Source organism: Arthrobacter oryzae (assembly GCF_003634095.1).
Lineage (GTDB): Bacteria > Actinomycetota > Actinomycetes > Actinomycetales > Micrococcaceae > Arthrobacter > Arthrobacter oryzae.
The window spans coordinates 1-56,098 of record NZ_RBIR01000005.1; the positions used below are offsets into that span (position 1 = coordinate 1).

At 67.5% G+C, this 56,098-nt stretch carries 54 protein-coding genes, 1 tRNA gene, 1 other RNA gene and 1 riboswitch (1 of these 57 cut by a window edge); of the genes, 33 read left to right on the forward strand and 23 right to left on the reverse strand.

Annotated features, from left to right (window positions below):
* The 5 genes from C8D78_RS12345 to C8D78_RS12365 all read left to right on the forward strand — a co-directional run.
* A partial coding sequence (locus tag C8D78_RS12345) for an enolase C-terminal domain-like protein (RefSeq protein WP_279629529.1) occupies positions 1-345 on the forward strand: 345 nt, incomplete at its 5' end.
* A gap of 7 nt (positions 346-352) precedes the next feature.
* Complete coding sequence (locus tag C8D78_RS12350; RefSeq protein WP_120954157.1) at positions 353-2,695, forward strand: gluconokinase, GntK/IdnK-type; 2,343 nt, start codon at positions 353-355, stop codon at positions 2,693-2,695.
* 190 nt (positions 2,696-2,885) lie between these two features.
* Complete coding sequence (locus tag C8D78_RS12355) at positions 2,886-4,139, forward strand: FAD-dependent oxidoreductase (RefSeq protein WP_120954159.1); 1,254 nt, start codon at positions 2,886-2,888, stop codon at positions 4,137-4,139.
* Positions 4,140-4,265: 126 nt separating this feature from the next.
* Positions 4,266-4,363, forward strand: a riboswitch (glycine riboswitch).
* A gap of 157 nt (positions 4,364-4,520) precedes the next feature.
* On the forward strand, positions 4,521-4,709 hold the full coding sequence (locus C8D78_RS12360; protein ID WP_120954161.1) for a hypothetical protein: 189 nt from the start codon (positions 4,521-4,523) through the stop codon (positions 4,707-4,709).
* A gap of 117 nt (positions 4,710-4,826) precedes the next feature.
* A complete protein-coding gene (locus C8D78_RS12365; RefSeq protein WP_120954163.1) occupies positions 4,827-5,654 on the forward strand; it encodes a methylenetetrahydrofolate reductase in 828 nt (275 codons plus the stop codon).
* 92 nt (positions 5,655-5,746) lie between these two features.
* Here the strand turns inward: C8D78_RS12365 and C8D78_RS12370 are convergent, their stop codons facing one another.
* Genes C8D78_RS12370 through acsA form a run of 5 tightly spaced genes read right to left on the reverse strand, consistent with a single transcriptional unit; the run spans position 5,747 to position 11,404 of the window.
* Positions 5,747-5,989, reverse strand: a complete 243-nt coding sequence (locus C8D78_RS12370; RefSeq protein ID WP_120954165.1) for an acyl carrier protein — start codon at positions 5,987-5,989, stop codon at positions 5,747-5,749.
* Between the two features lie 28 nt (positions 5,990-6,017).
* On the reverse strand, positions 6,018-7,472 hold the full coding sequence (locus C8D78_RS12375) for a dihydrolipoamide acetyltransferase family protein (RefSeq protein ID WP_120954167.1): 1,455 nt from the start codon (positions 7,470-7,472) through the stop codon (positions 6,018-6,020).
* A complete protein-coding gene (locus C8D78_RS12380) occupies positions 7,465-8,445 on the reverse strand; it encodes an alpha-ketoacid dehydrogenase subunit beta (protein WP_120954169.1) in 981 nt (326 codons plus the stop codon). The genes C8D78_RS12375 and C8D78_RS12380 overlap by 8 nt, the downstream gene beginning before the upstream one ends.
* The gene (pdhA, locus tag C8D78_RS12385) at positions 8,442-9,524 is read right to left on the reverse strand and encodes a pyruvate dehydrogenase (acetyl-transferring) E1 component subunit alpha (RefSeq protein WP_244208385.1); all 1,083 of its coding nucleotides are present in this window, start codon (positions 9,522-9,524) and stop codon (positions 8,442-8,444) included. The genes C8D78_RS12380 and pdhA overlap by 4 nt, the downstream gene beginning before the upstream one ends.
* The gene (gene acsA / locus C8D78_RS12390; protein ID WP_120954171.1) at positions 9,521-11,404 is read right to left on the reverse strand and encodes an acetate--CoA ligase; all 1,884 of its coding nucleotides are present in this window, start codon (positions 11,402-11,404) and stop codon (positions 9,521-9,523) included. Before acsA ends, pdhA begins: the two co-directional genes overlap by 4 nt.
* An 83-nt stretch (positions 11,405-11,487) precedes the next feature.
* Between acsA and pyrE the strand changes: the two genes are divergently transcribed.
* From pyrE to C8D78_RS12410, 4 genes are all read left to right on the forward strand, one after another.
* Positions 11,488-12,072 (forward strand): orotate phosphoribosyltransferase, encoded by a 585-nt coding sequence (gene pyrE / locus C8D78_RS12395; RefSeq protein ID WP_120954173.1) that lies wholly within the window; start codon positions 11,488-11,490, stop codon positions 12,070-12,072.
* Between the two features lie 98 nt (positions 12,073-12,170).
* Positions 12,171-12,944: a GAF and ANTAR domain-containing protein gene (locus tag C8D78_RS12400; protein ID WP_120954175.1), complete on the forward strand. Its 774-nt coding sequence runs from the start codon at positions 12,171-12,173 to the stop codon at positions 12,942-12,944.
* Between the two features lie 95 nt (positions 12,945-13,039).
* Positions 13,040-13,585, forward strand: a complete 546-nt coding sequence (locus tag C8D78_RS12405) for a hypothetical protein (RefSeq protein ID WP_120954177.1) — start codon at positions 13,040-13,042, stop codon at positions 13,583-13,585.
* A gap of 119 nt (positions 13,586-13,704) precedes the next feature.
* A complete protein-coding gene (locus tag C8D78_RS12410) occupies positions 13,705-14,733 on the forward strand; it encodes a thioesterase domain-containing protein (RefSeq protein WP_120954391.1) in 1,029 nt (342 codons plus the stop codon).
* A gap of 37 nt (positions 14,734-14,770) precedes the next feature.
* On the opposite strand, the gene C8D78_RS12415 is transcribed toward C8D78_RS12410, so the two are convergent.
* Positions 14,771-15,625, reverse strand: coding sequence for an HAD-IIA family hydrolase (locus tag C8D78_RS12415; protein ID WP_120954179.1), 855 nt, complete (start codon positions 15,623-15,625; stop codon positions 14,771-14,773).
* A 163-nt stretch (positions 15,626-15,788) separates the two neighbouring features.
* Here C8D78_RS12415 and C8D78_RS12420 point away from each other — a divergent pair, with 163 nt between their 5' ends.
* The 4 genes from C8D78_RS12420 to C8D78_RS12435 all read left to right on the forward strand — a co-directional run bounded on the left by C8D78_RS12420 (position 15,789) and on the right by C8D78_RS12435 (position 20,111).
* Positions 15,789-16,436, forward strand: a complete 648-nt coding sequence (locus C8D78_RS12420; RefSeq protein WP_120954392.1) for a TrmH family RNA methyltransferase — start codon at positions 15,789-15,791, stop codon at positions 16,434-16,436.
* 84 nt (positions 16,437-16,520) lie between these two features.
* Positions 16,521-18,494, forward strand: coding sequence for a S53 family peptidase (locus C8D78_RS12425; protein ID WP_120954181.1), 1,974 nt, complete (start codon positions 16,521-16,523; stop codon positions 18,492-18,494).
* A gap of 169 nt (positions 18,495-18,663) precedes the next feature.
* Entirely contained in the window at positions 18,664-19,683 is a 1,020-nt protein-coding gene (gene fbaA / locus C8D78_RS12430) for a class II fructose-bisphosphate aldolase (protein ID WP_116768767.1), read from the forward strand.
* Positions 19,684-19,685: 2 nt separating this feature from the next.
* The gene (locus C8D78_RS12435) at positions 19,686-20,111 is read left to right on the forward strand and encodes a DUF3151 domain-containing protein (RefSeq protein ID WP_120954183.1); all 426 of its coding nucleotides are present in this window, start codon (positions 19,686-19,688) and stop codon (positions 20,109-20,111) included.
* 98 nt (positions 20,112-20,209) lie between these two features.
* On the opposite strand, the gene C8D78_RS12440 is transcribed toward C8D78_RS12435, so the two are convergent.
* Complete coding sequence (locus C8D78_RS12440; RefSeq protein ID WP_120954185.1) at positions 20,210-20,842, reverse strand: uracil-DNA glycosylase family protein; 633 nt, start codon at positions 20,840-20,842, stop codon at positions 20,210-20,212.
* Positions 20,843-21,063: 221 nt separating this feature from the next.
* Entirely contained in the window at positions 21,064-22,272 is a 1,209-nt protein-coding gene (locus C8D78_RS12445) for a cobalamin-independent methionine synthase II family protein (protein ID WP_120954187.1), read from the reverse strand.
* Between the two features lie 439 nt (positions 22,273-22,711).
* Here C8D78_RS12445 and C8D78_RS12450 point away from each other — a divergent pair, with 439 nt between their 5' ends.
* The 11 genes from C8D78_RS12450 to C8D78_RS12505 all read left to right on the forward strand — a co-directional run bounded on the left by C8D78_RS12450 (position 22,712) and on the right by C8D78_RS12505 (position 30,637).
* Complete coding sequence (locus C8D78_RS12450; protein ID WP_120954189.1) at positions 22,712-24,001, forward strand: adenylosuccinate synthase; 1,290 nt, start codon at positions 22,712-22,714, stop codon at positions 23,999-24,001.
* 236 nt (positions 24,002-24,237) lie between these two features.
* Positions 24,238-25,248 (forward strand): 1-aminocyclopropane-1-carboxylate deaminase, encoded by a 1,011-nt coding sequence (locus C8D78_RS12460; protein WP_120954191.1) that lies wholly within the window; start codon positions 24,238-24,240, stop codon positions 25,246-25,248.
* Between the two features lie 396 nt (positions 25,249-25,644).
* Positions 25,645-26,136 (forward strand): hypothetical protein, encoded by a 492-nt coding sequence (locus C8D78_RS19835; protein WP_208641948.1) that lies wholly within the window; start codon positions 25,645-25,647, stop codon positions 26,134-26,136.
* Between the two features lie 130 nt (positions 26,137-26,266).
* Positions 26,267-26,815: an RNA polymerase sigma factor gene (locus C8D78_RS12470; RefSeq protein WP_167467905.1), complete on the forward strand. Its 549-nt coding sequence runs from the start codon at positions 26,267-26,269 to the stop codon at positions 26,813-26,815.
* Complete coding sequence (locus C8D78_RS12475) at positions 26,812-27,642, forward strand: serine/threonine-protein kinase (protein WP_120954193.1); 831 nt, start codon at positions 26,812-26,814, stop codon at positions 27,640-27,642. Before C8D78_RS12470 ends, C8D78_RS12475 begins: the two co-directional genes overlap by 4 nt.
* 176 nt (positions 27,643-27,818) lie before the next feature.
* The gene (locus C8D78_RS12480) at positions 27,819-28,244 is read left to right on the forward strand and encodes a CoA-binding protein (RefSeq protein WP_120954195.1); all 426 of its coding nucleotides are present in this window, start codon (positions 27,819-27,821) and stop codon (positions 28,242-28,244) included.
* 35 nt (positions 28,245-28,279) lie between these two features.
* A complete protein-coding gene (locus C8D78_RS12485) occupies positions 28,280-28,690 on the forward strand; it encodes an MmcQ/YjbR family DNA-binding protein (protein WP_120954197.1) in 411 nt (136 codons plus the stop codon).
* Complete coding sequence (locus C8D78_RS12490; protein ID WP_120954199.1) at positions 28,687-29,247, forward strand: DUF1990 family protein; 561 nt, start codon at positions 28,687-28,689, stop codon at positions 29,245-29,247. The genes C8D78_RS12485 and C8D78_RS12490 overlap by 4 nt, the downstream gene beginning before the upstream one ends.
* 14 nt (positions 29,248-29,261) lie before the next feature.
* Positions 29,262-29,864: a tetratricopeptide repeat protein gene (locus C8D78_RS12495; protein WP_120954201.1), complete on the forward strand. Its 603-nt coding sequence runs from the start codon at positions 29,262-29,264 to the stop codon at positions 29,862-29,864.
* A 130-nt stretch (positions 29,865-29,994) separates the two neighbouring features.
* Complete coding sequence (locus tag C8D78_RS12500; RefSeq protein WP_120954394.1) at positions 29,995-30,312, forward strand: putative quinol monooxygenase; 318 nt, start codon at positions 29,995-29,997, stop codon at positions 30,310-30,312.
* A gap of 31 nt (positions 30,313-30,343) precedes the next feature.
* Positions 30,344-30,637 carry a DUF503 domain-containing protein gene (locus C8D78_RS12505; protein ID WP_120954203.1) on the forward strand — a complete coding sequence of 98 codons (294 nt, stop codon included), beginning with the start codon at positions 30,344-30,346 and terminating at the stop codon, positions 30,635-30,637.
* An 83-nt stretch (positions 30,638-30,720) separates the two neighbouring features.
* Here the strand turns inward: C8D78_RS12505 and purL are convergent, their stop codons facing one another.
* The 3 genes from purL to purS are packed head-to-tail and all read right to left on the reverse strand — an operon-like array spanning position 30,721 to position 34,062.
* Positions 30,721-33,054, reverse strand: coding sequence for a phosphoribosylformylglycinamidine synthase subunit PurL (gene purL / locus C8D78_RS12510; protein WP_120954205.1), 2,334 nt, complete (start codon positions 33,052-33,054; stop codon positions 30,721-30,723).
* Positions 33,051-33,809, reverse strand: coding sequence for a phosphoribosylformylglycinamidine synthase subunit PurQ (gene purQ, locus C8D78_RS12515; RefSeq protein WP_120954207.1), 759 nt, complete (start codon positions 33,807-33,809; stop codon positions 33,051-33,053). Before purQ ends, purL begins: the two co-directional genes overlap by 4 nt.
* 1 nt (position 33,810) lies before the next feature.
* Positions 33,811-34,062 carry a phosphoribosylformylglycinamidine synthase subunit PurS gene (purS, locus tag C8D78_RS12520; protein WP_011690410.1) on the reverse strand — a complete coding sequence of 84 codons (252 nt, stop codon included), beginning with the start codon at positions 34,060-34,062 and terminating at the stop codon, positions 33,811-33,813.
* Positions 34,063-34,336: 274 nt separating this feature from the next.
* Between purS and C8D78_RS12525 the strand changes: the two genes are divergently transcribed.
* Positions 34,337-34,522, forward strand: coding sequence for a hypothetical protein (locus C8D78_RS12525; RefSeq protein ID WP_120954209.1), 186 nt, complete (start codon positions 34,337-34,339; stop codon positions 34,520-34,522).
* 258 nt (positions 34,523-34,780) lie between these two features.
* Positions 34,781-37,954 (forward strand): S8 family serine peptidase, encoded by a 3,174-nt coding sequence (locus C8D78_RS12530; RefSeq protein WP_425266700.1) that lies wholly within the window; start codon positions 34,781-34,783, stop codon positions 37,952-37,954.
* 74 nt (positions 37,955-38,028) lie between these two features.
* Here the strand turns inward: C8D78_RS12530 and C8D78_RS12535 are convergent, their stop codons facing one another.
* Genes C8D78_RS12535 through C8D78_RS12550 form a run of 4 tightly spaced genes read right to left on the reverse strand, consistent with a single transcriptional unit; the run spans position 38,029 to position 40,443 of the window.
* On the reverse strand, positions 38,029-38,412 hold the full coding sequence (locus tag C8D78_RS12535) for a serine protease inhibitor (protein WP_120954211.1): 384 nt from the start codon (positions 38,410-38,412) through the stop codon (positions 38,029-38,031).
* Positions 38,409-39,428, reverse strand: a complete 1,020-nt coding sequence (locus C8D78_RS12540; protein ID WP_425266701.1) for a 3-methyladenine DNA glycosylase — start codon at positions 39,426-39,428, stop codon at positions 38,409-38,411. The genes C8D78_RS12535 and C8D78_RS12540 overlap by 4 nt, the downstream gene beginning before the upstream one ends.
* Positions 39,385-39,963, reverse strand: a complete 579-nt coding sequence (locus C8D78_RS12545) for an SSI family serine proteinase inhibitor (RefSeq protein WP_120954213.1) — start codon at positions 39,961-39,963, stop codon at positions 39,385-39,387. The genes C8D78_RS12540 and C8D78_RS12545 overlap by 44 nt, the downstream gene beginning before the upstream one ends.
* Before the next feature lie 27 nt (positions 39,964-39,990).
* Positions 39,991-40,443, reverse strand: coding sequence for a MarR family winged helix-turn-helix transcriptional regulator (locus C8D78_RS12550; RefSeq protein ID WP_244208400.1), 453 nt, complete (start codon positions 40,441-40,443; stop codon positions 39,991-39,993).
* 162 nt (positions 40,444-40,605) lie between these two features.
* Between C8D78_RS12550 and C8D78_RS12555 the strand changes: the two genes are divergently transcribed.
* Together C8D78_RS12555 and C8D78_RS12560 are read left to right on the forward strand one after the other, a co-directional pair.
* On the forward strand, positions 40,606-40,830 hold the full coding sequence (locus tag C8D78_RS12555) for a hypothetical protein (protein WP_120954217.1): 225 nt from the start codon (positions 40,606-40,608) through the stop codon (positions 40,828-40,830).
* Positions 40,831-40,973: 143 nt separating this feature from the next.
* Complete coding sequence (locus tag C8D78_RS12560) at positions 40,974-41,168, forward strand: hypothetical protein (RefSeq protein ID WP_120954396.1); 195 nt, start codon at positions 40,974-40,976, stop codon at positions 41,166-41,168.
* Between the two features lie 204 nt (positions 41,169-41,372).
* On the opposite strand, the gene C8D78_RS12565 is transcribed toward C8D78_RS12560, so the two are convergent.
* From C8D78_RS12565 to ffs, 5 genes are all read right to left on the reverse strand, one after another.
* Positions 41,373-42,731 carry an aspartate kinase gene (locus C8D78_RS12565; RefSeq protein WP_120954218.1) on the reverse strand — a complete coding sequence of 453 codons (1,359 nt, stop codon included), beginning with the start codon at positions 42,729-42,731 and terminating at the stop codon, positions 41,373-41,375.
* A 340-nt stretch (positions 42,732-43,071) separates the two neighbouring features.
* A complete protein-coding gene (locus tag C8D78_RS12570) occupies positions 43,072-43,650 on the reverse strand; it encodes a GNAT family N-acetyltransferase (protein WP_120954220.1) in 579 nt (192 codons plus the stop codon).
* A gap of 6 nt (positions 43,651-43,656) precedes the next feature.
* Positions 43,657-44,256, reverse strand: coding sequence for a recombination mediator RecR (recR, locus tag C8D78_RS12575; RefSeq protein WP_090579574.1), 600 nt, complete (start codon positions 44,254-44,256; stop codon positions 43,657-43,659).
* Between the two features lie 51 nt (positions 44,257-44,307).
* Positions 44,308-47,472: a DNA polymerase III subunit gamma and tau gene (locus C8D78_RS12580; RefSeq protein WP_120954221.1), complete on the reverse strand. Its 3,165-nt coding sequence runs from the start codon at positions 47,470-47,472 to the stop codon at positions 44,308-44,310.
* A gap of 27 nt (positions 47,473-47,499) precedes the next feature.
* Positions 47,500-47,596, reverse strand: an RNA gene (ffs, locus tag C8D78_RS12585) — signal recognition particle sRNA small type.
* A 337-nt stretch (positions 47,597-47,933) separates the two neighbouring features.
* Between ffs and C8D78_RS12590 the strand changes: the two genes are divergently transcribed.
* A tRNA-Ser gene (locus C8D78_RS12590) sits at positions 47,934-48,018 on the forward strand.
* Between the two features lie 167 nt (positions 48,019-48,185).
* Here C8D78_RS12590 and C8D78_RS12595 read toward each other — a convergent pair.
* Positions 48,186-49,097, reverse strand: a complete 912-nt coding sequence (locus tag C8D78_RS12595; protein WP_120954222.1) for an oxygenase MpaB family protein — start codon at positions 49,095-49,097, stop codon at positions 48,186-48,188.
* A 344-nt stretch (positions 49,098-49,441) separates the two neighbouring features.
* On the opposite strand from C8D78_RS12595, the gene C8D78_RS20070 reads away from it, so the two are divergent.
* The 4 genes from C8D78_RS20070 (at position 49,442) to C8D78_RS12615 (ending at position 54,112) form a co-directional block, all read left to right on the forward strand.
* Complete coding sequence (locus C8D78_RS20070; RefSeq protein WP_120954223.1) at positions 49,442-50,824, forward strand: M23 family metallopeptidase; 1,383 nt, start codon at positions 49,442-49,444, stop codon at positions 50,822-50,824.
* A gap of 172 nt (positions 50,825-50,996) precedes the next feature.
* Complete coding sequence (locus tag C8D78_RS12605) at positions 50,997-51,482, forward strand: glutathione peroxidase (RefSeq protein ID WP_120954224.1); 486 nt, start codon at positions 50,997-50,999, stop codon at positions 51,480-51,482.
* A 225-nt stretch (positions 51,483-51,707) separates the two neighbouring features.
* A complete protein-coding gene (gene fdhA, locus C8D78_RS12610; RefSeq protein ID WP_120954225.1) occupies positions 51,708-52,919 on the forward strand; it encodes a formaldehyde dehydrogenase, glutathione-independent in 1,212 nt (403 codons plus the stop codon).
* A 251-nt stretch (positions 52,920-53,170) separates the two neighbouring features.
* On the forward strand, positions 53,171-54,112 hold the full coding sequence (locus C8D78_RS12615; protein WP_120954226.1) for a phosphodiesterase: 942 nt from the start codon (positions 53,171-53,173) through the stop codon (positions 54,110-54,112).
* A gap of 78 nt (positions 54,113-54,190) precedes the next feature.
* Here C8D78_RS12615 and C8D78_RS12620 read toward each other — a convergent pair whose 3' ends face one another.
* Together C8D78_RS12620 and C8D78_RS12625 are read right to left on the reverse strand one after the other, a co-directional pair.
* Positions 54,191-55,807, reverse strand: coding sequence for a stealth family protein (locus C8D78_RS12620; RefSeq protein WP_208641949.1), 1,617 nt, complete (start codon positions 55,805-55,807; stop codon positions 54,191-54,193).
* Positions 55,808-55,909: 102 nt separating this feature from the next.
* Positions 55,910-56,098, reverse strand: partial view of a hypothetical protein gene (locus tag C8D78_RS12625; RefSeq protein WP_120954227.1) — the end only. It continues 726 nt past the right edge of the window; 189 of the gene's 915 nt are visible here — the last part of the coding sequence; its start codon lies off the right edge, out of view — the gene reads right to left on this strand; its stop codon occupies positions 55,910-55,912.

The window sequence follows — 56,098 nt, forward strand, 5'->3', positions numbered from 1 at the left end:
TTCGGCGGGATCTCCCCGCTGAAGAAGGTGATGGACTTCGCCGCGCAGTACCAGGTCAAGTCCGGCTTCCACGGCCCCACCGACATCTCCCCGGTCGGGTTCGCCGCGCAGCTGCACGTGGGCCTGGCCATCCACAACTTTGGCATCCAGGAATACATGCAGCACTCGGAGAAGACCAACGAGGTCTTCGAACAGTCCATGACCTTCAAGGACGGCTACCTCCACCCGGGCGAGGCGCCCGGCATCGGCGTCGAATTCAACGAGGAAGCCGCCGCCGCCTTCCCCTACCAGCAGGCCTACCTGCCCTACAACCGCCTCGTCGACGGCACCGTCCATGACTGGTAAACCGGGCATGACCAAGGACCAGACCACGACAGGCCACCAGAAGCCCGCCGTTGCCGGCCGCCACATCGTGGTGATGGGTGTCTCCGGCTGCGGCAAGACCACCATCGGCGACCTCGTGGCCCGCGACCTCGGCGTCCGCTTCCTCGACGGCGACTCCCTCCACCCGGTGGAGAACGTCGCCAAGATGGCGTCCGGCAGCCCACTCACTGACGAGGACCGCTGGCCCTGGCTCGCCACCGTGGGCGCCGAACTCGCCGCCGCCGGGTCTGCCGGTCTGGTGCTGGCCTGCTCCGCACTCAGGCGCAGCTACCGCGACGCCATCCGTGCCCAGGCGCCGGAGACCGTCTTCCTTCACCTGCACGGCAGCCGGGACGTGCTCGGGGGCAGGCTCGAAGGCCGCTCCGGCCACTTCATGCCGGCCACCCTGCTCGACTCCCAGCTCGCCACGCTTGAGCCGCTCGAAGCGGACGAAGCCGGGACCGTGGTGGACATCGCCGCCCCCGTGGAGCAGGTTGTCGCCGAGGCCCTTGCCGGCGTCGCCGGCCGGCCTGCGGCGGCAACGCCGGACGCCCGTGTGTCGGGGGCTGGTGCGGCAGATGCCGCCGCACCGTTCGCCGTCGACCTTCAGTCCGCGCCGTTCAACCTCGACGGCGACGCCATCGCCTGGGTGGAGTCCACCATCGCCGGCATGTCGCTCGAGGAAAAGATCGGCCAGCTGTTCATCAACCACAACAACGACTACTCCCCGGAATACCTTGATGGTGTCCTGGAGCAGTACCACGTGGGCGGCATGCGGTACCGCCCGGGACCGTCGGCAGATGTGCAGGAACACATCCGCTACGCACAGTCCAAAACGCGGGTCCCGCTGCTGATCGCGTCGAACCCCGAAATGGGCGGCGCCGGCAGTTGCGATGACGGGACGTTCGTCTCGACGCACCTGCAGGCGGGCTCGCACCCGGACAAAGACATCGCCCGGCAGATGGGGCGCGTGGCCGGTGTGGAGACCGCCGCGCTGGGCTGCAACTGGGCCTTCGCGCCGATCGTGGACATCCACTACAACTGGCGCAACACCGTCATCTCCACCAGGGCCTTCGGCAACACCCCGGAAATCGTGGTGGAACGGGCCAAGGAATACTTCGACGGCATCAGCGAATCGCCCACCGTGTGCGCCATGAAGCATTTCCCGGGCGACGGCATGGACGAACGCGACCAGCATGTGGTGACCTCCTACAACACGCTCAGCTACGAGGACTGGAACCAGACCTACGGGCACGTGTACCGGGAGATGATCGGCCACGGCGTGCAGTCGATCATGATCGGCCACATCGGAGCACCGGACCTGTCACGGCATTTCCGCCCGGGGCTGGCGGCTGAGGACATCCTGCCCGCAACCCTGGCGCCGGAACTCCTTCAGGACCTGCTCCGCGGCGAGCTCGGCTTCAACGGGCTTATCCTCACCGACGCGTCGCAGATGATCGGCCTCACCCAGGCCATGAAGCGCAGCGAGCTGGTCCCCGCCACCATTGCGGCCGGCTGCGACATGTTCCTGTTCTTCCGCAATCCGGCCGAAGACTTCGGGTACATGCTCGAGGGCTACAAGTCCGGGGTCATCTCAGAGGCTCGTCTGCTTGACGCCCTGCGCAGGATCCTGGGCCTGAAGGCCTCGCTCGGGCTGCACAGGGCCGCCCGGGAAACCCTCGTCCCGCCGGTGGAAGCGCTGCAGCTGATCGGGAGCCCGGCGCACCGGGAGGTTGCCGCGCAGATCGCCGACAAGACCGTCACCCTGGTGAAGGACACGGCCAACAACCTGCCCATCAGGCCGGCGACGCACAAGCGCATCCGGCTCTACGGCATCTCGGGCGGCGCGGACTTCACCCGGGCGGACCCGCTGGCCTACCTGGACATTGTCCGGGACGAGCTCGAGAAAGCCGGCTTCGAAGTCCACGTCTTCAAGACGGCCGCGCAGCGCGAGGCCGCCGGCGAAACCGGGGTGAACTTCATGTCCGTCATCTCCGAGGAAGCCACCGCGGACTACGCGCAAAAGTACGACGCGGCGTTCGTGTTCGCTTGCGTATTGGGCTTCGCCCAGGAGGCGGCGATCCGGATCAAGTGGTCAACGCCCATGGCGGCCGAGATTCCCTGGTATGCCACGGAAGTCCCCACCGTGTTCGTCTCGCTCAACCAGCCCAACCACCTCATAGACGTGCCGATGGTGAAGACCGCCATCCACGCCCACGCGGGCACGCCGGAGGCCATCCGGGCCGCGATCGAGAAGATCCAGGGCAAGTCGGAGTTCCAGGGCACGTTCAACGAGAACGTCTTCTGCGACTCCTTCGACACCAGGCTCTGACCCGGGGAGTCCGTCGGCTTGCTAGCGGCGGCCCGGGCGCTGCACTTTCGGGCTCCCGCTACGGTTTCGGACCGGCGCTGCGCGGATCCCCGCCGCGCCGGTCCAGAACCGCAGCGCCGATGAGAAAACGCCGCGAAAACCGCCGTTAAAACCTCTCCCGCAGCAACGCGGGCAGGGGTACCGTGGGGCCATGGAAAAGACCGGATGCGCGGTGGTGGGCGGCGGCCCCGCCGGGATGATGCTCGGCCTGCTCCTGGCCCGGGCAGGTGTGCGGGTCACGGTGCTGGAAAAGCACGCCGACTTCCTGCGCGACTTCCGCGGGGACACCGTGCATCCCTCCACAATCCGGCTGATTGACGAACTCGGCCTCGGCCAGGAATTCCGCCGCTTGCCGCAGAGCCGGCTGAAGAACGTTGTCCTCCCGGTACCGGGCGGGGCGCCGGTAACCATGGGCGACTTTGACGCCCTGCCGCCGCCTTACAACTACGTCGCCATGATGCCGCAATGGGATTTCTTGAATTTCCTTGCCGCCGCCGCAGCCGAGGAACCGGGCTTCACGCTGCTCTTGAGTCACACGGCCACCGGGCTCGTCCGCAACGGGGGCCGTGTCCGCGGAGTCCGCTTCCGCACCCCGGACGGCACGCCCGACGAACTCCTGGCGGACCTGGTGGTCGCGACCGACGGGCGCCATTCCGCTCTGCGCACCGCCGCCGGCTTGGCGCCAAAAGAATTTCCGGTGCCCTTCGACACCTGGTGGTTCCGGCTGCCCCGGCATCCCTCCGAAAAGGGCGAGGTGGCCGGGCTGGTCCCGGCGTTCGGTCCCGGCGAGGCGCTGGTGGCCCTGTTCCGCAACGACTACTACCAAATGGGCTACCTCGCCCCGAAGAGCGCTGACGCCCGGATCCGCGCCGAGGGCGTAGAAGGCTTCCGACGGCGGATCGCGGCCCTCCGCCCGGACCTCGCCGACCGGGTGGACGCCATCCGTTCCCTCGATGACCTCCACTGGCTGGACGTGCGCCTGAACCGGCTGCACTCGTGGCACATCAACGGGCTGCTCTGCATTGGCGACGCGGCGCACGCGATGTCCCCGGCCGGCGGGGTGGGCATCAACCTCGCCATCCAGGACGCGGTGGCCGCTGCCAATTACCTGGCCCCCGCACTGCTCCGGGGCCGGGTGACCACGGCGGACCTCAAGAAAGTCGAACGGCGGCGGATGCTGCCCACCGCCATTGTGCAGACGGCCCAACGGCTCATGCAGCGCGCGATCTTCGGCCCGATCATGGCCGGGAAGCGAACCAGAGTCCCCGCAGCCGCGCTCTTCATGGCCCGGCGCGTTCCGGCAGTCCGCACCATCGTTCCCCGGTTCATAGCCTTTGGCCCGCGGCCCGAGCACGCACCGGCGTTCGCGCGGCGGGCCGAACCCCGGCCACAGCCGCAACCCTAGACGCTCGTTGCCTGTCTGCCCGCTCGCCCACGGGGAAATATGTTGGTTAGCGTGACGTAACTGTTGCGTGCGGTCCCGTCGATGGCTAGCGTGTGATCAGCATCACTGACAAGTGATACTGGCTTTTGATCTGCGGCGGGAGAGTCCTGCCGGTACGTTCAGCAGGCGCCGTAGGAGCAAATCCTCCCCAGGAATCTCTCAGGCACACGTACCGCCGCGGCGAGGCAACTCTGGAAAGCAGTCCGGTAACCGGACTCACCGACGGTGCAAGCGGCACCCTGTAACAGCAGGGTCTGCGGAAACTCTCAGGTCCAATACAGAGCGGGGAGGAACCCGAGTCAAAGTGGCACCTAAAATGCCACCTGAATCCTGGAGTTCCTCATGACGATTCATTCGGCCGCTTCCACCCTTGGAGACCGCCGTACCGGCGCACGCCGCCAGGCCGATTCAGGCACAAACACCCCCGACGCCGACGCGGCCCTGACAGGTCTGCGCGCCGGGAAGGATCTTGCCCACTCCCTCTCGCCGTACCCCGTCGTCATGGATCGCGGCGTCCCGCTTCCGTTTTGAGCTCTTCACCGCACCGGTACCGGTCATTGGGGGCAGTACCGGTGCGATGAACCCTAGATATTGAGTCGCTCCACCCTCGCCGGGCACGCCGGCGTCTGACACTCGCAGAGGACCAGGATGTTCCCCACCAGAATCGAAATCATCCCTTCAGAGGGGATCGTTGCGCAGGTCCAGGCCGTGGTGCCTTTGACCACCGCGCTCACAGTGACGTGCCTGCCCCACCACGGCATCGAGCGGACCATGCGCGCTGCGAGGCAGCTCAGCGGGCTCGGTTACCGTGTCATCCCGCATCTCGCGGCCCGGAGCCTGCATGGCCGTGCCGAGCTGACCGGAATCCTCCGCGACTGCAACGTTGCCGGCATCGGTGAAGTGTTCGTCATTGGCGGCGACCGGAAGCAGCAAGCCGGTCCCTACGAATCCGCGTTGCCGTTGCTCGAAGACATCGCGCAGTACTCCGGCGGCGTGATGCGGGCAGGGATTGCGGGCTACCCTGAGGGCCACCCCTCGGTGGGTGCCCTGGACCTGGTGGACGCCTTGGTGGCCAAGCAGCATCTGGCCACGTATGTCGTGACGCAGATGTGCTTCGACGCACCGAAAATCCTGGACTACGTGGCGTTCCTCCGCCGGGAAGGCGTGCAGCTGCCGGTCTGGGCCGGGGTAGCGGGGTCCGTCCCGCGGGCCAAGCTGGTCTCCCTGGCCACGCAGATCGGCGTCGGAAGTTCACTGAAGTTCATCAGCCGCAAGGGCCCGCTGGCACGCAAGCTGCTGAGCGGAGACCGGTACGCCCCGTCGGCGCTGATTTCCGAGCTTGCGGAACACCCGGACCGGGTGTCGGGAATCCACTTCTACAGCTTCAACGACCTTGCCGGGGCGACGGGTGGGGCAACCATTTCATGTCGCCCCGCGGCCGCCGGACTTACGTCGATTCCAGGAGCAGCACAATGAGTACGCGCGCGCCGCGTCCCATCGCCGCATCGGTTGCTCCGTAGGCGCCCTTTAGAGCCTCCACAAGGGCGTCTACGGAGCAGTCGACGGTATTAGCCGTGGGCCGCGAGGTAGCCGATCAGGCCCTTGACGGTGGCCACGGCCGGGTAGTCGCGCTCAGGGATGTCCACGCCGGTGGCCGTGTCGATCGTTTCCACGAGCCGCAGGAAATCCAGCGAATCGAGTTCCAGGTCCTGGCGCAGCCGGGCGTCCTCGTTGACGGCGTCGAGGTCGACGTCGGGTGCCACCGCCCCGATCGCGGCGTGCACCGCCGCGCGGGCGTCGTGTTCGTTCATGATTCCTCCGCTTTCCTGGCGTTGCGAGTCACAGGTGCTCCGGTTCTTGCAGCAGCTCGTTGATCCGCGCGAGATAGCGGCCGCCGCGCAGTCCGTCACTGACCCGGTGGTCCGCGGACAACGTGGCGATCACGGCGTGCCGGACACCGAGGAGCCCGTTCTGGGCCCAGGGCTGTTCCATCACCCGGCCGAAGCCCACCATGGCGACCTGGGGCGGGTAGATCACACCGTAGACGCTGTCCACCCCGAGATCTCCGAGGTTGGTCACGGTCAGCGTCGGGTCCGCCATTTCGGCCCGCTGCAGCCGTCCCGCACGTGCCCGGCTGACGAGATCCCGCAGTTGCTCCATGAGCACGTCCAGGTCCAACGTGTCGGCGTCGTGGATGGCCGGGGCCACCAGCCCGCCCTGGCGCAGGGCCACCGCGACGCCCAGGTGCACCGCCGCGCTGGGCCGGAACCCGCCGTCGTCGTAGAAGCCGTTGACCTCCGGGACGTCCCGTGCCGCCAGCGCCGCGGCTTTGAGCAGGAGCGCGGACGGGACGAGCCGGCCGGCGACGGGCCGGTGCGCGTTGACGGCTTGCATCCAGCCGACGGCGGTGCGCAGATCCATCGTGGTGCTGAGGTAATAGTGCGGGATGGTCTGCTTTGAGCGCGTCATCAGGGCGCCGATGGCCCGGCGCAGGCTGGCTACGCGTTCGCGGGCCTCCGACGACGGCTTCCCCTTGATCGCCGCTGCAGGCGCTGGCGGCCCTTCCGGTGCCGGCGCGCCCGATTCAGCCAAAGGAAGTTCAGTCAAAGGAAGTTCTGGCGAAGGGAGTCCAGGCGCCGGCATTTCAGGCCCACGGGCAGGAGCGCCGCCTTCTCCGGCCGCGGCACGCTGGACGTCAGCCACGGTTACGGCGCCGTCCGGGCCGGTGCCGGCCACGGCGGAAAGCTCGATCCCCAGCTCCGCCGCGAGCCGCCGGGCGAGCGGCGAGGACCGCACCCTGCCCGCAGTTCCCGGCCTGGCCGCCACCGCGTGCTCCACGTCCGCGCGGGTGACGGCGCCGTCTTTGCCGGTGCCCCGGATCCTGCCGGGGTCCACGCCCAGCCGGTGCGCCAGATGCCGCACGGGAGGCGCGATCGGGGGACCCTGTGACGGGCCGGGCGCTTCCGGAACCTGAGCCGGAACCTGAGCCGGGCCGGCAGCGGCTTTCGCTGGCGCCCGCGCCGGAGGCGCCTCACCAACTGGCGCGCCGACCTCGGCCGGGGTCTGGGTGATCACAGCCAGCGGGGTTCCCACCGGAACCGTTTCGCCTATGCCGACCAGGAGGTCTGCCACGACCCCCTCCTGGAAGGACTCCACGTCCATGACCGTCTTGTCGGTGTCCACCACCGCCACCAGATCGCCGCGGCGGACATAGTCGCCGGGCTTGACCAGCCACTCGACGAGCTTGCCATGCTCCATGTCAGCCCCGAGCGAGGGCATCAGGAAGTCACCCACCGGCGCCTGCCGTCGCTTTGGCCGCGGCCACGATCCGTTCCACGGACGGCAGGGCGGCCAGTTCCAGGTGCTTGGCGTAGGGGATGGGCACCTCGGCGCTGCAGACCCGGCCCACCGGCGCATCGAGGTCGAAGAACGCCTGCTCGGTGATGCGGGCGCTCACTTCGGCGGACAGGCTGCCGCTGCGCCAGCCCTCATCGATGATCACGGCGCGGTGCGTCCGCGCCACAGATGCGAGGATGGCGGCGTCGTCGAGCGGCCGGAGCGTGCGCAGGTCGAGGACCTCGGCGTCGATCCCATCGGCCGCCAACTGGTCCGCGGCGTCGAGCACCGCGGGCAGGGTTCCGCCGTACGTGATCAGCGAGACGTCCTTGCCTGGCCGCCGGATGGCCGCGGTGCTGATGTCCACCGGCCCGGCGTCGTCGTCCAGCTCCCCGGCGACGTTGTACAGCGAGCCGTGCTCGAAGATGAGCACCGGATCCGGGTCCTGGAGCGCCGTCCACAGCATGCCGCGGGCGTCTTCGAGGGTGGCCGGAGCAAGGATCCGCAGACCCGGGATGTGGGCGTACCAGCCCTCAAGGCTGTGCGAGTGCTGGGCGCCGAGCTGACGGCCCGCGCCGGTGGTCATCCGGATCACTAGCGGCACGTGGAACTGGCCGCCGGACATGTGCAGCAGGGTCGCGGCATTGTTGACGATCTGATCCAGGGCCAGGAGGCTGAAGTTGACGGTCATGATTTCCACGATCGGGCGCATGCCGCCCAGGGCCGCTCCGATGCCGGCACCGACGAACCCGGATTCGGACAGCGGGGTGTCGCGGATCCGGTCCGGACCGAACTCCTCCAGAAGGCCCAGGCTGACCGCGAACGAGCCGCCATATGCACCCACGTCCTCGCCCATCAGGAACACGCGCTCGTCGCGGATCATGGCGTCGCGGATGCCCGCCCGGAGCGCCTCGCGGTAGCTGGACTTCATGGCGTTCCTGTGGTCTTCCCGGCATGCCGCCTGGCGGCCGCCGTGCCCGCGCGGGTTGCAGTGCCTGTGCGCAATTCCTCATCCCCGCCGGGCTCGCTGTAGACAAAGCGGGTCAGTTCTTCCACCGGTTCCGGAGTTCCGGCCTCGGCGAAGTCGACGGCGGCCGCGACTTCCGCCTGCGCGTCGGCCTGCAGCTGCTCCCATTCGGCGGCCGAGAGCTGGCCCGCGGTTTCCAGGGCGGCGCGCAGCAGCGTGATGGGGTCCCTTTCCATCCAGCGGGCCACCTCCTCCTTGGTCCGGTAGCGTTCGGGATCGAACATGGAGTGGGCCCGGAAGCGGTAGGTCCGCAGCTCCAGGAAATGCGGTCCGCCGCCGGAGCGCACCGCATCCACTGCTCGGCGTGCGGCCTCCTCGACGGCCAGGACGTCCATGCCGTCCACCGCCCAGGCAGGGATCTCGTAGGCGGCGGCTTTGAGGGCAATGTCCGTCTGGGACTCGGAACGGACCAGCGCGGTGCCCATGGCGTAGAGATTGTTCTCGCAGCAGAACAGCACGGGCAGCTGCCAGAGAGCCGCCAGATTGATGCTCTCGTGGAACGTGCCTTCGGCCACGGCGCCTTCGCCGAAGAAGCACACCGTGACGTTGGAGCGTCCGGCCATCTTGTCCGCAAGCGCCAGGCCGACGGCGAGCGGCAGGCCGCCGGCGACGATCGCGTTGCCGCCAAAGAAGCGGGTGCCGGCGTCGAAGAGGTGCATCGACCCGCCGCGGCCGCGGCAGCAGCCTTCAACGTAGCCGTACATTTCGGCGAGGATCGCGCCTGCCGGGACGCCCCGGAGCAGGGCGTGGCCATGCTCCCGGTACGTCGCCACCACGGCGTCCTCCGGGGCCAGAGAGGTCATGACACCGGCTGCCACGGCTTCTTCGCCGATGTAGACATGCAGGAAGCCGCGGATCTTGGCCGCGCTGTAGAGCTCGACGCATTTCTCCTCGAGCTGGCGGACGCGCAGCATCTGCAACAGCAGGTGCCGGCTGTGGGCCGCATCCACGGAGCCACTGTGCCGGACCGAGGTGCCGGTCATTTTGGGGCCCGCAGGGTCGGCACATCGGGTGTCTGGGCACCAGCAGCGGGGGGCGTCGGGGCCGGAGGGCCTGCATCCGGGGGCGTCTCGATGGTGGAGGTGTCACCCTCCGGCAGGCCGAGCTCGCGTGCCTTCAGCAGGCGGCGGAGGATCTTGCCGCTGCGGGTCTTGGGCAGCGCTGTGGTGAAGTCGAGCAGCCGCGGCGCGACGGCGGGGCCCAGCCGCTTGCGGGCGAAGCCAATGATGTCCAGCGCCAGCTCCCCGGACGGTTCCCAGCCGGTCCGGAGCTCGACGAAGGCCTTGACCACCTCGCCGGCCACCGGGTCCGGGACCCCGATCACGCCTGCCTCGGCCACGGCCGGATGCTCCATCAGGGAACTCTCCACCTCGAACGGCCCGATCAGATGCCCCGAGGACTTGATGACGTCGTCGCCCCGGCCGACAAACCAGTAGTAGCCGTCGGCGTCGCGTTTGGCGAGATCCCCGGTCAGGTACCAGCCGCCGGCGAAGCAGCGGCGGTAGCGCTCCTCTTCGTGCAGGTAGCCCCGGAACATGGAGGGCCAGCCGGGCCGGAGGGCGAGTTCCCCCAGGGTGTCCGGGGAGGTGACGAGCGCCGCCTGGCCGTCGCGGATGACGGGCTTGCCGTCGGCATCCCGGACCACGAGGGCGGCCTCGACGCCAGGCAGCGGCCGGCCCATGGAACCGGGCCGGATCTCGGTGGCGGCGAAATTGGAAATCATGATGCCGCCCGTTTCGGTCTGCCACCAGTTGTCATGCACCGGCTGCCCGAACGCCTCCTGCCCCCACACCACCACTTCGGGGTTGAGCGGCTCGCCGACGCTGGCGACGAAGCGCAGGGCGGAGAGATCGTGCCCGGCGGCGCGGCCGGCCCCGGCCTTCATGAGCATGCGCAGGGCCGTCGGGGCCGTGTACCAGACTGTGACTCCTTGTTCGGCGAGGATCCGGTACCAGCGGTCCGCGTCCATTTCCTCCTCGTCCACGATTGCCGTCACCCCGTGGCTCAGGGGTGCAATCACGCCGTACGAGGTGCCCGTGACCCAGCCGGGATCGGCCGTGCACCAATAGACGTCCCCGGGGTGCAGGTCCAGGGCGAAGGTGCCGGTCGCGTGGTGGGCGGTCACGGCGTCGTGCACGTGGATGGCGCCCTTCGGGGTGCCGGTGGTGCCGGACGTGAAGTGCAGCAGGGCCATGTCCTCCGGCTGGGTGACCGCGATGTCCTCGTCCGCCGGGGCCTCGCGCATGAGGGCGGCCAGGTCCAGGGTTCCCGGCTCCGGCTGGCCGTCGGCGTCGATCAGCAGCACATGCCGCAGGTCCGGGAGCTGCTCGCGGAGCTGGGCGATCTTCCGGCGGTACAGCACCCGGGTGGTAACCAGCGCCCGGCCGGAGCCCAGCATCAGGCGCTGCCGCACCGGCTCGGGACCGAAGGCCGAGAACAAGGGGCAGAACACGCTGGCGTTCTTAAACGTGCCCAGCACCGCGATGTACAGGGCGGGCCCGCGGCCGGTGAGCGAAAAGACCCGGTCCCCGCGGCCGACGCCAAGGCTGCGCAGGACCGCGGCGAAGCGGTTGGTCTGTTCGGCGAGCTCGGCGTAGCTCAGGGAATGGGTGCTGCCGTCGGCCCGGACAAACCGCAGGGCCTCCCGGCCCGCTCCGCTGCCTGCCGTGTGCCGGTCCACCGCCTCGTAGGCGATGTTCAGGCCCCGGCCGCCGGGGAGCCCGGACAGGGCGCGCCGGGCTTCATCCCAAGTGAAGGCCGAGCACGCCGCGTCATAATCCACCAGGTTGGGCCGGACCTGGAGACTGCCGATGTCTTTGGTGATCGCAGGCCAGCGGGTGGATGGTTCGGTTCCTGCCGTCATGGTTCCATCCGACGCCCGTGCGCCGGTGCCGCCAAGAGTACAAGGTCCCGTGCCCGGCCCGGCCAGCCACTAAACTGGGATCCATGACTGCCACCCCTGACTTCGCAGCCGACGCTGCCGCTGCCCGTGCCCGACTCCTGGAACTGATCAAGGAGCTGGCCGTCGTCCGCGGCAAGGTCATCCTCTCCTCCGGCGCGGAGGCCGACTACTACATCGACCTGCGCCGCATCACCCTGCACCATGAGGCCTCCAAGCTGGTGGGACAGGTCATGCTTTCCGTGCTGGCCGACGCCGGGATCGACTTTGAGTGCGCCGGCGGGCTCACCATGGGGGCAGACCCGGTGGGCACCGCGGTCATGCACGCCGCCGTCGACGCCGGCCGCCCGGTGGACGCTTTCGTCGTCCGGAAGGCGCAGAAGTCCTACGGCATGGGCCGGCAGGTGGAAGGACCCTCGGTGGAGGGACGCAAGGTCCTGGTCCTGGAGGATACGTCGACCACCGGCGGCTCCGCGCTGACCGCCGTCGAGGGCGTCCGCAAGGCCGGCGGCAACGTAGTGGCCGTCGCCGTGATCGTGGACCGGGACACGGGAGCCAAGGAAAAGATCGAAGCCGAAGCCGGGGTTCCGTACCTGTTCGCGTTCGGCAAGGACGAACTGGGCCTCAGCTAGCCGTTACTCCTGCGGCGTACACAGGTAGACGGTGCCTAGGGGGTGACTTATCATTTCTTAAATACCCCCGTCCGTACCCGCCACTGGAGAAACGCGACATGCTCCCGCCCAATGAAGCCCTGACGGCTGATTCCATCAGTACTGTCGATCAGATCCAGAACCTGATCCTCGACAGCACGGACTTCGAAGAGTTCCTCAACGAGCTGGCGCGTTTTTCCGCGCACCAGGTCGCGGGCTCCGGCGACGACGCGCTGTGCGGAATCACCCTGCTGCGGGACCGCAAGGCCGCCACGATCGGGTGGAGCAGCGATTCCGCGCGGGAAGTCGACGAAATCCAGTACTCGCTTTCCCAGGGCCCCTGCCTCACGGCCGCCAAGGAGGAACGGGAAGTCTACGTCCCGGACCTCTTCGACGAGGACCGCTGGGGTCCGGACTATGCCACGGCGGTGGCCTCGCACGGGCTGCGCTCGGTGTTGTCGGTGCCGTTCCACCTCCAGGGCGAAGCCCAGGCGGCGCTGAATCTCTACTCCGATGTTCCGCACAAATTCGACGGCGACGTCGCGGCCCGGGCGCGTGGCTACACCCGCGAAATCTCCCAGGCCCTGCGGCTGGCCGTCCGGTTCTCCCTGCACACGGACAGCGCCACCAATCTGCGCGCCACGCTCGAATCCCGGACCGTCATCGACATGGCGGTGGGGATCGTTATGGCACAGAACCGCTGTGACCAGGAAACCGCTGTGCGGATCCTCACGGACGCCTCCAGCAACGGCAACGTGAAGCTGCGCGACATCGCAACTTCCCTTGTCCAGTCGGTGGGCGGAACCGGCACCCGGACGCACTTTGAAGAGCCGGGCCGGCGGCAGGCAGTCTGAACCGGCAGTCGCCTATGACTTGTGCGCCACCATTGGCGAGGATACGCTTGGTGCGGTTGAGCCGTCGGCCATAGTCACCCTTCTTTGGAGTACCTATGGACCAGTCTCTGCAAGCCCACGTTAGACTCGACGTCGTTTCCGACGTCGTCCGGATCGATGTCCGGGGGAGCCTCACACAGAGATCCCGCACCTCCCTGATGAACATCATCCAGCGCATTCGCCGGATGGGCATCGGCTCGCACATCCGCGTGGACCTCGGCCAGGCTTGGATTGTGGAATCCTCCGCGCTCTCAGGACTGCGCAATGACCTCAACGCGGTCGACGGCGGGAGCCTCGGCGCAGAGATCGCCGGGATGCCCGCCCCCGGCGGTGTCTCCCTGGAACTGACCCCGCACGGCGACGATTTTTCGGCACTGCCGGCCCTTGATCTCTCGGGCGAATTTCTGGTCTCGCTGGACTCCTCCGGCACCCGGCAGCTGACCCGGTTCTCCGATGACGAACTGTTCGCGGCGAGCGACTCCGTGTTCGGCCGACTCGATGACCCCGCCGACATGGCACGCTCCGAACTCCTGGCGACCTACGAGGACATCGGCATGGAGATCAGCCGCCGCGAGGTCGGCCGGGAGCCCGAGCCCGCCTAGTCCGGAGGCGGTTCCGGGGCGGGCGTCGGCGGCGTTTCCGCCGGCGTTCCGTCGCATCGGGACGGTCCGGTTTCTCTTCCTCGCAGGAGCGTGGTTACGGTAGTCATGTGCCGGCCAAGATGGAACCGAATCATCCGAGTGGGCCCGGTCCTGCCGAGGCCCACCTGCTCCGCTACGCCGCGGAACTCAAACGGTTTTCACGGCGCACTTTCCTGATCGGCGCCGGCTCCGCGTCGCTGCTGGCGGCGGACATGCTGTTCACCCAGCGCGTGCAGAACGAACGGCGGATCAACCGGATCCTCGAAGTGAACGACGACTTCGCCGAGCGGTATTTTCCCCACGCCAGCTGGATCCTGTTCCCCGGCTACAAGACGAGCTGGGAAGAGGCCCTGTGGATCTTGAACGCCCTGCGTGGCTCGCTGAACAAGAGGGGCCAGCTCGCCGCCGTCGGGTATTCCAACAACGGACTGGACATCGACGAGGTGGTCATTGCCGTGATCGAGCACGTGCGCGCCCACCAGCTGACCACGCTGTACTTCTACGGCCACAGTTTCGGCGGCATGGTGGCAACCCAGGTTGCCGCCCGCCTGCTTGAGCTCCACGGCGTCGAAGTGGCGTTCATCCTCCTTGACTCCAGCCCCGAGAGCCGGCACGACGTGCTGGACCAAAGCTGGTTCGAGGGTGTGGTGCTGCTCTATGAGAGCGGTTTCCGCTTCCCCTCCGTGCTGCGCGGGGGCTACGAGCTCGGCGAGAGGATGTTGCATAAGAATGAGCGCAGCTGGAGCCAGGTGGTGGACCAGACCCTGGAGCAGCTGTCGCCTATCGCGCCCTCCAGCGTGCTGATCCAGTCCGAATCCGCCTACATCTATCACTTTGACGCCAGCCGCTTCGTCGGGAAGCTCGGCGACGCCAAGATGGCTTTCATTGGCAACCCGGGGGACAAGACGGTGGATTACGAGTCCGCCCGTGACTCGTGGTCGCTGACCTTCAAAGCCAACATGGTCTCGGACAATCTGCGCACCGACGGGGCTAGGCCGGAGCACGCGAGCCCCGGCTGGAGCCCGTTCGTCTACCGGCCCATCATCGACAAGCTCCAGGACGATTTCTTCCCGCTGCCGGGCGGCGGCGGGAAGAAGACCGCGTTCTGATTTGCCCCGACGCCGCCGACGCGCCGACGCTGCCGGGTCAGATCTGGTTCTTGAGGTCCGCCACGGAATTGAGGATCTGGTTTGGCCTGAACGGGTAGGCGGCGATGTCGTCCCGGTGCGTGATGCCGCTGAGCACCAGCACCGTGTGCAGCCCCGCCTCCATGCCGGCGATGATGTCCGTGTCCATCCGGTCGCCGATCATGGCCGTGGTTTCCGAGTGGGCGTCGATCTGGTTCATCGCCGAACGGAACATCATCGGGTTGGGCTTGCCCACAATGTACGGCTCGCGTCCCGTGGCCTTGGTGATGAGGGCAGCGATGGCCCCCGTGGCAGGCATGGGGCCGTCTTTCGAGGGCCCGGTGGCGTCCGGGTTGGTGGCAATGAAGCGGGCGCCGGCCAGGATCAGGCGGATGGCCATGGTGATGGCTTCAAACGAGTAGGTGCGAGTCTCGCCGAGCACCACGAAGTCGGGGTTCTGGTCGGTGAGGATGAAGCCCGCCTCGTGCAGCGCCGTCGTCAGCCCCGCCTCACCGATTGTGTAGGCGCGGTTCCCCGACTCCGAGCCGCGGACCTGGTCCTTGAGGAACTGCGCCGTGGCCAGGGCCGAGGTCCAAATGTTCTCCTCGGGGATTTCCAGGCCGGAAGAGCTCAGCCGCGCGGCGAGGTCCCGCGGCGTGAAGATCGAGTTGTTGGTCAGCACGAGGAAGCGCTTGGAGGTATCCACCCAGCGCTGGATCAGCTCGGACGCGCCCGGGATGGGCTGGTTCTCGTGAACGAGGACGCCGTCCATGTCCGTCAGCCAGCATTCGATTTCCTGGCCGCTGCGGTAAATCGATTTTGATGAAAGCACTTGGTCCGGGTTGTCCCTGTGGTCTTCGCGCTGTTCTGCCATGGTGTCCTCCGCCGATAATGTGCCGATGCCAGTCCCAGTCTAATGTTGAGGCGTGACTGAACCCGAGATTCCCGGCGACGCCGGTGCACTGCCCGCGGCAGAGCCTTTGGCCGCCCCGGCGGCACAGATCCCCGAAGGCGCAACCGCAGGGACGCCCGCGGAGATGCCCGAAGAGGCTGACACTGAGACCCTGCCCAAGGCGGAGGTCGGCGTCGGCCCCTGGGCAGGCGAACTTCCGCAGGGCGAGCACTGGGACCCGGACCTCCTGGCGGACGGGGACCGGCGCAATGTGGTGGACAAATACCGCTACTGGAAGCACGAAGCGATCGTGGCGGACCTGGACTCCAAACGCCATAACTTCCACATCGCGATCGAGAACTGGCAGCACGACATGAACATCGGCACGGTCGTGCGCACCGCCAACGCGTTCCTCGCCAAGGAAGTCCACATCATCGGACGACGCCGGTGGAACCGCCGCGGGGCCATGGTCACCGACCGCTACCAGCACATCCGCCACCATCCCACCGTGGCGGACTTCGTGGCCTGGGCGCAGGGCGAGGGCCTGGCGATCATCGGGATCGACATTTTTCCGGACTCGGTGCCCCTGGAGACCTATGAACTGCCGAAGGACTGCGTGCTGGTCTTCGGGCAGGAGGGCCCGGGGCTGTCGCCCGAGGTCCACGAAGCGGCTGCGGACACCCTGTCGATCGAGCAGTTCGGCTCCACCCGGTCCATCAATGCCGCCTCCGCCGCGGCCATCGCCATGCACGCCTGGGTTCGCCGCCACGTGTTCGGCCAGATAGTTTCCTGAGGCATCTATAGTCAGATCGGCTTTGGCCGTTTAGGCTCTGGCGTGTGTGGGCGCAAAGGGCGCCCGCCTAGGGGAAGACATCTCATGAAGGTCTCAACTTCGCAATCCCGGCGCGCCACGCGCCTGCTCGTCCTTGGAACTTCGCTTGCCTTTGCCGTCGGCCTGACCGCGACGTCCGCCGTCGCAGCCCCGCCCACACCGCCGCCGTCGAACAATTATCCGGGTTCGGTGCCGCCTTGGGCGGGCTCCCGCACCAAGACCGGCGTTCCGCTGAGTAACACGACGGTCGAGGGCGAAATCTACCTGAACCTGCCCGACGCCGGAGCGGCCAAGGCGTTTGCCACCGCCGTGTCCACGCCGGGGAATCCGCAGTACCAGCACTACCTTTCGCCCGCGGACTGGATCGCCAAGTACGGGCCGGCCAAGGCCGACGTCGCCGCCGTCGTTGACCACTTGAAGGCGCAGGGCATGGTGATCACGTCGGTCCCCGCGAGCGGGCTCTACGTGGTCTTCCGCGGCACCGTCGCCCAGATCAACGCCGCTTTCAGCACAACCGAGCAGACCTATTCCTTCGGCGGCCAGAGCCTGATAGGCCCCTCCACGGCACCGTCCCTGCCCGCGAACCTCGCCGCCAAGGTCCAGGCGATCTCCATCGACCAGGGACGGCTACTCACCCGCCCCTCGCTGGCCAGCGCGGGCTCCTCGGACCAGGCCCAGGCCTCCGGCAAGCCGGTCGGCCCGGCGCCGGTTGACGCGCCGTGCTCCAACTACTGGGAGCAGAACAAAGTCACCGTCCCGTCAGCGTACGACTCAACGAGCTTCGGCACCGCCATCTGCGGCTACACACCGGCGCAGTTGCAGGGCGCCTACGGGGTGACGTCCCCGACGACGGCGGGCGCGGGCCAGACTGTGGCGATCATCGACGCCTACGCCTCGCCCAGCATCGAATCCGACGCGAACACGTACTCGCAGAAGAACGGCCTGCCTGCCCTCAAGGCGGGGCAGTACCAGCAAATCGTGCCGGATTCCCGGTTGTTCATGGACCAGGCGCTGTGCGGACAGCCCAGCGGCTGGCAGGGTGAGCAGACGCTCGACGTCGAGGCCGTACACGGGCTCGCCCCCGCCGCGAATATCCTCTACGTCGGAGGGAACAACTGCGGCGCGGGGATTGACGTCGCGATGTCCACCATCCTGGACAAGAAGCTCAGCACCATTGTCAGCAACAGCTACGGCTACGTCGGCGAGGCGGTCTCCCCGAACGCGCTGATGGGCATGCAGAACATTCACCTTCAGGCGGCAGGCGAAGGCGTCGGGCTCTACTTCTCCAGCGGAGACAACGGGGACGAGAAGGCGAGCCTGGGCTACGCGTCGCCGGACTTCCCGGCCAGCTCGCCCTTCGTTACGGCAGTCGGCGGAACCAGCCTGGCCGTGGGCAAGAACAACGATTACCTTTTCGAAACCGGCTGGGGAACCACCCGCAACCGCATCGTCCCGAACCCCGACGGCAGCCTCGGCTACGCCGGTGACCTGCCGGGTGCGTTCCGCTTCGGCGCCGGCGGCGGGACGAGCGCGGTGTTCGACCAGCCCGACTACCAGAAGGGCACGGTCCCGGCCGCGCTGGCCAACGGGCACCGGGTATCTCCGGACGTCGCCTCCCTTGCCGATCCGTACACCGGCTACCAGGTGGGGATCAGCCCGATCTCCAACGACCACTCTCTCAACACCGGTTCCTATGAAACCACCGGGTACGGCGGAACCTCGCTGGCGTGCCCCCTGACCGCGGCGCAGATGGCGATCGCACAGTCCGCGACCGGAAAAACCGTCGGCTTCGCCAACCCTGCCATCTACGCGGCATCGAAGACGGCCGCCTCGGGAGCACGGGACGTGATGCCCCAGATCAACCCCCAGGCCATGGTCTTCTCCAGCCCGGTCAGCGGCAACAGCTACCTGGTCGGCACCGACAAGGACACCTCACTGTCCACCTCGCCAGGCTATGACGACGTCACCGGCGTCGGCAGCATGACCGTCCAGTTCGCGACGACCATCGCGGGACACTAGCCGCACGGCGCCGCTCCGTCGGAGGCTGCGGCGTAACACATCCGCCTCCGCCTGAAGCCGGGTCCGGGAACATTTCCCGGACCCGGCTTCACGTTATTCGGCTCCGGGGCGCACGTGGCTAGGATGTACATAGCCATGTAGCTACCACTGCTTTTGACGAGGAGTCAGCATGCCCATCGCAACCCCAGAGATCTACTCCGAGATGATCGACCGCGCAAAGACGGGCGGCTTCGCATTCCCGGCCGTCAACGTCACCTCCTCCCAGACGCTGAACGCCGCCCTCCGCGGCTTCGCCGAGGCCGAGTCCGACGGCATCGTCCAGGTCTCCACCGGCGGCGCGGCTTACTGGTCCGGCGCCTCCACCAAGGACATGGTTGCCGGGTCCCTGGGCTTTGCCGCCTTCGCCCGCGAGGTCGCCAAGAACTACGGCGTCAACATCGCCCTGCACACGGACCACTGCCCCAAGGACAAGCTGGACGGCTTTGTGCTCCCGCTGCTCGCAGCCTCCGAGGCCGAGGTCAAGGCCGGCCGCAACCCCCTCTTCAACTCCCACATGTGGGACGGCTCCGCCGAGACCCTGCAGGAAAACCTGCGGATCGCCCGTGAACTGCTCGAGCGCACCGCGGCCGCCAAGATGATTCTCGAGGTTGAGATCGGCACTGTGGGCGGCGAGGAAGACGGCGTCGAGAACGCCATCAACGACAAGCTCTACACCACGGTCGAGGACGCGCTGGCCACCATCGACGCGCTCGGTTCCGGCGAAAACGGCCGCTACATCACGGCCCTGACGTTCGGCAACGTCCACGGCGTCTACAAGCCGGGCGGGGTCAAGCTGCGCCCGGAGATCCTCAAGGACATCCAGGAGCAGGTCGGGGCCAAGATCGGCAAGGCCAACCCGTTCGACCTCGTCTTCCACGGCGGCTCCGGCTCCTCCGAGAAGGAAATCGCCGACGCGGTCTCCTACGGCGTGATCAAGATGAACATCGACACCGACACCCAGTACGCCTACACCCGCCCGGTGGTGGACCACATGTTCCGCAACTACGACGGCGTGCTGAAGGTTGACGGCGAGGTCGGCAACAAGAAGCTGTACGACCCCCGCGTCTGGGGCGCGTCCGCCGAAGCCGGCCTGGCCGCCCGCGTGGTCGAGGCCGCCCAGCAGCTCGGCTCCACCGGCAAGACGTTCTAACCATGTCCGATGAGTTCCGCAAGAACCTGATGGGTCCCGAGCCCACGCTCCTGCCTGCCGAGACTGAGATCTACCAGCACCTCGCGCTCGGCCAGGAAGCCATGGACCTCGTGGCGAAGCACCCCACGTCCTCGCTCCTGTGGGCCATCCTGGCCGAAGAGGCGTGGGATGAGGGACGCACCATCGATTCCTACGCGTACTCGCGGGTGGGGTACCACCGCGGCCTGGATTCGCTGCGCCGCAACGGCTGGCGCGGAGTCGGGCCCATCCCGTGGGAGCACGAACCCAACCGCGGCTTCCTGCGCGCCCTCTACTCGCTGGGCCGTGCGTCCGCGGCGATCGGTGAGGCCGACGAGCCGGAACGGATCGCAAAGTTCCTCAACGATTCCGATCCCGGCGCCAAGGCGGCCATCGAAGCCCAGGGCTGAGACGACGCCAAACGACGCAACGCGGGGTCACTTACGGCCCATCCACCGTGGTGGGATGGACCGTAAGTGACCCCGCGTTGTTGTTTGGTGCGGGTGGATCAGCTGGTCTTGGCCAGACCCGTTCGGGCCATGGCGTCCGCGTAGGCGGTGTGCATTTCCGCGAGGTACTCCTCCTGGCGGGCCGGGGTGCCGGCGAAGGCGCGGCCGCTGAGGGACCGGACCTTGTAGGTCTTCAGCCCGCGGCGCCAAATCATGGGCACCTCGGTCTTGAGGAGCAGGTTGGCAAGACGGTTGGCCTCGGTGCCGTGGGCCACGATCACGGAGGCGCGGGGCACGAGGGCCAGGAACTTCAGCAGCGGCTTGAGTCCGGCCGAGATCTGGTCCGGAGTGAACTTGCCGTTGGGCTCGTCGCCCACGTGCCACGGGTGGACGTTCCAGGGCATGACGAACTCGGGGCGCAGGCCCAGCTTCCACTGGATGCCGAGCATGCGGGTGGCTGCCTCGTCGTCGCCGGCGGTAATGAAGCCTGATGCGTCCGCAGTGCCGATGTTGGAGTACAGGCTGATGATGCGGCACTCGTCGACGTCGTGCATGGGGTCAACATAGGGGACAGCGGTGCCAGCTTTGGCTGCCTGGAGGGCGTCACAGAGCTCGTTGACGGCGGCGACGTTGGGTTCGTACCGGCGGCTCAGGAGCTCTTCGCGGAAATTTTCAGTGGCCAGGGCTGTCATATGTTGCTGGGTCTCCTGCGGGATTGGCAAAGCTGCCACACCGTTTGCGGGCACGCCGAATACCGGCCGCGCGAAGCATTGGTGTGGTTTGAAAATGTGGTGTGGACCGATTCCTGATCGATCCTTATCAGTCTATCAAGCCCCGCGAAATGCGGCACCGGCTCCGCACGCCGACGGCCCGGTGCGCGCCCGGATGAGGCCACGGCCCAGCCGCGGCGCGGCTACCAGAGACGTTTGGTGGCGCGGCGTGCGCCTTCGCCGAGGGCCTCCAGCTTGGCGTACGCAATTTGCGGATGCACCCTGCCGCCCAGCCCGCAATCCGTGGACGCAATCACATTCTCGCGGCCGACGAGGTCCGCGAAACGCACAATCCGGTCCGCCACGAGGTCCGGGTGCTCCACGACGTTGGTGGCGTGGGAGACGACGCCGGGGATGATGACCTTGCCCTCGGGGAGTTTGGCGTCTTCCCACACCCGCCACTCGTGTTCGTGCCGGACATTGGCCGCTTCAAAGGAGTAGCCGCCGGCATTGACCTGCAGGACCGGGCCGAGGATGTCAGCGAACGGGATGTCCGTGGTGTGCGGGCCGTGCCAGGAGCCCCAGCAGACATGTAGCCGGATCCGGTCCTGGGGGAGGCCGCGCAGCGCCCAGTTTGTGGCTTCGACCCGGAGCTGGATGAACTTCAGATAGTCCTCGAGGCTGGGCTCGGGGTTGATCTGGTCCCAGCTCTCGGCCAGGGACGGGTCATCGAGCTGGACCGTCAGGCCGGCGTCGATGATGGCCTTGTATTCCTCACGCATGGCGTCGGCGCAGGCGTAGAGGAGTTCCTCATCGCTGCGGTAATACTCGTTGGCTACGCGGGCGCATGAACCGGGGGAGAGGGAAGCGACGAAGCCCTCGGTGAGGCCCGCCGCGGCCAGGCCGGTCTTAAGGTTGGCGATGTCCGAGGCCACGTGCGCCTGGCCCGTGTACGTCAGCGGCCCGGCGATCTTGGGCTGCGTGACCGCGCGGCGGTGGGTCAGGATCCCCGAGGAAGGATCGTTGTAGGCGTCATCGAACTTCTGCCGGTCCCGGCGGTCGGGGAAGGACGTCAGGACGATGTGGCCCGGCGAGGACCGGTGCGCCTTGGCGTCGGCCCAGCGGTCCACGTCGGTCGGTTCCAGGCCGCCGAGCCGGGAGAAGGAGTAATTCCACCAGGCGCCGTAGTCCACGGCAGAGGACATCGTGTGACCGTACTCGCCGTCATTGGGGATGTCGATGCCGAGATCCTTCTGGCGCTGGACGACGTCCGCGACGGAGGTTTCCAGCAGGTCCAGGAATTCGGGCGTGATGCCGTCGGCTTCCTTGGCCTCGTTCGCGGCAATCAGTTCGGGCGTGCGGGGCAACGAGCCGGCATGGGTGACGCGGATGTGATCGGTGTTCTGGGACATGGCGCGGTTTCCTTTCCATCGGTCCTGGCGGTAGCACCGTTGCCGGTCACGACGGCCGCAGTTAAGCAGGCGGTGTCCGGCGGGGTTGCTGCGGCGTCAACGGTCCAGGTCCCTCGGCCGCTCGGGATGGTCACTCTCACTTAATTGCACGCCCGATCGTCCCGCAAGTCACGTCCGCTATGTGTCGTGCGATTGCGTGGCCGGACCTCGCAGAAGCCACCCTGGCGTTCACCGCAGGCTGGCCGCCGCGGCCAAACAGGGACCCAAAGCGATGCCGGAGACCGTTTTCGGCTAAACTTGGGTGGTAAGAGCCCCGGAACTCTGGCGTTGGGTAAGAGCACAGCGGTAGATTCGGGGCATTCTCATGAACGGCGCTGAGCTGCGGTGATCACCAGGTGATTCAACCAGGGCTCGGCCCGAACGAATGGGGGAGGATCCCATGCCAGCAATCGTGATCGTCGGAGCCCAGTGGGGCGACGAAGGCAAAGGAAAGGCCACCGACCTGCTCGGCGGCCGCGTTGACTACGTCGTCAAGCCCAACGGCGGCAACAACGCCGGGCACACCGTCGTCGTGGGCGGTGAGAAGTACGAGCTCAAGCTCCTTCCTGCCGGCATCCTGAGCCCGAACGCGGTGCCGATCATCGGCAACGGCTGCGTGGTGAACCTGGAGGCCCTGTTCCAGGAAATCGACGGCCTCGAGGCCCGCGGCGCGGACACCTCAAAGCTGCGCGTCTCCGCCAACGCCCACCTCGTGGCGCCTTACCACCAGGTCCTGGACAAGGTCACCGAGAGGTTCCTCGGCAGCCGTGCCATCGGCACCACCGGCCGCGGGATCGGCCCGGCGTACATGGACAAGGTGGCCCGCCTCGGCATCCGTGTCCAGGACGTGTTCGACGCCTCGATTCTGCGCCAGAAGGTCGAAGGATCCCTGCGCCAGAAGAACGAGCTCCTGGTCAAGGTCTACAACCGCCGCGACATCGAGGTGGACGAGATCGTGGAGTACTTCCTGTCCTTCGCCGAACGCCTCCGCCCGCTGGTCATTGACAGCACCTTTGTCCTGAACACGGCCCTGGACGAGGGCAAGGTGGTCCTCATGGAGGGCGGCCAGGCCACCTTCCTCGACGTCGACCACGGCACCTACCCGTTCGTCACGTCCTCGAACCCCACCGCGGGCGGCGCCTCGGTGGGTTCCGGCATCGGCCCCACCCGCATCTCGCGCTCGATCGGCATCATCAAGGCGTACACCACCCGCGTGGGCGCAGGTCCCTTCCCGACGGAACTGTTCGACGAGATGGGCATGTACCTGCAGAAGACCGGCGGCGAGTTCGGCGTCAACACCGGCCGGCCGCGCCGCTGCGGCTGGTACGACGCCGTCCTGGCCCGTCACGCCTCCCGCGTCAACGGCTTCACGGACTACTTCGTCACCAAGCTGGACGTCCTCACCGGCATCGAGCAGATCCCGGTCTGCGTGGCGTACGACGTCGACGGGGTGCGGCACGACGAAATGCCTATGACCCAGACCGAGTTCCACCACGCCAAACCGATCTTCGAATACTTCGAAGGCTGGACCGAGGACATCACCGGCGCACGCACCCTGGAAGACCTGCCGGAAAATGCCCGCAACTACGTCCTGGCGCTGGAGAAGCTCTCCGGCACGCGTTTCTCCGCGATCGGCGTCGGCCCGGACCGCGACCAGACGATCGTGGTCAACGACCTCATCAACGACTAGCGCTTAAGTAACTGGCGTACGACGGCGGCGGGCCACCCTGGAAAGGGCGGCCCGCCGCCGTCGTTAAGCCCCGCCGGCGCCTGCTGCGTGCTCAGGGTTGGGTCCTGGTCGCAGGGGGCGACGATGGTCGCGTTACCCGGCAGGGCTATGCGTCCCGGAGCCGGTATCCGACAATGCAACATATTGCGTATTTGTTGTCCACCCAGCCGTTTCCCACCGCGAGCGAAGGATCGACGATGGCCATTACCGATTTTGAGCGCTACCCCCTGATGTTTGGACCGAGTCCCATCCACCCGCTGCCGCGGCTCAGCGCGCACCTGGGCGGGGCGCAGATCTGGGCGAAACGCGAGGACGTCAACAGCGGCCTCGCATTTGGCGGGAACAAGACGCGCAAGCTGGAATACTTCGTCCCGGATGCCTTGGCGCAGGGCGCGGACACCCTCGTCTCGATTGGCGGCTACCAGTCCAACCACACCCGCCAGGTCGCGGCGGTGGCCGCGAAACTCGGCCTGAAGGCCCGCCTGGTTCAGGAAAACTGGGTCGACTGGCCGGACCCGCTATCCGACCGGGTGGGCAACATCCTGCTCTCGCGCATCATGGGCGCCGATGTCCGGCTGGAGAGTGCGGGCTTTGACATTGGCATCCGCAGCAGCTGGGAAAACGCGATCGAGGAGGTCAAGGCCGCAGGCGGCAAGCCGTACGCGATCCCGGCCGGCGGATCCGACCACCGGCTGGGCGGGCTGGGCTTCGCCAACTGGGCCTACGAGGTGGAAGAGCAGGAGCGGGAGCTCGGCATCTTCTTCGACACGATCATCGTCTGCACCGTCACGGGCTCCACCCACGCCGGGATGATCGCGGGTTTTGCCGGCCAGGACAAGCCGCGCCGGGTGATCGGCATCGATGCCTCGGCGACCCTGACGAAGACCCGCGAGCAGGTTGAACGCATTGCCCGGAACACCGCCGAGCTGATCGGTCTGGGCCGGGAACTCCGTATAGACGAAATCAATGTCATGGAGGGCTGGGCCGGGGATCTCTACGGCATTCCCGTCGATTCGACCCTGGAAGCCATCCGCGTGGGCGCCTCGCTGGAGGCCATGATCACCGACCCCGTCTACGAGGGCAAGTCCCTGGCCGGGCTGATCGACCTCGTGAAAAGCAGGGAGATTCCGGCCGGCAGCACTGTCCTTTACGCCCACCTGGGCGGCCAGATCGCTCTCAATGCCTACAGCGGGCTCTTCCGGTCCTGAGAGCCGTTGCGCCATCACTTAGGGTCCTTCTGAGCTCTGAGAACGACCCTAAGTGATAGGGCAACGGGTGGGTGGCAGCAGCGCACGACGGCGGCGGGTCACCCTGAAAAGGGCGGCCCGCCGCCGTCGTCGTTAATGCCGTTCCGGGCCTCGTCAAATAAGAAAAAAAGAAATTTCCGATTGCCGCGTAACCTTTCGGGCTGCCCCAGCGATTACTCCTTATGTAAGCGCCGCCGGAGTTTGGACCCCCCACCAGTATTCCGGCTGGCCTTCCACCGTAAGCGCCGGCCGGCGCCTGTCCCCATCGGGCGCCGGCCAGCCACGGCGAGAGAGGGCTGTTCACTGCCCCCAGGGGCTCAGCCCGCCTTCCACCAAAACAAAGGATGTATGTCTGTTATGAAGAGTGTTAGCAAGACCACCAAGATTGCCGTCGGCGCCGCCATCCTCGCAGTCGGCGGGTTCTCCGGCATCGGACTGGCCAACGCCGCTCAGATGTCCAGCACCACGCATTCTGACGTGACGCACGCTACGCCCGCCACTCCGGCCACTCCTGCTGTACCGGCCACCCCGACGCTCCCGGCAAAGCCGGCCGTTCCGGCCACCCCCGCCGTTCCCGCCGTGCCGTCCACTGGCGACGCCAAGGCGAAGGCCAAGGCTGACGCGGACGCCGAGGGCGCCAAGGGTGCAGGCGAAGGCGATGTTGACTCCAAGGACGGCGCCGCTGTCAAGGGCGACGCCAGCGTCAAGGGTGCTGCCGCCGCGCACGTCAACGCCAACGTCAAGGCCGCTGTTCCGGCTGTTCCCGCTGTCCCGGGTGCCAAGGACGTTCCGGCCGTCCCGGCAACCCCGGCCGTGCCGTCCGCCGAGCTGCCCCAGCACGACAAGTAAATTCCGATAGTTCAGCATGGACCCGGCAAGGGTCTGCAACTAAGGAATAGGCCCTCGGTTTGAAGGGCCCGGGGGTGCGGCCGCTAGACTTGCGGGGCCGCACCCCCTGCAGTAACGGAAGGAAAGCCTCTTGGCAGATCAGCTAAGCGACGACGAATTGTCAGCCGCTTTAGCTGGTGACCCATCGGGATTCAGCGCGGTTTACGTGGCCATTTCGCCGGCCGTGCTGGGCTACTTCCGGGCCCGAGGGGTGGACGACGCCGAGGCCCTCACCCAAGACGTGTTCGTGGACGTCCTGCCGAAACTGGCCGGCGTCACCGGCGGTCACGCGGGTCTGCGGACGTTCATCTTCTCGGTCGCCCATGCGCGGCTGGTCGACTACAGGCGCCGGGCCGAACGCACACCGCATCTGGCTGAATACGATCCCCTGGACGACGCACGTTATTCGGCATCAGCCGAGGACGAGGCGCTCGGCTCCCTGGGCGGTATCGCGGACACCCTTGCAAGGCTCAACGAGGAGCAGCGCGAAGTTCTCACCCTGCGCATCGTCGCAGACCTTTCCATCGAACAGGTGGCAGGCATCATGGACAAGACACCAGGTGCCATCAAACAGCTTCAGCGACGCGGGCTCAGCGCCCTGCGCGAACTCGTAACCGAAAAGGACCACGCAGCATCATGACCGGCACCCGCGATCCCCAGCAGGAGGACAGCATCCAGGCGATGCTAAGCGACTCCGGCCTCGAATCCGCGGCCGAACTCCGGAGCGCGCTGGAACAGCTTCGCGCCGCGGTCCCGGGCGAAGCCCCCGCACCCCGCGCCGACCTCGCGGCACTTCTCGCCGCCGGGGCGCCCAGTGCGGCCCGGCGTGTCCCGGCCGGGACGGCCGCACTGCCCACGATCGGGACTGCGGTACTGCCGACGGTCGGGGAAGCACTGCCGACGGTCGGGGCTGCGCCCGGCGGGCCTGCGGAGGATGCCGCCGATGAATTCCTGCCGGCCGGGGTCACGAGCCTCGCCGAACGCCGCGGCCGCAAACGCCGGCTGGCAATCGTCGGAGGCGCCGTCGTGGGTGCCATGACCCTCGGTGCCGGCGCCGTGGCGGCATCCAGCGAGGATTTCCGGCACAGCGTCAGCCATACTGTCGGCGTGATCTTCCACCCCTCCGGCGAGGGTAGGGAGGCGCATCCGGTTCCCGCGACGCCGTCACCGGCGGACCTCCCGGCAGCCCCCGTGCCCTCGCACGCAGCTGGTACCCCCACGCCGTCGACGGCCGGCACCGCCCCAGCCACGCCCGGATCCGCTGCTGCGGTACACGCCGAGCCCGGCGACCGAGCGACGCCGCCCGCCACAGGCCGCGGCGGAATCCTGCCGACGCCGCCACATCGCCCCGTCACGCCGCATATGCCTGCGCTCCCCGGCCGCGACGGGGGCAAGGACCTTCCCGAGAATCCGCTGCCCGAACCGACGCTTCCCAGCATGCTTCCCAGCCTTCCCGACCACTCCTAGCCCTGCGGGTAGGCCAGAACCGGTGCCCGATCCGGCCAGATCGCGTGGCCCGGCCGCCGATGAGGTGCCCGATCCGGCCAGATCGCGGGTAGGTTGCCGGTTCGCCGTAACGTCACGGCGAGCCCGCACCTGACCGGCGAGTTCGGCATCCGAAGGCCGGCGCGTAGGCTGTGGTCATGCCTCACGTCAACGATCCCGCAGTCCTCGAACGGCTCATGCGCACCAAGGGGCGCTGGGCCATCGTTGGCCTGTCCTCCAACCAATGGCGGGCCGCCTATGACACCGCCCTCTTCATCCGGGACCGGCTGGGCATGGAGATCATCCCGGTGAACCTGCGGGCCGAGCCCGTGCACGGCGAAACGGGCTACGCCAGGCTCGCCGACATCCCGGACAGCAAGCGGCCCATCGACGTCGTGGACTGCTTCGTGAATTCGCAGAGGGTGGGCGACGTCGTGGACCAGGCGATCGCTGTCGGCGCCAAGGCCGTATGGCTGCAACTGGGCGTCATCGATGAAGCGGCCGCCGAGCGCGCCAAGGCCGCCGGCCTCGAGGTGGTCATGAACGCGTGCCCGGCGCAGGACGCGGTGCGCTTCGGCTTGTAGCTTCCGGAACGGAACCGGGGCAGTAGGCTCGAAGCATGGACGCAGCTGAACTTCGCGCGCTTTGTCTCGGGTTTCCCGGGGCTTTCGAGGATTTTCCCTTTGGACCCGAGACCTCGGTCTTCAAGGTCCGCGCCGCCGTCTCCGGCGGCCTCCGGCATGAGGCCAAGATGTTCGCCCTCTCCGCGATGGACGAATCCGACTTTTCCGTCAGCCTGAAATGCGAACCGGCCCTGGCGCAGCAGCTGCGGGCTGCGCATCCGGAGATCACCGGGGCGTGGCACTTGAACAAAACGCATTGGAACGGCGTGCGGCTGGACGGGGCCCTGCCCGATTCGATGGTGCGGGACATGGTGGAGGATTCCTATGACCTGGTGGTGGCCTCGTTGAGCCGGAAGCAGCGCGAGCAGCTGGGCTGGGCCCGGATCGCCAGGGGCGAGGGCCCGTGAAACGTGAACCCGACGCCAGCCGCAACGGGCGGTCCAGCCTGAACTATCCGGGCATTGGCTCAACCGAGCACGGCCAGGCACCGGCGGGCTTTCCCCGTCTCGTGTCCCGGACGTACCTCGGTGACGGCCTTGGACTCTACCGGCGGGTGGCTGCGGGAATCCTTGGCTGGGAGCTGCAGAAGCGGTCCGGGCTGCGAGTCAGCACCGACGCGGCCACGGTGGTGCCCGGCGCCCGGGTGGTGAGCGGCTTCGGCGTCGGGCCCTTCCGGATCAACGCGCCCTGCGAGGTGGTGTGGGTGCACCGGCTTGCGCCCATTGAAGGGCCGCAGAGCGCCGGCTTCGGGTACGGCACCCTGCCGGGCCATCCGGAGCGTGGCGAGGAGGCGTTTGAAGTGGAGATCGACGCCGCGGGGCGGGTCTTTCTGACGATCACTGCCTTCAGCCGGCACTCCAACTGGTTCTACACGGCCGGGGGCCTGGTGGCACGGGCGGCGCAGCGGCACATCACTTCCCGCTACATTGGGAGTGCACACGAACTGGCCGCAGGTGAAAGCTGAGCAGGAGCAGGTGGATGCTGGAACAGAAATCCCTTGACCAATTGTGGAACTTCGACGATCCCGCGGGGTCCGAAACGCGCTTCCGGGCGGCCGCCGCGGATGGAAGCTACGACGCCGACGAACGCGCCGAACTCACCACGCAACTGGGTCGCGCCATCGGGCTGCAGGGCCGCTACGAGGAAGCCGACGCCCTCCTGGATTCGATCGATGCCGACGAGCCCACGGTGGCCGTCCGCGTGCTGCTGGAACGCGGACGGGTGCTCAACAGCAGCGGCCATCCCGAAATGGCCGTGCCGCTGTTCGAGCAGGCCGCCGAACTCGCGGACCACCTGGGCGAGGAATTCCTGGCCGTGGACGCGCTGCACATGCTCGCCATTGCCGACTCCTCCCACGCCGAGACCTGGACCCGGAGCGCCCTGGAGTACGCGTCCACGGTCCACGATGAGCGGACCAAACGGTGGATCGTCTCGCTGCACAACAACCTCGGCTGGACGCTGCATGAGGCCGGCCGCTGCACCGAAGCCATGGTGGAATTCCAGCTCGCCCAGCAGTGGGCCGACCGGATCGGGACCCCGCGGCAGCAGGAACTGGCCCGCGAGGCCATCAAGGCCTGCTGAGCTCCCCCCTCTTACTGCAACGCGGGGTCACTTACGGCCCATAAATGCCCCCGGAATGGGCCGGATGTGACCCCGCGTTGTGTTGTTGCAAGAATTGAACACCGTCCGCCACCCCGAAAGGCACATTCCCGTGATCTTCATTGTCGTCAAATTCAAGGTCAAGCCCGACTGGTCCGAGCGCTGGCTTGGGCTCGTGGAGGATTTCACCCAGGCCACCCGGAAAGAGCCGGGCAACCTGTGGTTCGACTGGTCCCGCAGCGTGGAGGATCCCAACGAGTTCGTTCTGGTCGAGGCCTTCAACGACGACGCCGCAGGTGACCATGTCAACAGCGAGCACTTCAAGAAGGCCATGGCGGACATGCCGCAGGCCCTGGAAGAGACCCCGCGCATCATCAGCCGGCAGATCGACGGCGACGGCTGGGACCGGATGGGCGAACTCACCATCTAACCCGTGCGGGAGCAGTGGATAGGCTTGTGGCATGTGGATTGGCTGGATTGAATTCGATCTCCTCCTCGGCGACGTCCACAGCCTCAAGGAGAAGCGCTCCGTAGTACGGCCGGTGCTTGCCGAGCTGAAGCGGCGCTTCGACGTCTCCGTTACCGAGGCGGACTTCCAGGACCAGTACCGGCGGACCGTGATCGGCGTCGGTCTGGTCGCGGCGGACCGGCCCCACCTCGTCGAGGTGCTGGCCGCCGTCGAACGCTTCGTCGCGGCCCGGCCGGAAATGGAGCTGCTCAGCGCCCGGCAGCGGGAACTCCGCAGCGACGACTAACAAACAACGCGGGGTCACTTAGCGCCCATCCCGAGGGGATTTATGGGCGGTAAGTGACCCCGCGTTGCTTGGAGCGGTGGGGACTAGCCGAAGTACTTCGGCAGGGTCCCCTCGTGGGCTTCGCGGAGGGCGTCGAGGTTCATGGTCTCGACGCCGTTGATCTCCAGCGTGCCGCCCTCGGCGTCGACGACGCCGATCCGGACGTGCGCGAACCCGCGGGCGGTGCACATGTCCGTGAAGCGGATTTCCTCCGAGCGGGGCACCGCGACGATGGCGCGGCCCTGGGTTTCGGAGAACAGCGCGGTGAACAGGTCAACGCCGTCGCGGTCCAGGACGTCCTGCAGCGCGATCCGGGCGCCCACGCCGTAACGCAGCGAGGACTCCACGAGGGCCGCCGCGAGGCCGCCTTCGGAGAGGTCGTGGGCGGAATCCACCATGCCGTCGCGGGAGGCGTTGATCAGGATCTCGCCCAGTGCGCGCTCGGCGTCGAGGTCAACCTTGGGCGGCAGGCCGCCGAGGTGCCCCCGCATGTTGGACCATTCCGAACCGTCCAGCTCTGCCGCCGTCGTGCCCAGCAGGTAGATGGCCTGGCCGTCTTCCTTCCAGCCCGACGGCGTGCGGCGCGCGACGTCATCGAACTTGCCCAGCACGGCCACCACCGGGGAGGGGTGGATGGGGGTAGTGCCGGTCTGGTTGTACAGCGAGACGTTGCCGCCGGTGACCGGGATGCCGAGGACCATGCAGGCGTCGGACAGGCCCCGGATGGCCTCGGCCAGCTGCCACATGACGTCGGGGTCCTCGGGGGAGCCGAAGTTCAGGCAGTCGCTGACGGCCATCGGCACGGCGCCGGAGGTGGCGACGTTGCGGTAGGCCTCGGCCAGCGCCAGCTGCGCGCCGTGGTACGGGTCAAGGTAGGTGTAGCGGCCGTTGGCGTCGGTGGCCAGGGCCACGCCCAGGCCGGTTTCCTCGTCCACCCGGACCACGCCGGCGTCGTCCGGGAACGCCATGGCGGTGTTGCCGCCGACGTAGCGGTCGTACTGCTTGGTGATCCAGGCCTTGCTGCACATGTTCGGCGAGGCGACGAGTTCGGTGATGGCCGCAGCCAGGTCCGCGGGGGCGGAGGGGCGGCCGGCGTCCTGCACGGAGCCGGTGAAGGAGTCGGCCTGGACGGCGTCCTGCCATTCCGGGCGGGCGTACGGGCGGTCGTAGACCGGACCGTCGTGGGCCACCGTGCGCGGGTCGACGTCGACGATGACCTCGCCTTCCCAGGTGATGATGAGGCGGCCGGTGTCGGTCACCTCGCCCAGCCAGGAGTACTCCACGGCCCACTTCTCCATGACCGCCTCAAACGCGGCCACGTTCCCGGGGGTGACGACGGCCATCATGCGTTCCTGCGACTCGGACATGAGGATTTCGCCCGGGGTCAGGGTGGGGTCGCGCAGCAGGACCGAGGTGAGCTCGACCTCCATGCCGCCGTCGCCGTTGGACGCGAGCTCAGACGTCGCGCAAGAGATGCCGGCGGCGCCCAGGTCCTGGATGCCCTCAACCAGCGAGCCCTTGAACAGCTCCAGGCAGCACTCGATCAGGACCTTCTCGGCGAAGGGGTCGCCGACCTGGACGGCCGGGCGCTTGGAGGGCTTGGTGTCATCGAAGGACTCGGAGGCCAGCACCGAGGCGCCGCCGATCCCGTCGCCGCCGGTGCGTGCGCCGAACAGCACCACCTTGTTGCCCTTGCCGGAGGCGTTGGCAAGGCGGATGTCCTCGTGGCGCATCACGCCGACGGCGAGGGCGTTGACCAGCGGGTTGCCCTGGTACACGGAGTCGAAGACCATTTCGCCGCCGATGTTGGGCAGGCCCAGCGAGTTGCCGTAGCCGCCGATGCCGGCCACGGCGCCGTGCATGACGCGGGCCGTGTCCGGGTGGTCAATGGCGCCGAAACGCAGCGGATCCATCACCGCGACCGGGCGTGCGCCCATGGAGATGATGTCGCGGACAATGCCGCCGATGCCGGTCGCCGCGCCCTGGTAGGGCTCCACGAACGACGGCGAGTTGTGGGACTCGATCTTGAACGTCACGGCCCAGCCGTCGCCCAGGTTGGTGACGCCGGCGTTTTCGCCGATGCCCACGAGCATGTCCTTCTTCATTTCCTCGGTCACCTTGTCGCCGAACTGGCGCAGGTGGTTCTTCGAGGACTTGTAGGAGCAGTGTTCGCTCCACATCACGGAGTACATGGCGAGCTCGGCGCCGGTCGGGCGGCGGCCCAGGACCTTCACGACTTCGTCGAACTCGTTCTGCTTGAGTCCCAGTTCGGCCCAGGGGAGTTCGGTGTCCGGGGTCTTGGCCGCGTTCTCGACGGTGTCGATGTTGAACTTCCGGGCGGTCTCCGCCGGTGCCGCCACAGCGGGTGTCTCCGTCATTTGTTGTCTCCCACGATCTTGTTCAGGACAGAGGTGAAGAAGCCCAGGCCCTCGGTGCCGGAGCCGAGCTCGGGGCCAAATCCCGCCTCCACCGCGTGCTCGGGGTGCGGCATGAGGCCCACCACGTTGCCCGCGGCGTTGGAGATGCCGGCGATGTCGCGGCGGGAGCCGTTCGGGTTGAAACCGACGTAGCGGAACACCACGCGGCCTTCCGCCTCGAGGGCGTCGAGGGTCTTCTCGTCCGCGATGTACTGGCCGTCCTGGTTCTTCAGCGGCACGGTGATTTCCTGGCCGACGGCGTAGTCCCCGGTCCAGGCGGTGGCGTTGTTCTCCACCCGCAGGACCTGGTCACGGCACATGAACTTCAGATGGTCGTTCTTGATCATGGAGCCGGGCAGCAGGTGCGACTCGGTCAGGATCTGGAAGCCGTTGCAGATGCCAAGGACCGGCAGTTTGGCCTCCGAGTTGGCGGCGTCGATGATCTTGGACATCAGCGGCGCGAAACGGGCGATCGCGCCGGCGCGGAGGTAGTCACCGTACGAGAATCCGCCGGGGATCACGACGGCGTCAACGTCGCGCAAGGTGGTGTCGGCGTGCCAGAGTTCCACAGGGGTGGCGCCAGCCAGGCGGACCGCACGGGCGGCGTCGCGGTCATCCAGGGTGCCGGGGAACGTGACGACGCCGATGGTCGCACCCGCGAGCCTGGGGTTAGCGGCGATGGCGGCAGCCTCGCCGATCAGGGGGAGTTCAGTCATCTCAGGCCTCAACGACCTCGACGTTGACGACGTCCTCGATGACCGGGTTGGACAGCAGGGTCTCCGCGGCGTTCCGGGCCTGGGCGAGGATCTCCTCGGTCACCTCGCCGTCGACAGTGAGTTCGAAGCGCTTGCCCTGGCGGACAGAGCTGAAAGCGGTGAAGCCCAGCCGGGGCAGCGCACCGACAATCGCCTTTCCCTGCGGGTCCAGAATCTCGGGCTTGGGCATGACGTCGACAACGATCCGGGGCATCCGGTAACTCCTGTGCGTGAGCGTTGGGTAAGGGCGCAGCGGAGTGGTGCCGTCTCACGCCGATCCGTTGTGTTGGGGACTGCTTGGTGAATGCAACGTGAAAGGGCGCTCCGCGAGCTTGCATGCCCATTCTACCGGCCCCGATGCGTCCGGCCGCATTCGGGCTGGGAGTGTGAACGCGGGCCCTCGTGCCGCCGGTTGAACCGGGCAAGTGCCGCCGCGGAGGGGCTGCGGCCTATGGTCCCGGGCCGCCGCGGGTCAGTAGGATGTGCGCATGGCCGAGAAACCGAAATCCGTGCTGTTGCCGATCGTTGCCGCCGCCGTGTTCGCCGGACTGGGCCGGATGGTCCTGCAGAAGATCCGGGCCGACCGCGCAGCGCGGAAGACCAATGTGGCCGGGCCGCTGGACGAGAAAACCCGGGCCTGGATCAGCGAGGTGGTGCGGACACCGCGCCAGTAGGCCGGGCCGCCCGGGCGGCAAGATCCGCCCAAATCTCCATCGATGCAGGTCAGAGGCCTCGTCGACGCAGCGTGTCGCGTTGCATGACAAATTTCAAATACCTTGTTGTGGTCTATGTCATATCAGGCTCTCAGTCTGTACTGTATGAATCGGCTGGTATCCGTCGGGGCAGGCCGGGCGATCGCCCGGTGAGGCCCCGCCAGTCCGTTGGGCCCGGTATTAAAGCCGGGCCGTTCCTTTACGAAAGGTTCATCACTCGTGACATCACCAGGAAAGAGCTTCCTTCGAAGCGGGGGACTCCGGAGGGCAGCGGCGCTGACCCTGGGCTTGCCGGTTCTTCTGTCCAGCATCGCGATCGCACCCGCCAACGCGGCCCCCGCACAGGGCTCCGCCGTCGCAGGCGTCGCGCAGAAGAATATTGATCCGAACACCTTCAAGGACGGCCGCTACATCGTGGTCTTGGCTGAGAAGCCGTCCGCAACGTACGACGGCGGGACGGCCGGCCTGTCGGCCACCAAGCCGGCCGCCGGCAAGAAGCTTGACGCGAACAGGGCCGAGGTCCGGCAGTATGGGGCGCACCTGGCACAGAAGCAGGCCCAGGTGGCCGCCCAGCAGGGCGTCAAGATCCAGCGCCAGTTCACGACAGCCCTCAACGGCTTCAGCGCCAAGCTGACGGCGGACCAGGCCATCAAGCTGGCCAAGGACCCCGCGGTCCTGGTGGTCGCGCCCGACACGGAAAATGCACCCGACTATTCCAGCACCGACTTCCTGAAGCTCAGCGGGCCCAACGGCACGTGGAACACCAAGTTCGGCGGCCAGGACGCGGCCGGCAAGGGCGTCGTCGTCGGCGTCATTGACACCGGCTACACCCCGTCGAGCGCCTTTTTCGCCGGCGATGCGGTCAAGCCGCTCACCGGAAGCCCCGTCGTCGGCGTGCCCTACCGCGACACGGACGGCAAGATCAAGATGCTCAAGGCCGACGGCGAGACTTTCGCGGGCGACTGCCAGACGGGCACCGACTTCGACGGCAGCGCCTGCAACTCCAAGGTCCTGAGCGCACGGTACTACGGCGACGACTTCGCCAACACGGTGCCCAAGGCAGACTGGGCTCCGGAGGAGCGGCTGTCGCCGGTCGACGTCGCGAGCCACGGAACGCACACCGCCAGCACCGCCGCCGGAAATGCCAATGTCGAGGCCGTGGTTGACGGCCGGAGCTTCGGCAAGACCAGCGGCATCGCGCCGGCCGCGAAGCTGTCCATCTACAAGGTCTGCTGGGAAGACAACGATCCCAACACCGGCGGCTGCTACTCGTCATCGTCGATCGACGCCATCGAACAGTCCATCAAGGATGGCGTGGACGTCCTGAACTACTCCATCTCCGGCGCAACGGACACCACCACCGACCCCGTCTCCATGGCCTTCCTGTCCGCAGCCTCGGCCGGGATTTTCGTGGCCGCGTCCGCCGGCAACTCCGGCCCGACGGCCAGCACCGTCAACCACGGGGCACCCTGGATGACCACCGTCGCCGCCAGCAGCTTCTCGCAGGAACTGCAGGGGACGGTCGAGTTCTCCGATGGCAGCAAGTATCGCGGCGCCAGCATCATGAACTCCGAGGTCTCCAACGCCGGCGTCGTGCTGGCAGCCAACGCAGCAGCTGCCGGAGCCACCAGCCCGGCTCTGTGCGGTCCCGGCACGCTGGATCCGGCCAAGATTGCAGGCAAGGTTGTGGTCTGTGACCGCGGCGTGGTTGACCGCGTCGCAAAGAGCGCCGAGGTCAAGCGCGGCGGCGGCGTCGGGATGATCCTCGTCAACCTGACCAATTCCTCCCTGGACACTGACAAGCACTCGGTGCCGACGGTCCACGTGAACCCGCCCGCCACCGAGGCCATCAAGGCCAAGGTCACGGCCAACCCGGCCATCACGGTGTCCCTGGTCAACAAGGACACCACCGGACTGCCCCTCGAGGCGCAGCCGCAGATCGCCGGTTTCTCCTCCCGCGGCCCGCTCCTGGCGGAAGGTTCCGACCTCCTGAAGCCCGACGTAGCGGCGCCCGGCGTGGCCGTGCTGGCCGGCGTCTCGCCGATCGGCACCGGAGGAGACAACTTCGGTTTCCTCTCCGGCACCTCCATGGCATCTCCGCACGTGGCCGGCTTCGGCGCGCTGATCCTGGCCAAGAACCCCACGTGGTCCCCGGCGGCCGTCAAGTCCGCCATGATGACCACCACGAGCGACGTCAAGAACGCCGACGGGTCCAAGAACACCGACGTCTTTGCCACCGGTGCGGGACAGGTGGACCCGGCCCGCGTGCTGGATCCGGGCCTGGTCTACGACGCCAACATCAATGACTACCTGGCGTTCATCCAGGGCACGGGCGTGGACCTCGGAATTCCGGGCATTGGCACCACCAAGCCGCGGGACATGAACCTCCCGTCCTTCGCCCTGGGCAACCTGGTTGGAAAAATCGAGGTCACCCGCACCGTGACCGCCCTGACCCCGGGCGTCTACAAGGCCAAGTTCGATGTTCCCGGCATCAAGGTCAGCGTGACCCCGGCCGCCCTGAACTTCAAGGCCGCCGGAGAGAAGCGGACGTTCAAGGTCTCCTTCGAGAACCAGGGTGCGCCCCTGGGCAAGTTCGCGACAGGTTCGCTTACCTGGCAGGGAGCCAACAAGACCGTGACGTCGCCGATCGCAGTGCGTCCGCAGTCGGCCGTGGCCCTGTCCGATGTCGCGTTCACTTCCGCAGGCGGCACCGGATCCGGCGCCATCAAGGTTGTCTCGGGCACCGACTCGCCCGTCCAGATGACCCTGGACGGCCTCTCGAAGGCCGATTCCACCGCTGTCCAGCTGGTCCCGGGACCGTTCACGGGAGCCACCGACGCCTCGAACCTCGTCAAGACGGTCCAGGTCCCGGCCGGCGCCCCGCTGGCCAAGTTCTCGGTCATTTCCGCGGACCCGGGCGCTGACTTCGACATGTACGTTATGACCCCGGCGGGCCCGCTGACGGTCGCAACGTCGTCGGCCAGCGAATCGGTATCCATCCCCAACCCGGCCCCGGGCACGTACACGATCTACGCGAACCTGTACGCCAGCCCGAACAACAAGGCCACCGCGGCCTCTGTTGACGCCGCGGTGCTGGGCGCGAACGTGGGCAACGCCACGCTGAGCCCCAACCCGCTGCGTCTGCCCAACGGCAAGGCCGGCAGTGTCGCGCTGAACTGGAAGGGCCTGGCCGAGGGTTCCTACATTGGACGCGTCACCTTTGCCGGTGCCAGCAATCCGACATTCGTCTCCGTCCTGGTGACCCCGGCCGGGACCGTTATGGTTCCGCCGACCTCGGAGGATCAGGACTCCAACAAGGGCGCGAAGGTGAAGAAGGAGAAGGGCAAGATCCAGAACGGCGATCAGTCCTTCGCCCGGGATAACGCCATCTAGGCGGCACCCGGCACCACAAAACGGCGACGGCCGGCGGCTCACACCGCCGGTCGTCGCCGTTTAAGCGCGAAACGTCAGACGGCGCCCGTGCCGCCCGCGGTGCCGCCGAGAAGCGGCGCCATGGCGCGCCAGCGGGCGATCTCACACCCGTCAGTCCGGCTGAAGCGGCTGTTGACCTCCCGGCCCAGGTACCAGCCGGTCACGACGGCGGTCTGCGGACCGCCGTACTGCTGCGTGCACAGCCGCGGCGGACCCGGTTGGGGGAAGAAGACGGCCTCGCCGTGACGCCGGACGGACTCCAGGGCGGCGGCCGGATCCGGCACCGTGCACGCGGCGGAGGGCCCGCCGTCGCCGGCCACCAGCCGGAACGTGTATTCCGGAGCGCCGGGAGCCTCGGTCAAGCGGATGGTCAGATCGACGTCGCTGGTGGAGGTGTCCGGGCTGGCGTTCTCTGTCATGAGGGTTCCTTCAGGCGCGTGTCCGGATGCGGGCGCCGGCCGTCGGCCGGGGGAGCTGTCAGGGCCGCGGCGTTGAGCAGCGGCGCCAGCTCCTGCAGCAGCCGCTCCCGGAGCCGCTGCGACTCGGCCGCGAACGCCCGCTGATAGTCCACGTACTCGGCCTTGCCTTCCGGCGTCTCGATCCGGATTGCCGGATATCCCCAGTCGGCGAGATCGTATGGGGAGGCCCGCATGTCCATGGCCCGGATCCGCCAGGACAGTTCGAAACAGTCCATCACCAGCTCGCTGGGCAGCAGCGGGGAGAGTTTGTAGGCCCATTTGTAGAGGTCCATGTTGGCGTGCAGGCAGCCGGGCTGCTCCATGGTCCGCTGGTTCTCCCGGCTGGGGAGCAGGCTGTTCAACGGAACGGCGTCCGGCGTGTAGAAGCGGAAAGCGTCAAAATGCGAACACCGGATCCGGTTCTCCTCCACCACCTCGTCGGTGCGCCCGGATCCCAGCCGCAATTGCAGGTACTCGTGCCGGAGGTCGAACTTATCCTGCCGGTAGACCATCGCCCATTCGTGCAGGCCGAAGCAGCCAAACTGCGCCGGCCGCGCGGCCGTCCCGGCAAGAATGATCCCGGCGAACTGCAGCGCCTCCCGCCGGTCCCGGAGAAAAGCATCGACGTCCGCCGTCACGGCCTGCGAGTCCGCCGGCAGCCCGGCAGCGGCGAGTTCGGCGGCGTCGGCCGCTCGGTAGTACTTCCATCCGGTGCGCACCGCCGCTTCGGCGCCGGTGAGCACGACGCCCGCGCCCGGGTGCCAGCGGAGCAGCTGGCCGGGCTTCTGGGTGTAGTAGGTGAAGAGGAAGTCCTCCACCGGGTGTTTCCGGCCGGCGGAGCGCCGCTCGAGATACGGGTCCCCATAGCGGCGGACGCGTTGCTGATGGGCGGCCTGGCGCGGCAGCCACTCTTCCTGCTCAAGGTGCAAGGGCTTAGCTCGCCCCGCCGGATGAACCCAGGACCACCTTGGCGGCATTCCAGGAGGCGATTTCACAGCCGTCCTTCAGGCTGAAACTCGCCTGAACCTGCCGGCCGTCCACGACGCCGGTGACGGTAGCCACTTGCGGGCCGCCGTACTGCTGGGTGCAGGTTTGGGTCTTACTTGGCGGGGCCGGGCTGAGGATGGCCGGGTTGTTCTTGATGGCGGCGCACGCGGCGGCGGGGTTCGGGTGCTGGCTTTCGGCGGCGGGAATCCCGTTGTGGCAGACGAGCGTGAACTTGGTGGGCGTGCCGGTTGCGGTGGGCCGGACCACTATGGCGAGCTGTGCGTTGCCTTGCCCCGGTCCGGACGGCAGCGCTGTCGCGGACGGTGACGGCGCGGGGGACGAAGGCCCGGTGGTCGGCGAGGTAGAGCCGGACGGTACCGTGGGTGAGGGCGTGCCGGTCTCCGTGCTGGCGGAGGGGGAGGGGGAGGGGGAGGGCCCGGTGTTCGGCGTGCAGGCGGCCAGCCCGGCCACGGCCAACAGAACGGCCGCCAGAACAAGCCCCGGGCGGCCCGATTGCGTGCGCATCAGCAGTCCTCCTCTGTTTTGCCCAGTCTACCGCTCGGGCGCGTGCTCCGAGCCGGGCCTTGTGGCCGCTATCAGGTCCATCATGGACGCGTGCAACTGGCCGACCTGTTCCCGCGTCAGGCCCAGCCTGGTCATCATGATGCCCGGGACCGCGGTGGCCTCTTCCCGGAGGGCCGCCCCTCGGGGCGTCAACCGGACATCGAGGGTCCGCTCGTTACCGGGCATGCGCTGGCGGGTGATGAACCCGGCGGTTTCGAGGCGGCGCAGCAGAGGGGAGATGGTGGCCGGCTCCTGGGCCAGGGCTTCGCTGATGTCGCGGACAGACCTCGGACTCGCTTCCCAGAGGCACAACATGACTAGGTACTGCGGGTGGGTCAGGCCTAGCTTGTCCAGGACGGGCTTGTAGGCGCCCACGACGCTCCGGGAGGCCACCGTCAGGGCGAAGCACAGCTGTTGTTCCAGGAGAAGGTCGTCCTGCACTGCCCGGGAGTGCTGCGCCTCTTCGGAGTCCTTCGCTGCACCGGCGCCGTCCGGTGCCTGCAATCGTGCGGTTTCTTCTGTCACATCTGCCCCTTCATTCATTAGTGCACTAATGATTAGCGTACACTGGTGGCATTGTCTTGCTTCCGGGAAAGGATCGCCATGGCTGAGGAAAGCGCCGCCGAAAGATTCATGCGGGCAACCGGGAAGCTCCGGGCCATCTTCGGCCCGGCCAACCGCAGCGCGCTCGGCCATGAGATGACCGAGCAGAACAGGCGGCTGTTGGCGATGCGCCAGGCTGAAACCCAGCAGTGGGAGACTGTGCGCCGTCCCGACGGCAGCACGTACGTGGTGCCCCGCAACCCCGACGACAAATCCCTCCGGTAGGCACGCTTCGCCCGAAACCCGACCGGGCCATTTCCCGCCGTCGGGCGTAAAATGAGGGCACTGACACACCGCTGTGCAGCATCCTGAACCACCCACGACGAGGAAAGGGGGTGGGAATAGTGACACGTGCGGTCAAAGCTTTCATGGACAAGACTGACAAGCTGAAGGTCCTGTTCGGACCCGCGAACCGGGGCGACACCGCGGCGCCTGTAGTTCACCAGCATGACGACTTCGAGCACGCCTCGGAAGACGACCTGGCAGGCTTCGAGGTCGAGACGGACTCTCACGGACACCACTACGCTGTCCGGAAGACGGATCTCTGGAAAGAAGAGATCTGACGACGCCCGTTGCGCGCCGCTGGAAGTGCGGCCGGAGATGCGCGGAAACAAGGAAGGGAGCGGCGGTTGCCGCTCCCTTCCCCATGTCAATGGGGGCCACCCCGCTGCCGAGCTGGTTCGCCGGGCAACCGGCAGCCAGTTCCGCTTGACAGCCCTGGCTGCGGGCCCAGCTTGCGGGGCTGCGCTGTTGTCCCGCTCTGCCGCCTAGCGCCCGGTCCCGCCGTAGACCGTTGCTTCGTCCTCGCTATCCAGGTCAAACGCCCGGTGGATGGCGCGGACGGCGTCGTCGAGCAGGTCCGCGTGGGTGACCACCGAGATGCGGATCTCCGAGGTGGAGATCATGTTGATGTTGATGCCGGCCTCGGAGAGGGCAGCGAAGAAGCGCGCGGACACACCGGGGTGCGACCGCATGCCGGCGCCGATCAGTGAGAGCTTGCCGATCTTCTCGTTGTATTCGATGCTCTCGAAGCCGATCCGGTCCTGCGCGGCATGCAGGGCGGCCAGGGCCTCGGCGCCTTCGACGATCGGAAGGGTGAAGGAGATGTCCGTCCGCCCGGTGCCATGGGTGGAGACGTTCTGGACGATCATGTCGATGTTCGAGTGGGCGTCCGCGATGACCTGGAAGATCGCCGCAGCCTTGCCGGGGATGTCCGGCACGCCGACAACCGTCACCTTGGCTTCGGAACGATCATGTGCAACACCGGAGATGATTGGCTGCTCCAAGGCAACTCCCTCTTGAGTCGTGATCTTGTCGTCGGCCCCTGGGAGGACCCACGTGCCTTCGTTCTGGCTGAATGAGGAACGGACGTGCAACGGTACCCCGAAGCGGCGGGCATATTCGACGCAGCGCAGATGCAGAATCTTAGCGCCGGAAGCTGCAAGTTCCAGCATTTCCTCGCTGGAAATACGGTCGATTTTTTTCGCCGACGGCACGACGCGCGGGTCCGCCGTGTAGACGCCGTCGACGTCGGTGAAGATCTCGCACACATCGGCGTCAAGCGCCGCGGCGAGGGCCACCGCCGTCGTGTCCGAACCGCCGCGCCCAAGCGTCGTGATCTCGTTCGTGGTGTGGCTCATGCCCTGGAACCCGGCCACAATCGCGATGTGCCCCTTGTCCAGGGCTGTGCGGATGCGGTGGGGATCGACGTCGATGATCCGGGCCTTGCCGTGGATGCCGTCCGTGATCATGCCGGCCTGGGAGCCGGTGAACGACTGGGCCGAGGCGCCGAACTTGTTGATGGCCATGGCAAGGAGGGCCATGGAGATGCGCTCCCCGGCGGAGAGGAGCATGTCCATCTCGCGGGCGGGTGCGGAATCGGTAACCTGGCTGGCGAGGTCGAGGAGCTCATCGGTGGTGTCACCCATCGCGGAGACCACCACGACGACCTCGTCGCCGGCATTGTGGGCGTCCACGACCCGTCGGGCGACGCGCTTGATGCCGTCCGCGTCCGCCACCGAGGAACCACCGAACTTCTTTACGACAAGGTGCTTCGTGGCGGCGGCCGTGACGGGCAGCGTCTGCGGCTGCGATCCGGGCTGGACTTTGGTAGTGGGCAAACTCATTCGCGCACCCTCACTGGATCATCGGGGTTCTGGGCCAGGCAACCAAACGGCGCGACGGCGTAACTTCTCAGTCCAGTTTATCGCCGCGCGACCCGCGCCGTTGAATTGTGACCGAATGGCAGACCGGCCGCGGCCCTTCCACCGGACATGCTCAGTGCTGCGGGCCAGGGCTGGGCATGCCCTCCGTCGCCACGGGACATGCTCATTCTTTGCGGCCGGGGGTCGACATGGTGGCATTATGCCCGGTCGTGGGCGCGGGCGCGGGGCATGTCCGGTGGCTCGGGAGCCCAGGCGCGCTGGGGAACGCGGGACGCCGTGGTGCCGCGGGCCAAGGGTGGACCTAGCCGCGGTCCAACCGGTAGCGCCAGGAAGGCAGCTGTTTGCCCGCGGTGTCTTCGGACACCGTGAAGTACCGGTCTCTCCGGAAGCCCAAGCCCTCCAGGAGTCTTTGCGACGGGAGGTTGGGCTCGTAGACCCCGGCGAAAATGGTCACGCTGCCGCGGGCGGTAAACAGCCACTCGACGAGGGCGCCGGCGGCCTCCCGGCCGAGGCCCAGGCCTTGGTGCTCCGGGTGCAGGACGTAGCCCAGGCTCGCCGATTCGGCAGGGATGCGGCCGGGCGCCGGGGGTGCCTCGGTGTTCCAGGTCCGGCCGTCCCCAATGACGTCACCGGTGGCACGGAGCTCGAAGGCCCAGCCGAAATGGAACCACTCGGCGGTGGAGGACTCGGCCGCGGTCAACGTCTGCCGGAGCCGGGCCCGGTTCTGCTCCGGTGTGAGCGGCCCGTGCGACAAGTACCGCGTGGCCGAGGGGTGAGCGCGGAACCGGAGGAGAGCGCCGGCGTCGTCCGCTCTCAACGGACGCAGCAACAGGCGCTCGGTGAGAAGCGGGGCCCGGGAGTCGCCGCCGACGGCCGTCATTCGCGGTCAGCTCAGCGCGTTGCGGCGGCCCTCGAAGGCCCTGCCGAGCGTGACTTCATCGGCGTACTCTAGATCTCCGCCCACGGGCAGGCCGGAGGCGAGCCGGGTGACCGCGATGCCGATCGACTTGAGCATCCGGGCAAGATACGTCGCCGTGGCCTCCCCCTCCAGGTTGGGGTCGGTGGCGATGATGATTTCCTGGATGGCGCCGTCGTTGAGGCGGGTGAGCAGCTCGCGGATCCGGAGCTGTTCCGGCCCGATGCCGGCGATCGGATTGATCGCGCCGCCCAGCACGTGGTACCTGCCGCGGAACGATCGGGTGCGCTCCACGGCCAGGACGTCCTTGGATTCTTCGACGACGCAGATCACCGAGGGATCCCGGCGCGGGTCGCGGCAGATGTTGCACAGTTCCTGCTCTGTCACGTTTCCGCACACGGTGCAGAACTTGACCCGCTCCTTCACGGTCGTGATGGCATCCACGAGGCGCTTCATGTCCTGCGGATCCGCCTCGAGGATGTGAAAGGCCAGCCGTTGGGCAGACTTGGGACCAACTCCGGGAAGGCGTCCGAGCTCGTCGATCAGCTCTTGAACTGCACCTTCGTACACAATGTCCTCGTTCGTTTGGAGTGGGGCCGGGTCCAGCCGGCCAAGGGTCGGTTAGAAGCGTGGGGGCAGCGGGCTTCCATCCAGGGAGCGCTCCTCCACCAGTTTTCCGCCCAGAATCCGCTCGACGGCGGCCCTGCCGAAGACGCCCGATTCCTCGATCGTTTCGTCGTCGGCGCTGGGGATGTCCTGCACGTACACCGTGGCGGCTGCTGCCGCGCGAGCGGGGGCCTTCGCACGTCCGGCCTCCGCCTCGGGACTGTTGGACAGCCGCTGGTACAGGCTCTGCCTGCTCGACGTCGCGTCCGCCGCGGGGACTGCAGCCGGGGGAGCAGCAAGGGCAGTGGCGGTCACTCGCGGCGTGGCAGCCTGCGGGCGGGGCTCCGCCGGGGCGGATTCCGCGTGGACAGACAGTTCCGGCAGCCGGGCAGAGGGCGCGGACGCGACGCCGGCATATTCCGGGATCTGCGCCGCCGCCGGCTCATAGTGCACGGGTTCCGGTTCGGGCACCGGTGCCGCAGGCTCCGTATCCGGCGTCACGTACCCGCCGACGTTGGATTCTGTGCCGATCGTCCAGACGCCGGGCGACTGCTCGACGGCGCGGGCCCACGGATCAGCCGACGTGTCCGGGTCGGTCTGGGAGCCTCCGGTCGGGGAACCGGCGGCAGGGGAGGCCTCCGGGGCGGGGATCTGCCGGCCCGGAGCGGGGGTTGGGGGCGCGGAGCGGCGGGGCGCTGCGGCAGGTGAAGGGTCCCAGTCCATGGGAGGTTCTTCATCCAGCGGCGGAGCGTCCTCGTCCCGGGGCGGGCCCCAGTCGTCATCAGGGTGGTCGTAGGACCCGGAAGGTTCCGACGGGCCGTCCGACCCCATTGGCTGGTCAGCCGCCCGAACCGGGGCCGGGGCAGCCGGTGCGGCTGCCTGCGGCTCTGCCTCGGTGGAACCACCGGCAGCCGGCAACACGGACACCGGTGTTGCCCCGAGAGCCGGGGCGGGTTGCGTCGCCGGCGTTGCGGCGACGGGAACGTGCGCCGGGGGCGGTCCATCCGCGGGGACGGTTTCAGCGGTTCCGGTTGCCGCGGCGGTCGCGGCCGCCGGCTGAGGCGCCGGGCTCAGGCCCCAGGCGGCGTCGGCCGACGTTGCCGGGGTGTCCCGGCTAGCGGGTGCTTTTGGGTTTGGCTCAGAGCTCGCCGGGCTGTTGCCGCTGCCGGCCACGGCCCGGATCTGGCAGTCGATGCCGATCGTCTTGTGGATCGCTTGCCGGAGGTTCTCGGCGTGGTCGGCCCGGCCGAAGGCGCCGGCCAGCCCCTGGGTTGTGAACGCGAGCGTCAGGACGTGATCCTCGAAATGGCCGACCTGGGCATTGGGTTCCACCAGAGCCCAGGTGCTGCGCTTGATCTTGGTGAGCGTTTGCAGGATCTCAGGCCACGCACGGCGCAGTACCTCGACGTCGGCGCCGGCACCCGGGCCGGAGGCAGCGCCCGGCGCGGGGCCGGAAACGGTCGCGGGAACCGGGGCGGCCTCGGGGCGTGCAGGGGCGGAGGGCGCAGTCTCTGCCGCAGCCGCGGGAGAAGGCCCGGCCGGCCGGGCGGCAGGCTGGGCCGGAGACGCCTGGGGGGGAGCTGCCGCGGCGGGGGCAGACTGGGCCGGGGCGGACTGGGCAAGGGTGGACGCGGCCTTGCCGGCTGGGGCCGCTTCCTCCACGGGCCAGTCGCTGGTGCTGACCCGCGGGGCCGTGAGCGGTTCCCGGGCAGGTTCGTCCTGCCGGGCCGGTGCGGGCGCGGCGGCTGCGGGCCGTGCGGTTGTCGGCACCGAGGCCGCGGCGAGCTGGTGCTCGGCGGGGTGTGCGGCTGCGGGCTGTGCGGTTGCCGGGCTGGAGACCGGCGTGCCCGGCGCCGCGGGCGAATGCGCGGCGGCCGGCTGTGCGGCTGGGGGCCGGGAAGCAGGCGTCTGCTCGGCGCGGGCCGCCGAGGCCGGGGCTGGTGGGATTGGGGCAGGCGGGACAGTTCCCGCTGCGGGGGCACCGGCGAGGGGAGCTCCGACGTCGTTCCCGGCGTAGTTCAAGCGACGCTCGACGCGGTCGATCCGCGCCGCGATGCCCCGCTCTGTCTGCTCGGAGCTGGGCAGCAGAATGCGGGCGCACAGCAGTTCCAGGTGCAGGCGCGGGGAGGTTGCACCGGTCATGTCCGTGAGGGCGGTGTTGGTGACGTCTGCGGCGCGCGAGAGTTCGGCCGCCCCGAGATTGTGCGCCTGGTTCTGCATGCGGGCAATCTGGTCCGCCGGCATGCCGCGAAGGATGGACTGGGCGCTCTCGGGCATGGCCTGCACAATGATGAGGTCGCGGAAGCGTTCCAGCAGGTCTTCGACGAAGCGGCGCGGATCATGGCCGGTCTGGATGACCCGGTCCACGGCGCGGAAGACCGTGGCGGCGTCCGACGCGGCGACAGCCTCGACGACGTCATCGAGCAGGGAGGCGTGCGTGTAGCCCAGAAGGGCGACTGCGAGTTCGTAGTCCAATCCGGTTGGCCCTGCGCCGGCCATGAGCTGGTCCAGCACGGAAAGGGAGTCGCGGACGGAACCCCCGCCGGCGCGGATGACGAGCGAGAGCACGCCGGGCGCCACGGGGACGTTCTCCTGGTTGCAGAGCAGCTCCAGGTACGCCATGAGCGGTTCCGGCGGCACCAGCCGGAAGGGGTAATGGTGCGTGCGGGAACGGATGGTGCCGATCACCTTGTCCGGCTCCGTGGTGGCGAAGATGAACTTGATGTGCTCCGGCGGTTCCTCGACGATCTTGAGCAGGGCATTGAAGCCGGCCGAGGTGACCATGTGGGCCTCGTCAATGATGAAGATCTTGTAGCGGTCCCGGACCGGGGCGTAGGTGGCACGTTCGCGGAGGTCGCGGGCATCATCCACACCGCCGTGGCTGGCGGCGTCGATCTCGATGACATCGAGAGAGCCGGTGCCGCCGCGGGCGAGTTCGACGCAGCTGGGGCATTTGCCGCAGGGGGTGTCCGTGGGGCCCTCGGCGCAGTTCAGGCAGCGGGCCAGGATGCGGGCCGAGGTGGTCTTGCCGCAGCCGCGGGGGCCGGAGAAGAGGTAGGCGTGGTTGACGCGGTTCTTGCGCAGGGCCGTCATGAGGGGCTCGGTGACGTGCTCCTGCCCGATAACGTCCGCGAACGAATCGGGGCGGTATCTGCGGTACAGGGCGGTAGTAACAGTCACAGATAAACCCTACCAATCGGCACTGACATAAAAGACCCCTCATGCACCCGCCAGAGCCCGTTTACCCTTGCTACCTTCCGGTCCTGGGGGAGTTCAACAGGATGACGCCACATGAGGGGCCGTCAGATAGTTTACCTGACGATTGAGTGTGCCCCGAATTGGCCCGTTTCTGCCCCGTATTCCGGGCGGGACATGCTCATTTTTCGCGGCCAGGGCAGGGCTGGACGGGACTGTGTCCACCGCTCGCACGAGCCGCGGGGCATGTCCGGCGGTGCTGGCTGTCCCGGGAGGGCATGCTCATTTTTCGCTGGCAAACGTGCACATGATGGGACTGTGTCCATCCTCCGCGGGCCCGGCGGGGCGTGTCCCCTGGGGAAGCCCCAGGGCGGGCGGCGGGGCCCAATTGGGCGAAGCCGGAAAGTTCAGGTATTCTAGTATCTGCTTTTGATTCAGAAGCAACTGGAGAATTCGCCTAGCGGCCTATGGCGCACGCCTGGAACGCGTGTTGGGTTAACGCCCTCGGGGGTTCAAATCCCCCATTCTCCGCGGTTGGCCCCGGTCCTTTGGACCGGGGCCTTTTTGCGCCCGGATGCCGTTGCTTACGGGCACCGCTTCAGGCCAAGGGCGGAATTGCAGCCCATGCGGCTCCGCCGCCAGCTAGATAATCTGGCCTCCGGGCCGCCCCTCGCCGTCCCGCTTAGCTGAACTCCGGCTTAGGCGCTGTAGCCCAGCCGGCGCAGACGGCTCCGGGCCGCCTGCTCGCTGGGCCCAACCCGGCCCAGGGCGAGATGCACGATCCCGAGCGTGACCCGGGTTGCCAAGGTCACCGGCAGCGGGATCGGGCCCAGCCGTGCGGTCTTGAGGCCCAGCAACTCGCGGTACTTGGGTTCAAGGCTCGTCACGGCGGCCGCGAACAGCACCCGGTAGCCCGGTTTGAGCGCGGGGTGCAAGGGCGGATCGCGGATGAAGGCCACCGTTTCGACGACCCGTTCGTCACAGCGGAGCTCACCGGCGTCGTACCAGCGGTCCAGCTGCCCCCGCATTTCCGCCTCGCTCATGGGAGGGGCCTCCACTCCCATGAGCCGGCCGGCTTGGGCCCACTCACGGACGTAGGCATCCGGTCCCCCGGGAATCGGCCGCCCCCACAGCTTGTGGGCAGACAAGAATGCGTCGGTGAACGCAATGTGGACCCAGCTAAGCAGCTCAGGATCGTTGGCCGCGTAGCTGCGCCCGACGCCGTGGCCGTCCACGAATTCGCCCCGAACCGTCCGGTGGAGTCGCAGCACCCAGTCCGAGGCGGCCCGGGCCGCCTCGGTGGAACCGTAAGAAACAGTGAAAATCCAGCGGATCGTGCCCGCGAGCCGACCCAATGGATCTTCGCGGAAACGGGAGTGATCGTGGACCCCGGCCAGCGCGCCCGGATGGAGCGCCTGCATCAGCAGCGCCCGGATACCCGCCACGATGGTGGGCATGCCGCCGTGCACCGCCCAGACCGCCGATCCGGGCAGGTGGTAGCCGGCGTCGTCGCCCTCGGCAAGGTGGGGGACCCACTCAGGCACGGCCTCGCGTGTCCCGGTGAACGTTTGTTTGAGTTCTGCCTGCCATTCCCTGAGGACATTGCGCATGCTCCATTGTTACCTGCCCCCGGGGGTATCGAACACCTGCAACCCGCCCGGGACTACTTGGCCGCCACTCGCTGGCTACTGAGGTCACCTGCCGATCTCGACGGGGATCGCAAAAGGGGACCTGCAGACGGTTCACAGACCCGGCGGCGTGTGGTCCCATAGGGAGGTAAGTCCGTGAAGATTGGGGTCTGGCGGACATATATTGCGGGAGTCACATCGTGGGAAAACACTGGGGAAACTCAACGAGTGAGCAAAACGCCAGGGCCCGGACCGTTGCGGTGCGTTGCCTGTCCGGAGGCCTGTGCCTGTCCCTGGCCGTACTGACGTTTGGCGGCTTACAGGGGTTGTCCGTCAACGCGACCTCCTCGGCGCCGTCCGCCGTCCAGGCCTCCGGTTCCGTCGGCCCCGAAGCCCTGGACCCGTCTGCCGATTCCACCGCAGCCGCGCCCGGGGCACCGGCCGCCGTCGCGACCGTCACTGCCGACGCCCTGGCGGCTGTGGGCTTCAGCCGGTCCACGGTGCACACAGTCACCCGGAAACGGATCGCCGGCGAACTCAATGTCGCCTCGGCGGCCCTGAACCGGCCCGCCGCAGGCTTCCTTATGGCCCCGCTGGAAACGTTGGTGCCGACATCCCCCTACGGCCTGCGTACCAGCCCGCTCACAGGGTTGACCGGCGAATTCCACTGGGGCCAGGACTTTGCCGCACCCTGCGGCACCCGGGTCTACGCTGCCGACGCCGGTGTGGTCCGGGCTGTCGGGTGGCACCCGTGGGGCGGCGGCAACCGGGTGGAAATCGATCACGGAGACGGTCTCATCACCACGTATAACCACCTCGAAGCCATCGCGGTCAAGAAGGGCGACTTGGTGCGGGTGGGGGAGATCATTGCCAAGGTGGGCACCACCGGTTCCTCAACCGGCTGCCACCTTCATTTCGAAACGATCCTCAACGGCTCCCACACCGATCCGCTCAACTGGACGTTCCTGCCCACCAAACAGGTGGACCAGCTCGGGCCCATGGAAATGACCAGCTACGCGCCCGACGCAGGCAAGGCATCCAACACCGAGATCGGCTGGGCGATTCCCGTCCGGGAGGACTTGACTCACGTGGTGGCCGGCGGCGTGCAGGAACAGCCCGCCTCGGTGGCGGCCAAGCCATCGGAGAGTGTCTCAGCTGCGGCTGTCGAAGGCTCCGCCGGCAAGTCGTCGGCAAAGTCGACGCCGAGCCCGACGCCCAAACCGGCCAGGACCTCGACGCCGTCCCCCAAACAGACAGTTACGCCGACCCCCAAGCCGACGGTGACTCCGACCCCCAAGCCGACGGTGACTCCGACCCCCAAGCCGACGGTGACTCCGACCCCCAAGCCGACGCCTACGCCGTCGCAGCCGGCGACAGTGACGCCGTCCCCCAAACCGACAGTGACGCCGACCCCCACGCCGACGGCGAGTACCTCCGCGCCGCCGGTAACGCCGGGATCGGGACAGCTTTCCCTTGCTCCGCAGCCGTCCTCGGCGGCATCTCCCGGCGTCACGGGGGCCGCCAAAACCACGCCTACGCCAGCCACCACCACGGCCGCGCCGTCTCTCTCGTCGACGGCCCGGCCCCTTGCGCCGGCGCCGGTGACCCCGCCGGTCACGCCAACGGGCCAGCCAACGACAACCGCGGCCACCAAGCCGTCCGCCCCGGCCACCGCCTCACCGACGCCCAGCGCAACGCCGGGCCGCTGACCGCCGCGAGGCCGTCAGCGGGACAGGCTTCAGGAGGCGGCCGCGCCTGCCGGTCTGCCCGCGGTGTTGTGTCCGGGAACGCAGACCCATACGTGCGCGCGTTGGCGCCGAATTACACTGGTGACAGCTCCGGATCACTGCTTCGGACCAACGAGACCGCGAGGACGCGCCCATGACAGCTCTGCACTCCATTCCCCTGACCCTCAACGACGGCACCGAGACCGACTTCGGCCGCTTCAAGGGAGAGGTGGTGCTGGTGGTCAACGTGGCGTCCCAATGCGGGTTCACGCCCCAGTACGCGGGACTCGAGGCTCTGCACAACAAGTTCCGCGGCCAGGGCTTCCAGGTCCTGGGCGTCCCCTGCAACCAGTTTGCCGGCCAGGAACCCGGTGACGACGCCGAGATCGCCGAATTCTGCCAGCGCAACTTCGGCGTGACGTTCCCGCTGACAGTCAAGGCCAACGTCCGGGGCAGGAACGCACATCCGCTCTATAAGGAACTCACCAAATTCAAGAACGGCATCCTGCCCGGCCTGGTGAAATGGAACTTCGAGAAGTTCCTGGTGAACCGCGACGGCCAGATCATCGCCCGCTTCGCGCCGACCGTGGAGCCTGATGCTCCCGAGATCATCGAAGCTGTCCAGTCCGCGCTGGGCTGAGGCCAACGACCCTCAATTTCGGCCCGACAGGCCCTATCCATAAGCATACTTACCGCCTAGACTGGCCGAACCCTCCAGCATTCCGGGCATACCCACGGCGCAGCCATCACTGACTGCCGACCGTCGGCAGTGCGGCCGAGGTATTCCTGCGGGGGGCGCATCAAAGAACTTCGTGAATCACAACTGGGCGCCTCTACGGGCGTCCGTGAAAGCAGGAGGAAATCGATGACAGGGAACAAAGCCGTTGCCTACAAGGGGCCGGGAAAAGTCGAACTGATCGACATCAACTACCCCGAGTTTGAACTCAAGGACGGTCCGGGGGTCAACCCCGCCAACGTCGGCCGGCAGGTACGCCACGGCGTCATCCTCAAGACCGTCGCCACGAATATCTGCGGCTCTGACCAGCACATGGTCCGGGGACGCACCACTGCCCCCACGGATCTGGTGCTTGGCCACGAGATCACCGGCGAGGTGGTGGAGGTAGGGCCGGATGTTGAATTCATCAAGGTAGGAGACATCTGTTCCGTCCCGTTCAACATCGCCTGCGGACGTTGCAGGAACTGCAAGGAACGCAAGACGGGCATCTGCCTGAACGTCAACCCCGACCGGCCCGGCAGCGCCTACGGGTACGTGGACATGGGCGGCTGGGTGGGTGGCCAAGCCAACTATGTTCTGGTTCCCTATGCGGACTGGAACCTGCTGAAGTTCCCGGACAAGGACCAGGCCCTTGAGAAGATGATGGACCTGACCATGCTCTCGGATATCTTCCCGACAGGGTTCCACGGCGCCGTCAGCGCCGGTGTCGGCGTCGGATCGACGGTCTACATCGCCGGTGCGGGCCCCGTCGGGCTGGCCGCGGCGACCAGCGCCCAGTTGCTGGGTGCCGCCGTCGTGATTGTCGGCGACATGAACGCGGACCGGCTCAAGCAGGCGCGCAGCTTCGGCTGCGAAACCGTTGACCTGTCTCAGGGCGGGCCGGCGGAGCAGATCGAGCAGCTCCTTGGCGTCCCGGAAGTCGACTGCGGGGTGGACGCGGTCGGCTTCGAGGCCAAGGGACACGGCCACGATGCCAAGGAGGCTCCGGCGACGGTGCTGAACTCGCTGATGGAGCTCACGGCGGCCGGCGGCGCGCTCGGCATACCCGGGCTTTATGTCACCGGCGATCCCGGTGGAGTGGACGAGGCCGCCAAGAAGGGTGCGCTCTCCCTCAGCCTGGGCACGGGCTGGGCCAAGTCGCTCAGCTTCACCACGGGGCAGTGCCCGGTCATGAAATACAACCGGCAGCTGATGATGGCCATCCTGCATGACAAGGTTCACATCGCCAAGAACGTCAATGCGAAGGCCATTTCGCTCGAGGACGCGCCCAAGGGCTACGCCGAATTCGACGCCGGTGCGGCGACAAAGTTCGTGCTCAACCCGAACGGCTACCTGAGCTGAGTGGAAGACCCTAACCCGGCGGCGCTGCCCTTCCCCGCGGAGGCCGGGGCCAGGCAGCGCCGCCGGGCGGCCGCCCCCTCATATGCCGGTTCATATACCGGCAGGGGCATGTGAGGGCCAGCGATCTGTTTACGTCGTTTTTCCAAACATGCCTGCCCAAGTTTTTACATTGTTCGCCGAATGTCTGGTTGGATAGTCCTTACTGAGAGGGACACTGGAGGCACCGCTTCCACCCAACCAAGAAGGCAGCAATGGAGCGCATCGAGGCCGAGCACCCCCGGCCACGTCATTTCCTACTTCACCTGAGCGACCCCCACTTGCTGGGGGGTCCGCAACCCTTGCACGGCGTCGTGGACAGCGAAGCCCTGCTCAGGCAGCTCTTCGACGAAGTCCATGCCTCGGGCGCCCGCCCCGAAGCCGTGATCTTCACGGGCGACCTCGCTGATCTCGGCGAACCGGCTGCCTACGCCAAGCTCCGCGCGATCGTGGAGCCGGCGTGCAAGGCCCTGGGCGCGAAGGTCATCTGGGCGATGGGAAACCATGATGATCGGGCCAATTTCCGGGCCGGGCTCCTGGACCAGGCGGACAACGACGCCCCGGTGGATCACAGCTACTTCGTCAACGGGCTGCGCATCATTACCCTCGACACCTCCGTGCCCGGCTTTCACCACGGCGAGTTGAGCCAGGACCAGCTGGACTGGCTTGCCGCCGAGCTGGCCACCCCGGCCCCGGACGGGACCATCCTTGCCCTGCACCACCCGCCGGTGCCGTCGGTGCTCGATCTTGCCGTGCTCGTGGAACTGCGCGGCCAGTCGGCACTCGCCGGTGTCCTGCGCAATTCCGATGTCCGGGCCATCCTGGGCGGCCACCTGCACTACTCCACCACGGCGACATTCGCGGGCATTCCCGTGTCCGTGGCGTCGGCCACCTGCTACACCCAGGATCTGAACGTGGCTGTCGGCGGCACCCGCGGCCGCGACGGCGGGCAGGCGTTCAACCTTGTCCACGTCTACGAGCACACAATCGTGCATTCCGTGGTGCTCCTCGGCGATTCCCCCGAAGTCGGCGAGCTGGTTTCTCCCCAGGAAGTCCAGCGCCGGCTCGCGGCCGCCGGAATCACCATCCCGGAACAGGCCAAGCTCGAGGCCCCGGCCCGGACGCCGGCGCACCGAAGGTTCACCACCCTGAACTGACCCGGCCCGGTCCGGGAAAGGCCCCGGAACGGGCGCGGCCCGCGCCTTCTCCCGGGTCCTAAGTTGCCGGTTGGGCCCTTACTTCTCCCAGGGCGCCTTGAGCGGGTAGTACTTCTCCAGGAATTCCGTGACGAGTTCTGCCCGCTCTTCCGCGGGGACCTCCGGAAAGCTGCCGTCATTGAGGCAGAAGAAGTCCATGTTCCGCTTGGCCAGAAGCTTGGGCAGGTAGTTCAGGCCGGCCCGTGCCGTGGTGTCCACATATCTCACCCGGGCGGCCGTCTGGGTCACGGCGCGGCCCGTGAGCAGGGCGTAATAGTGGTAGAACGAGTTCGTCACCGAAATGTTATCCGCGGCCCGGAAAGTGCTCGCGGCGGTTTTGGCGAACTCGGCCGGAAACTCCTGCTCCATTTGCTCGACCACGCTGCGCCGCAGGGGAGCCGCGGTATGTTCCAGGTGCCGGGTGGTGATGCGGCCGAACCGGTTCCAGAGCAGCTTGCGGTTCACCCGGGCGGCGTTTTCGAAGCCGCTGCGCTCGGCGTCGTTGTCGCCGAGGCCGATCCGCGTTTCGGCCTCAATGAACTTGGTGATCCCGCCCGGGGTGAAGAACATGTCCGGCCCAACGGCGCGGCCAAAGAACATGTCGTCATTGGAATACAGGAAGTGCTCGGAGAGCCCCTCAATGTGGTGCAACTGGCACTCCACAGCCTGCGAGTTGTGCGTCGGCAGCACCGAGGGATCGGCGAAAAACTCCTCGCTCCGGACGATCGTCACGCTCGGGTGGTCCGCCAGCCATGCAGGGGCCGGGGAGTCGGTGGCGATGAAGATCCGGCGGATCCACGGCGCAAACATGTAGACCGAACGCAAGGCGTATTTGAGCTCATCGATCTGCCGGAAGCGGGCCTCGTGGTCGTCCCCTTCGCCCACTACGACGCCGGCCATGCGGGCGCGGCGGGCCGCAATGTACTCGGGGGAGCTGCCGTCCACCCACGAGAACACCAGGTCGATGTCGAAGCTGATGTCGCTGGCGTGATCGGCGAACATGTTCTCGATGGTGGGCCAGGTGTGGCCGTAGCGTTCCACCGTGCCGCGCACTGCATCCTGGGCCAGCATCGTGCGCCGCGTCAGGGAGTTCTCAATCGGCAGGATCAGCTGGTCGCCCTCAAAGCTCCAGAGCTCCAGCTGCACACCCGCCGATGCGCCGAATTCAAAGCCGCCTGCCGGCTCCACCCTGGGCCGGTACAGCCGGAAGATCCGGGACTGGCGGTTCGGCGAGAGCTCGCCGTCGGCCACCAACACGGAGGACTTCTTCTTCGCGTCCACGCTCATGGAGTAGAACGGCTCGTCGCGGCACGCCTCCACGAGCGCGTCGCGGAGTTCTTTGCGGTCCTTCCAGTCGACGGCGATCACCGGGCGGTGGTTGTTGCCGCGGACCAGCAGGTAGTCCAGGCCCGCGCCGGCCAGGACCGACCGCAGGAACATCAGGTCCTCGACCATGGCCTGGTACGGGGTGCGGTTCTCGTTAATCAGCGCATAGCGGCCGCGGTGACGGACGACATCGGTGCGGGTCCGGAATCGGGCCACGGCGGCCGCCGACGTGACCTCGGCATGGGCGTCCGGGGACGCCTGGCTGCCATAGTAAATCTCGTCTTGGATCGCTGCTTCGGTGATGTCGGGTCTCCCGTTTCTTGAGTGCATTGCTGTCTACTTGCATGATAACGCGGCTCTCAAAATCGCCGTGGAAACCTGCCGGAACCCGGTACCTGCATGAAGCGGAATGTGACCCGGAGGGGGCGGTTCCTAGCCGGTGACAACCGCCAGCCAGTGATGCAGGAAAGCGGCGCCGGCGTCGTCGTGGATGACGTCCTCGCCCAGCCCCAGATCGGCGGCGGTGAGGACCTCATACGGTTTCACGGGGATGCCGTCGGCGGGCCGGACGTCCACGTGCTTCACGGCGTGGTCATTGTGGTGCAGCCAGTCGGCCATGGC

Coding starts and splice junctions, on each gene's coding strand:
- C8D78_RS12435 (WP_120954183.1), top strand. CDS start 19,686: ATGTCCGATGAGTTCCGCAAGAACCTGATGGGTCCCGAGCCCACGCTC.
- C8D78_RS12495 (WP_120954201.1), top strand. CDS start 29,262: ATGCTGGAACAGAAATCCCTTGACCAATTGTGGAACTTCGACGATCCC.
- C8D78_RS12400 (WP_120954175.1), top strand. CDS start 12,171: ATGCTCCCGCCCAATGAAGCCCTGACGGCTGATTCCATCAGTACTGTC.
- C8D78_RS12365 (WP_120954163.1), top strand. CDS start 4,827: ATGTTCCCCACCAGAATCGAAATCATCCCTTCAGAGGGGATCGTTGCG.
- C8D78_RS12595 (WP_120954222.1), bottom strand. CDS start 49,097: ATGCGCAATGTCCTCAGGGAATGGCAGGCAGAACTCAAACAAACGTTC.
- C8D78_RS12475 (WP_120954193.1), top strand. CDS start 26,812: ATGACCGGCACCCGCGATCCCCAGCAGGAGGACAGCATCCAGGCGATG.
- C8D78_RS12505 (WP_120954203.1), top strand. CDS start 30,344: ATGTGGATTGGCTGGATTGAATTCGATCTCCTCCTCGGCGACGTCCAC.
- purL (WP_120954205.1), bottom strand. CDS start 33,054: ATGACGGAGACACCCGCTGTGGCGGCACCGGCGGAGACCGCCCGGAAG.
- fdhA (WP_120954225.1), top strand. CDS start 51,708: ATGACAGGGAACAAAGCCGTTGCCTACAAGGGGCCGGGAAAAGTCGAA.
- C8D78_RS12420 (WP_120954392.1), top strand. CDS start 15,789: ATGCCCGAAGAGGCTGACACTGAGACCCTGCCCAAGGCGGAGGTCGGC.
- C8D78_RS12460 (WP_120954191.1), top strand. CDS start 24,238: ATGGCCATTACCGATTTTGAGCGCTACCCCCTGATGTTTGGACCGAGT.
- C8D78_RS12450 (WP_120954189.1), top strand. CDS start 22,712: ATGCCAGCAATCGTGATCGTCGGAGCCCAGTGGGGCGACGAAGGCAAA.
- C8D78_RS12605 (WP_120954224.1), top strand. CDS start 50,997: ATGACAGCTCTGCACTCCATTCCCCTGACCCTCAACGACGGCACCGAG.
- C8D78_RS12525 (WP_120954209.1), top strand. CDS start 34,337: ATGGCCGAGAAACCGAAATCCGTGCTGTTGCCGATCGTTGCCGCCGCC.
- purQ (WP_120954207.1), bottom strand. CDS start 33,809: ATGACTGAACTCCCCCTGATCGGCGAGGCTGCCGCCATCGCCGCTAAC.
- C8D78_RS19835 (WP_208641948.1), top strand. CDS start 25,645: ATGAAGAGTGTTAGCAAGACCACCAAGATTGCCGTCGGCGCCGCCATC.
- C8D78_RS12485 (WP_120954197.1), top strand. CDS start 28,280: ATGGACGCAGCTGAACTTCGCGCGCTTTGTCTCGGGTTTCCCGGGGCT.
- C8D78_RS12350 (WP_120954157.1), top strand. CDS start 353: ATGACCAAGGACCAGACCACGACAGGCCACCAGAAGCCCGCCGTTGCC.
- C8D78_RS12440 (WP_120954185.1), bottom strand. CDS start 20,842: ATGACAGCCCTGGCCACTGAAAATTTCCGCGAAGAGCTCCTGAGCCGC.
- C8D78_RS12565 (WP_120954218.1), bottom strand. CDS start 42,731: ATGAGTTTGCCCACTACCAAAGTCCAGCCCGGATCGCAGCCGCAGACG.
- C8D78_RS12535 (WP_120954211.1), bottom strand. CDS start 38,412: ATGACAGAGAACGCCAGCCCGGACACCTCCACCAGCGACGTCGATCTG.
- C8D78_RS12540 (WP_425266701.1), bottom strand. CDS start 39,428: ATGCCGCCAAGGTGGTCCTGGGTTCATCCGGCGGGGCGAGCTAAGCCC.
- C8D78_RS12555 (WP_120954217.1), top strand. CDS start 40,606: ATGGCTGAGGAAAGCGCCGCCGAAAGATTCATGCGGGCAACCGGGAAG.
- C8D78_RS12480 (WP_120954195.1), top strand. CDS start 27,819: ATGCCTCACGTCAACGATCCCGCAGTCCTCGAACGGCTCATGCGCACC.
- C8D78_RS12425 (WP_120954181.1), top strand. CDS start 16,521: ATGAAGGTCTCAACTTCGCAATCCCGGCGCGCCACGCGCCTGCTCGTC.
- pyrE (WP_120954173.1), top strand. CDS start 11,488: ATGACTGCCACCCCTGACTTCGCAGCCGACGCTGCCGCTGCCCGTGCC.
- C8D78_RS12380 (WP_120954169.1), bottom strand. CDS start 8,445: ATGAAGTCCAGCTACCGCGAGGCGCTCCGGGCGGGCATCCGCGACGCC.
- pdhA (WP_244208385.1), bottom strand. CDS start 9,524: ATGACCGGCACCTCGGTCCGGCACAGTGGCTCCGTGGATGCGGCCCAC.
- C8D78_RS12560 (WP_120954396.1), top strand. CDS start 40,974: ATGGACAAGACTGACAAGCTGAAGGTCCTGTTCGGACCCGCGAACCGG.
- fbaA (WP_116768767.1), top strand. CDS start 18,664: ATGCCCATCGCAACCCCAGAGATCTACTCCGAGATGATCGACCGCGCA.
- C8D78_RS12370 (WP_120954165.1), bottom strand. CDS start 5,989: ATGAACGAACACGACGCCCGCGCGGCGGTGCACGCCGCGATCGGGGCG.
- C8D78_RS12410 (WP_120954391.1), top strand. CDS start 13,705: ATGGAACCGAATCATCCGAGTGGGCCCGGTCCTGCCGAGGCCCACCTG.
- C8D78_RS12405 (WP_120954177.1), top strand. CDS start 13,040: ATGGACCAGTCTCTGCAAGCCCACGTTAGACTCGACGTCGTTTCCGAC.
- C8D78_RS12615 (WP_120954226.1), top strand. CDS start 53,171: ATGGAGCGCATCGAGGCCGAGCACCCCCGGCCACGTCATTTCCTACTT.
- purS (WP_011690410.1), bottom strand. CDS start 34,062: ATGCCCCGGATCGTTGTCGACGTCATGCCCAAGCCCGAGATTCTGGAC.
- C8D78_RS12620 (WP_208641949.1), bottom strand. CDS start 55,807: ATGCACTCAAGAAACGGGAGACCCGACATCACCGAAGCAGCGATCCAA.
- C8D78_RS12415 (WP_120954179.1), bottom strand. CDS start 15,625: ATGGCAGAACAGCGCGAAGACCACAGGGACAACCCGGACCAAGTGCTT.
- C8D78_RS12355 (WP_120954159.1), top strand. CDS start 2,886: ATGGAAAAGACCGGATGCGCGGTGGTGGGCGGCGGCCCCGCCGGGATG.
- C8D78_RS12445 (WP_120954187.1), bottom strand. CDS start 22,272: ATGTCCCAGAACACCGATCACATCCGCGTCACCCATGCCGGCTCGTTG.
- C8D78_RS12570 (WP_120954220.1), bottom strand. CDS start 43,650: ATGACGGCCGTCGGCGGCGACTCCCGGGCCCCGCTTCTCACCGAGCGC.
- C8D78_RS12360 (WP_120954161.1), top strand. CDS start 4,521: ATGACGATTCATTCGGCCGCTTCCACCCTTGGAGACCGCCGTACCGGC.
- acsA (WP_120954171.1), bottom strand. CDS start 11,404: ATGACGGCAGGAACCGAACCATCCACCCGCTGGCCTGCGATCACCAAA.
- C8D78_RS12545 (WP_120954213.1), bottom strand. CDS start 39,963: ATGCGCACGCAATCGGGCCGCCCGGGGCTTGTTCTGGCGGCCGTTCTG.